This is a genomic window from Streptomyces sp. NPDC006512 (assembly GCF_040611935.1).
Lineage (GTDB): Bacteria > Actinomycetota > Actinomycetes > Streptomycetales > Streptomycetaceae > Streptomyces.
This window is the reverse complement of the sequence record NZ_JBEXPG010000007.1, coordinates 165683-209349: the sequence shown is the minus strand read 5'-3', so window position 1 is coordinate 209349 and position 43667 is coordinate 165683. Positions and strand designations below refer to the sequence as shown.

Sequence of the window (43667 nt, the reverse complement as noted above, 5' to 3'; positions counted from 1 at the left end):
GAGCACACCCGGCTCCTGGAACTGTTCGCCCTCCAGCACGACGAGGGCCCCTGCGTCGAATGCCACCGCACCGGCCACACATGGCTCAAGGCCCGCGCCGCCGGGCCGGACGCCGCACGGGCCCGCCCCTCGGGCGGCGCCGTCGCCCCCCTGGCCACCGCCGGAGCGCGCCCGGCCGTCTGGGAGGACGCCGGATGGACCGGAGGCTGGCTCGCGGAGACGGCCGCCCGGGAGGACTCCTTCCAGGACGCGCTGCACCGGCTGACGCGAGCCGCCGCGCCCGGGCGGACCCCCGCCGCCGGGGCGGATCCCGAACCCGCCGGCCTGCTGCGGGCCTTCGGGTTCACCGTCCTGCACACCCCGGAGGACCCGCGATGACCACCCGCACCCCCGCCCCGGACACGGCCGTCCCGGACACGGCCGTCCCGGACACGGCCGCCCCGGACACGGCCGCCCCGCTCGGAGCCCTGCCGGTGCCCGTGCTCGACGCCGCGTCGGCGAGGACGCACCCGGCCGGCCCGGCCGTGGTCCTCCTGACGCGGTGGACGCTGCGCGATGCCGAGGAACTCAGCCGGCACGCGCTCGGACGGCCCGTCACCCTGGTCCCCGTACGCCTCGACGGGGCACTGGCCGTGATCGGCCCGGTGCTGCGGCCGGGCGCCGCGGCCTGCCTGTCCTGCGCCGAGTACCAACGGCTGGCCACCGACGGCGGCCGGGTGCCCTGGCGCAGCCCGGACATGGCGCTGGCAGGCGTACCGTCACCCGCGCTCGCCGGCTCGCTCGGAGCCCTCGTACGGGACCTCCTGGACGACGACGGGGAGGCGCGGGAGGCGGAAGCGGGGGAGGAGGGGGCCGCGGATCCCGCCACCGCCGTCGTCCACGTCGTCCACCAGGGCCGCGGCACCTGGTCCACCCACCGGATCCGCCCGGTCGGCGGCTGCGCGGTATGCCGCCCCCTGCCCGCCGACACCGCGTCCGGCGTCGTCCCGCTGCCCGCACCCCGTCCGCTGCCCGACCCGTACGTCCTGCGCGCCCCCAACCCCCGCACCACCCCGGAGGGGCTGCGCGCCGCACTGTACGACGGACGGTTCGGCCCGGTGCGCCGACTGCTCCGCGCCGAGGACTCCGCCTTCAGCCTGACCAGCGCCTCCGTCACGGACGGCCGGCTCGCCGACGGCGCCGGATACGGACGCGCCGGTGACTTCGCCGACAGTGAGCGGATCGCGCTGTTCGAGGCCGTGGAGCGGTACGCGGGCATGCGGCCGACCGGCCGCCGCACCACGCTGCGCGCCTCCTTCGCCGAGCTCGGGCCCGACCGGGCCGTGGACCCGGAGCGTCTCGGCCTGCCCGACCCCGCGCACCACGGTCATCCGGCGTCGCCGACCGTCCCCTACACCCCGGACCTCGAACTGGACTGGGTGCACGGCTGGTCGCTGACCCGGCAGCGGGTGACGGCCGTCCCCGAGCACGTCGCCTACTGGGAGGTACCGGGCCCCGGGCGTCCGCGCGTGGTGTACGAGTCCTCCAACGGCTGCGGTCTGGGCAACAGCCCCGAAGAGGCCGCCCTCTACGGCCTGTTCGAGGTCGCCGAGCGGGACGCCTTCCTGATGGCCTGGTACGCGCGGACGCCCCTGCGCCGCGTCGAGGCGCCCGCCGAGGACCTCGACACGGCCCTCCTCGCGGACCGGGCGGCCGTGGCCGGCTACCGGCTGGTCCTCCTCGACGCGACGAACGACTTCGGCGTCCCGGCCGTCCTCGCGGTCTGCCGTTACGAGGGCACCCACCCCGGGGCGCCGCGGATGTTCCTCGCGGCGGGTGCCCACCACGACCCCCGCGCGGCGATCCGCTCGGCGGTGGCCGAGGTGGTCACCAACGTGCTGGAGTCGGCGCACCGTTCGTCCGGCGAGGGCGGCCCGCGCGATCCGCGGCGGCTGCGCCCGATGCTGGACCGGCCGGAGCTGGTGGTGACCCTCGACGACCACGTCGGACTCAACACCCTGCCAGAGGCGGCGCCGCGCACCGCGTTCCTCTTCGCCGGCCCGGGCCCGTCCCTGACGGCCGCCGAGACCTGGCCGGACGCGCCCGGACCCGTCCACGACCTCGGCGCCCTCCTCGCGGCCACCGTCGAGCGGCTGTCGCGGGCCGGTCTGGAGGTGATCACCGTCGACCAGAGCGAACCGGGCGTGCGCGAACGCCTCGGCCTGCACTGCGTGAAGGCGATCGTCCCGGGATCGCTGCCGATGACCTTCGGGCACGTCAACCACCGCACGCTGGGCCTGCCCCGGCTGCTGGAGGTGCCGTACCGGCTCGGCCGCACGGCCCGTCCCCTGCGCCACGAGGACCTGGCACTCCACCCGCACCCCTTTCCCTGACGCCGGCGCCCCCACGGCCCCGCCCCACGACCCGCCCCACGGACCCACACCCGAGGAACCCACGTGACGACCACCGGCACCTGGCACGGCCACCACCTCTTCCTGCACTCCACCACCGAGGACACCGACGCCTTCCTGCTCCGTGACGCCGCCCCGCTCCTCGACGGCCTGGTGGCGTCCGGGCACGCCGAGCGGTGGTTCTTCATCCGGTACGGGGAGGACGGCCCCCACGTACGGATCCGGGTGCGCGGCCTGAGCCCGGCCGCCGCCGGGGAACTGCCCCGCGCCCTGGCCCTGGCGGCGAAGGAGGTGCCCGCCGTGCCCGGCCCGTGGCCGTCCCGCCACGGGGAGGTCCGCGCCGTGCCCTACGTACCCGAGACCGGCCGCTACGGCGGCCCCCGGGCCCTGCCGGTCGCCGAGGAGGTCTTCGCCGACTCCACGCAGACGGCCCTCGCGGCCCTGCGGGAGCTGCGCGGCGCCGGCCCGGCGGCCCGGCTGACGTACGCGGCGGACCTCGCGCACGCCACCGCGCACGGGCTCGGCATGGACCCGCTCACCGCGGCCGGCTGGCTGCGGCGGCACGCGGCGGGCTGGCGGTGGGTCAGCGAGGTGCCGCTGCTGCCGGGCGCGGCCGTGCACAGCCGGGTCAACTCCGTGTACGCGGCGCAGCGCGAGGGGCTGGCACGGCGCGCGGAGGACCTGCGCGAGCGGCTCGCGGCGGGCACCGCGCAGCCGTGGACCGGCCGGTGGGCGGCCCGCGTCCACGCGGCGGACGCCCTGCTGCGGGCCGGGGCGGACGGGGCCGGAGGGGAGGCGGCCGGAGGCCGTGCGCCCGGGGGTGCGGAGCCGCTGTCGCCCGACGTGTCCGCCCGGGTCTGGGCCTCGCAGCTCCACATGCTCTTCAACCGGCTCGGGGTGACCCCCGACGAGGAGCGGGCCGTGTGCCGGCTGGCCGCCCGGACGCTGCTGGAGCCGCGTGCGGTGTCCGGCTCCCCGTCGGAGGACCGCACCTTCTTCCCGCCGGGGCACACCGCCCCCGACCTGCAGTACCTGGAGCGCAGCAAGTTCCAGATCGGCCGGGGCGAGGACACGGCGCTGCGGCCGCTGGCCGCCGGCCCGCAGCCGGCGCCGTCCTCCGGCGCCTGGCCGGAGACCGCCCTGCCCGCCGACCCGCTCCCGGACACGTCGCTGCGCGCGGTCCTGGCGGCCCGGGCGTCCGTCCGGGGCGCCCTCGGGGGGCCGGTGGACGCCGGCACCCTCGGCGCGCTGCTGTGGCACTCCCTGTCCGAGAGCGGCCGCTCCGAGGAGCGGTTCCCCGACGGGTCCGTCCGGACCGCCGTGCACCGCCCCCATCCCAGCGCGGGTGCGCTCTACACGGCCCGCGTCCGGCTGATCGTGCTCGACGTGGCCGGGGTGGTGCCGGGCACCTACGACTGCGTACCGGAGCGCAGGACGCTGCGGTACGTTGGCCCCGCGCCGACGGTGGCGGAGATCAAGCCGCTGTCGACGTACCTGTCCAGGCCGGCGACGGACCCGGCCGGGATCGGCATCGACGGGGTGCCCGTCATCCTCGGCCTGTACGCGGACCTCGGTCTGCTGCGCCGCCGCTACGGCCTGCGCGCGCTGCGCCTGGCCCTGCTGGAGACCGGCCACCTGGCCCAGAACCTCCTGCTGGTGGCCTCGGCGCTGGGCCTGGGCGGCACCACCCTGGGCGGCTTCCAGGACGACCTCGCGCACGAACTGCTCGGCCTGGACGATCTCGCGCAGCCGCTCCAGTACCTGTTGCCGCTCGGGCGCCGCCCGGAGGAACGGGTCGCGTACCCGTCCTGAAATAGACTGCCCCGATGACCGACGTCTCCTTGCCCCCCTGTCCCGAGTGCTCCAGCGCCTACACCTACGAGATGGGCGCGCTGCTGGTCTGCCCCGAGTGCGCCCACGAGTGGTCGCCCGCCGCGGCGGAGTCGGGCGAGGCGCCGGCCGAGCGCGTGATCAAGGACTCGGTCGGCAACGTGCTCGCGGACGGCGACACGGTGACCGTCGTCAAGGGTCTGAAGGTCAAGGGCAGCCCGACCGGCATCAAGGCCGGCACGAAGGTCCGCAACATCCGCCTCGTCGAGGGCGTGGACGGACACGACATCGATTGCAAGGTCGAGGGCTTCGGCCCCATGCAGCTCAAGTCCAGCGTGGTCAGGAAGGGCTGACGGCCGCCCACCAGTCCCACCTTTCGTCCTTCGCCTTCCGCCGGGGTTACAGGTACGAGGTCCGTGGCCCGTGCCCCGGCGAAACCCCCGCCAGCTTGATCGTGCATGGTCAAATGGCTGGATTCGTACGGTTGGAGCCGTGGGCCCGGCCGCGTCGCACCCCCGCGCGCCAGGCGCTGCGCCCGACACCCCCATCCCGCCCGCGCCCGGGCCCCCGGCCCGGGTTGCCGGGCGCCGCACCCCGCGCCGCCGTGGCGGCAAACGCCGAGGTCCCGCGCCGTGCGCGGGCCGTGCGGCCGGTTCGCGCGAAGGGGTCAGCGGTGCGCTTCCCGGGCCGAGTGTCGGGTCGTTCCCGAGCGTGCGGCGAGGCTCCTTCGAGGGGATGTCGAGCGGGCTCCGTTCGGCGTGAAATTGGTCTGGACCACCCGACTCCGTGATGGTTAGGGTTCTTAACAGAACTCGCGCCGGCCGGCAGCGGTCCCGTTCCGCCTTCCGCCAAACCCCTCTCGTGGAGGACCCGTCCGTGATCGACATCGTGGCCGTACTCAGAGCCGAAGACGCGGTTCTCGACTTCCTCTCCGTCCTCTCCGACCCCCGGCGCACCGAGGTCCACGTCCTGTCCGGCGACACCGGCGCCCACCTGGTCCTTCCCCCGGGCACGGACCCGCGCGAGCGGCTCGCCGCGCTGGCGGGCCACGTACGCCCGGTCGACGACACGGCCGCCTCGCCCGGGCCGGAACCCCTGGCCGTCCTGCTCCGCCGGGCGGCGGCCGGCCGGCCCGCGCGGCTGTGGACCCACTCGCCCGCCGACAACCGCCGGAGCCGGGGCGTACTCGGCCGCGACGCCGCCCGCGCGGCGGAGACCGAGGGCCTCCCCGTCCGGCACGCCGTGGGCTACTCGCCCTACCTCCAGTTCATCAGCGACCTGGACCGTCCGCTCGACGCCGCCCAGACCGCCGCCAAACTCGACTTCGTCAACCGGCACTGCGCCCACCTCCTGTCCACCCGTTCACCGGAACAGATGCTGTACACCGCCCGAGTCCCGGCCACCGAGCGGTACTTCGAGGCCGGGCCCGCCGAACGCGACGGACTCTTCGCCCTGTTGTCCAGCCTCGACGACGGAGCCGCCACGGTGGAGGACCCGTGGGAGTTCGCGAGCTCCCCCTACGAGCAGGAACGGCTGGACGCGACGACCGCCTGGATCGCCGGCCGGCTGGCCCCCGCGGACGGACCGCTGACCGAGGTCGGCGCCTGCGAGGGCGCGCTCACCGTCCGGCTCCGCGACAAGGGCTTCACCGTCGAGGCCACCGAACCCAACCCCCTCTTCCGCCGGCGCCTGGCCGCACGCCTCGGCGACACGGGCCGCGTCCACCCCGACGGACTCGAGGAGCTGGCCGCCCGGCCCCGCCTGCCCGGACCCGCGTACCTGCTGATCGAGATGCTCTACTACGGCCAGGACCTCGACCTGCTCGACACCCTGCCGACCGGCCTGGTCTTCGTCGCCCTCGAACCCGAGGCGATCGCCAGCCGCCTCGTCCCCTGGCTGGAGACCGCCCCGCACTGGGAGAACGCCGGGGAAACGGTCCTCGTCCGTCCCGCGCTCGAAGCCGTCTGCGGCGGCCGCGCCTACCTCAGCAAGCGCGGGAGCACCGGCGTCCTGCTGCGCCGCACCGCCGCCCGCTGACCCCGCCCGGGCCCTGACCGCGGGCCCCTCGGCCCGACGGCCTCCGTACGACGGCCTCCGTACGACGCTCCGGTACGTGCGGCCCCTGCACGCCACCGCCGCCGTGCCCCGCCCCGTACCGCTTCCGCCGTACCCCCCACGCCCGTTCCGAGCCGGTGGCGGCGCCCCTCCGCACCCGTCTCCTTCCTCCGTCCCGTTCCCGAAGGTTGAACGCCCGTGAGCACTGCCACGACCCTGGTCAACGCCTGCCTGCTGCCCGCCTACGACGGCCGGACACCACCCGGCTGGATCCTGCGCGCCCTGGACGAAGGGCTCGCCGGAGTAGGCCTGTTCGGCACCAACCTCCGCTCCACCGGGCGCGGCCTGCGCGAGGACATCGTCGATCCGATCCGCGCGGTACGGCCCGACGCCCTGATCGCCCTGGACGAGGAAGGGGGTGACGTCACCCGGCTCGACTACCACCGCGGCAGCGTCTACCCCGGCAACCACGCCCTCGGCAGCGTCGACGACCCCGAACTGACCCGCCGCGTCGCCCTGGCCGTCGGCGCCGACCTGCGCGCTGCCGGGATCAACCTCTGCCTGGGCCCCTGCGCCGACGTCAACTCCCGCCCCGACAACCCGATCATCGGCGTCCGCTCCTTCGGCTCCCGGCCCGGCCCGGTCGCCCGCCACACCCGCGCCTTCGTCCAGGGCCTCCAGGAGCACGGCGTCGCCGCCACCCTGAAGCACTTCCCCGGACACGGCGACACCGTGACGGACTCGCACACGGCACTGCCCGACATCCACCGCGACCTCGACGCCCTCCGCGCACTCGACCTGCCCCCCTTCGCCGGGGGCATCGCCGCCGGCGCCAAAGCGGTCATGACCGGCCACATCCGGCTCCCGCACCTCTCCGACCTGCCCGCCACCCTGAGCCACCGGATCGTCACCGGCCTGCTCCGCGAGGAACTCGGCCACGAGGGCGTGGTGATCAGCGACGCCATGGAGATGGCCCCCGTCAGGGACCGCTGGGGCTTCGGCGGCGCGGCCGTCCTCGCCTGGTCCGCGGGCGTCGACCTCGTCCTGCTCGGCGCCACCGACGGCGAGCTGCTCCTCCCCGAGGTCCACCGGGCGGTGGAGCACGCCCTGCGCACCGGCCAACTCACCCTCGAACGGCTGGAGGAGGCCGCCGCCCGGGTCGCCGCACTCCGCGCCTGGGCGGCGCCGACTGCGGCCCCGCACCCCGGCCCGCTCACCACGGCCCCGGCCGGTTCCGCGCCCGGCTCCGAGAACGGGTCCGGCATCGGGCTCGCCGCCGCCCGCCGCGCCCTCGCCTCGGCCGGTCTGCCGCCCGTGGCCCCCGGCGAGCCGGTGCACTCCGTACGGCTCGTCACCGGCGCCAACATGGCCGTCGGAACGGCCCCTTGGGGACTCGCCCCGGCCCTGAAGCTCCTCGACGCACTGGCCTCCGACACCGACGTGGAACAGGGCACCGATCCACGGAACGTCCCCCTGCCCGACACCGGCCCCGTCGCCGTCGCCGTACGCGACGCCGCCCTCGACCCCTGGCAGCGGGCCGCCCTCGACGCCCTGCGCGCCCGCAGGCCCGACCTCGTCACCGTCGAGATGGGCCTCGGCCCGCAGACCCCGGAACCCGGCGGCCGGCTCGTCCTCACCCGCGGAGCCGGCCTGGTCAACGCGGTCGCGGCCGCCGAACTCCTCACCGGCCGGACCTGCACCGGCCCCCTGCGCGCCTGAACCGCCCGGCCACCCCCATCCCCCTGCCACCCCGGAGGACCAGGTGTACGACGTCTGCGTCGGCCTCGGCTACCACTGCGAATCGACCCACCAGATCCGGCGGATCACCGGCGACGAACGGGCCCACTTCTTCGACTGGCTCGACCTCGACTTCGACTCCGTGTACGACACCCTCGCGACCGACTTCCGCGAAGTCCTGCGCCCCGGCCTGACCGAACCCTTCGGCAACAGCACCTGCGCACTCGACACGGGCTCACGGATCCGCTTCTTCCACGACTTCCACACCCCCGACGGCGGACCCCTGACGGCCCACGACATCGCTGACCAGTTCCCCGCCGTACGCGCCAAGTTCGAGCACCTCGCGGAGCGGTGGCGCCGGCTGACCGCCTCGCCCACCCGCGTGCTGTACGTCCACCACGACGCCTTCGACGAACGAGAAGCCGCCGACCTGGCCCGTCTGCACGCCCTGCTCCGCGACCGCCACCCCGGCCACCGCTTCGCCCTGCTGTGGCTGCGCCGCACGCTCCCCGGCGACACGGCCGCCCTCCCGCCCGGCGTCCGCTGGGGCACCGTCGCGGCGCGCCCCGGCCGCTGGCAGGGCGACGACGCCCAGTGGGACGCCGCCTTCGCCGCCCTGGGCGCCGTCATCCGCCCCGCCATCCCCGCCGCTCCCGCCGCCGGCGCCGTCATCCGCCCCGACGTCCGCACCTGACCCGGAGGAACCATGCCCGCCCCCGAACCGCCCCGCTGGCGCACCGTCGTCCTCTCCCCGCACTTCGACGACGCCATCCTGTCCCTCGCCGGACTGCTGCCCGCACTGCCCGCACCCGTCGCCGTCGTCACCGTCTTCGGCGGCGCCCCGGCGCCCGGAGCGCCGGTCTCGTGGTGGGACGGCACCTGCGGGTTCTCCACCGCCGCCGAGGCCCACCGCACCCGCCGCGCCGAGGACGCCCGGGCCTGCGCCCTCCTCGGCGTCGAACAGGTCGTCCTCGGCCATCCCGACGGGCCGTACGGCGACGGCGGGGAACCCGACCTCCTCGACGCCTTCCTGGAGGGCCTCGCCCCCGGCACCCGGATCCTCGCCCCGCTCGGCAGCAACCAGCCCGACCACGCGGGCGTCCGGACGCGCGCCATGAAGGTGCTCGCCGCGCTCGGCGCCCCCGCACCGTGGGTCTACGCCGACCTCCCCTACACCGGGCACCTGCCCGAATGGGGCAGTGACGGGGCGAGCGCCGCCCTGGCGCGGAGCCCGAGGTGCGGACTCGCGTACCAGGAGCTGCTGACGAGCCACCGCACCAACGTCCGTCACGCCCTGGTCCTGACGGACGAACAGTGGCGGGCCAAACACGAGGCCGTCCTGTGCTACGCCTCCCAGCTGGCCGCCCTCGTCCCCGACCACGGCACCTTCCTCGCCCGCACCGGACCCCTGCGGGCCGAAGTGGTCTGGGAACTGTCGCCCCTGGAAACGCCGTTGGACCCGCCGTGCTGACCCCGCACGGCCCCGGCGCTCCCGGTGCGGACCGGCGCCCCGTCGTGCTGGAGGCGAGCGGCCTGGTCAAGGAGTACCGGCGCGGCCGGGCCGTCGACGGCGTCGGCTTCACCGTCCGCGCGGGAGAGCGCCTGGGCCTGCTCGGCCCCAACGGCGCGGGAAAGACCACCACCCTCCTCATGTGCCTCGGCGCCGTCGAACCCGACGCGGGCCGGGTCGAGATCCTCGGTCGTACGGTGCACGCCGAACGGGCCAGGGCCATGCAGGGTGTCGGCTTCGTCGCCGGCTACCTCCCCCTGCCCGACCGGGTCCGCGTCCGCGAGTACCTGCGGCTCTACGCGGACCTGTACGGGCTGCGCGCCCCCGGCGCCGCCGTGGAGCGGGTCCTGTCCCGGTTCGGCATCGAGCACCTCGCCGTCGCCATCGGCACCGAACTGTCCAGCGGCCAGCGCACCCTGGTCGGCATCGCCAAGGCCGCCCTGCACGAACCCCGCCTGATGGTCCTGGACGAACCCACCGCCTCCCTCGACCCGGACATCGCGCTGCGCGTGCGCACGGCTCTGCTGTCCCTCTCGGCGGAACAGGGCACCGCCCTGCTGGTCACCAGCCACGACATGGTGGAAGTGGAGCGGCTGTGCGAGCGCGTGATGTTCCTCCACGGCGGCCGGATCGCCGCGGACGGAACACCCGCCGAAGTGGCGCACCGCTTCGGCAGGGCCGACCTGGAGGGCGTCTTCCTGCACCTGGCCGAAGAACGCGACCGCGAAAGGGCGTCCGCCCGATGACGATCCCCGTCAGCCCCGTCGCCACGGACGGCTACCGCCCTCCCGCGCTGCGTTCCCCGGCCGTCGCCTCCGCGCACCGGGTGCGCGCCGTCGCCCGCCGCCACTGGCTGGTGCTCAAGCGCAGCCCGCACCGCTTCTTCGACGTACTGGTCTGGCCCCTCGTCGACACCCTGCTCTACGGGTCCATCGGCCTGTTCGCCGCCGAGGCGGCGGGCACCGATCCGGGGGCCGCGACCACGGTGGCCGTGTACCTGCTCAGCGGAACCGTCCTGTGGCACCTCGTCCACCAGACACAGATCTCGCTCGCGACCGGCTTCCTGGAGGAGACCTGGTCACGGAACCTCCTCGGCCTGCTGGCCACCCCCATGCGGGAGTGGGAGTACCTCGCGGGCGTCGGCCTGTTCGCCCTCCTGCGCACCGCGGCGAGTACGGCCGCGGTCGCCGCACTCGCCTTCGCCGCCTACGCCTTCGACGTCACGGCACTCGGCCTCGGCCTGATCCCGGTGGCGGCCCTGCTGCTCGCCTGCGGCTGGTCGGTGGCCCTCCTGGTGGTGGGCCTGGTGCTGCGCTACGGCAGCGGGGCCGAAGCCCTGGTCTGGGGCGCCCTGTCCGTGGTGATGCCGCTGTCGGGCGTCTTCTACCCGGTCTCCACGCTCCCGGCCGCCCTGCGTCCCCTCGCCCAAGTCCTGCCCACCACGCACGTGTTCGCCGCCGGGCGGGCCCTGACCGCAGGCGGGGCCGTGCCGTGGCGGGAGCTGGGCACCGCCGCCGCCGGGACCCTCGTCCTGATGCTGCTCAGCCTCTACGCGCTGAACCGCATGATGCGCTCCTTCCGCAGCCGGGGACTGGTGACGCGGTACTCCTGACCAGTGCCGTGACCGGAAAGGCCACGGCGCTAGCCCCTCCCGCCGCCGGGCCCCCCGCCCTCCGGCTCCGGCGCCGTCCGGTCCGGGCACTGCGGGCGGCCGGACGACAGGAGCGGGTCGTCCAGGAGCACCAGCCGGTACCCCGCCCGGCGCGCCCGGCCCTCCGCGGTCCGGCGCCGCGGGCCGGTGCCGTGCCTCTTCGGCGACCGGGCCCGCTGCGCCGCCGCGATCAGGGCCGCGACGGGTGGCGCCTCGGCCCGCAGACGGTTGAACCGGCGCACCGAGATCCCGACCAGGCCCGCCGCCGCCGGCCACGTCGCGCCCTTGCGGATCGCGTTGAGGACCAGCTGGAGGGCGGCCGGAGTCGGCGCCGCGCCGGGTCCGAGGCCGTGCGCCGAGGCGAGGGCCTGTCCGGCCCGGATCGCCTCGGCGAAACTGGCGTCGAGAGCCAGCCAGTCGCGGAGCATGTGCTCGGGTATGCCCGCGGCGGCGGCGCACCCCGGGATGGTCAGTCCCTGCGCCGCTCCCCGTACGGCTTCCGCCATGTGCGCGATGGTCTCCTCGCGCTGGCTGGGCGTGCGGCGCAGTGCGTCGCGCAGCGACCTGTCGATCTCCTCCTGCGAGGTCAGCCATGCCAGTATCCGGTCGGCCCACTGGTCCTGTCGGGCCTGGTGTGATGCGTTCTCCGTCATCCCGTACCCCCATATGATTAGGGCAGCCTAACCTAAGGATTTGGGTGGGTGGGTGGAGTGAGGAAGTTGGCCGAAGGCATATGCACGGTCCGTCAAGCGGCGGTCCAGCCGCCGTCCATGGGCAGGGAGGCGCCCGTGACGTGCCCGGTGTGCGGGCCGCAGAGCCACAGCGCGACGGCCGCGACCGCCTCGGGTTCGATCAGCCGCTTGATCGCGGAACCCCGCAGCAGCACCTCGCCGACGACCCGTTCGGGCGGGAGGCCGTGTGCCTCCGCCTGGGCGGCGATCTGCCGTTCGACGAGCGGGGTGCGCACGTAGCCGGGGTTCACGCAGTTGCTCGTCACGCCGTGCGGCGCACCTTCCAGGGCGGTGACCTTGCTGAGCCCTTCCAGCGCGTGCTTGGCCGTCACGTAGCCGGACTTGAAGGCGCTGGCCCTCAGGCCGTGCACGCTGGAGACGTTGACCACCCGGCCCCAGCCCCGCGCGTACATGTGGGGGAGGGTCCGGCGCAGCAGCAGGAAGGGCGCGGTGACCATCACCTTCTGGAGCAGCTCGAACCGCTCGGGCGGGAAGTCCTCTATGGCCGCGACGTGTTGGAGTCCGGCGTTGTTGACCAGGATGTCGAGATCGGCGGGCAGGGCCGCGATCGCGGCCGGATCCGCGAGGTCCGCCGGATGGGCCCGCCCGCCCACGAGCTCCGCCACGTGCGCGGCGGCCCCCGCGTCGACGTCCACGACGTGGACGATGGCCCCCGCGGCGGCCAGCGCCACGGCGCAGGCCCGCCCGATGCCGCTCCCGCCGCCCGTCACCATGGCCGTACGCCCGCCCAGCCCGCCGGCCGGGAGCCCGGGCACCGTTCCACCGAATCCGCTCGTCATGACCGAACGTTAAGGACGTGCGCCGGGCCCTGCCGATGTGCGCCGCCCCCACACTCCGGGCCCCGGACGTGGCGGCGGCCACCACCGGCCCCTCGGAAGGGGGGAGCCGATGGTGGCCGGGGCGGGGCGGCGGCCGGTCAGCGCCGGAGGATCCTGCGCGACACGCGGTTGCCGAGGAACTGGGCGGACTGCACCAGGATGATGAGGACCAGCACCGTCACCACCATGACGGAGGTGTCGAAGCGCAGGTAGCCGTAGGTCATGGCGAGGTTTCCGACGCCTCCGCCGCCGACCGTCCCGGCCACCGCCGAGAAGTCGATGAGCGCGACGAGCATGAAGGTCAGGCCGAGGACGAGCGGCCCCAGGGCCTCGGGGACGAGCACCGTGAGCAGGATGCGCAGCGGTCCGGCCCCCATCGAGCGGGCCGCCTCGATGACGCCCGGTTCGACGGAGAGCAGGTTCGACTCGACGATCCGCGCGATCCCGAAGGTGGCCACGATCGTCATCGGGAAGATCGCGGCATCGGTGCCGATCATGGTGCCGACCACGGCCCGGGTGACGGGGGCCAGGGCCACGATCGCGATGATGAACGGCACCGGCCGGATGACGTTGATGAACGTGCCCAGGACCGCGTGCACGATCCGGTTCGGCAGGATGCCGCCCTTGCGGGTGGCGTAGAGGGACAGCCCCACCACGAGCCCGCCGACGGTGGAGAGCGCGAGCGTGATCAGCACCATGTAGACGGTCTCGCCGGTCGCCTCGACGACCTTGGGCCAGAAGGTGCTCCAGTCCGCCTTCACGCGGCACCCACCTCCCGGCCGGCGCCCGCGCCGAGTCCGGCGGCCACGGCCTCGACGGCCCGCGCCTCGCCCCGCAGTTCGATGGTCACGCTGCCGAGGGGCCGGCCGCGGACCTCGCCGACGCCTCCGTGGACGAACGTGAAGTCCACGCCGTGCTCGCGCAGCAGCGGCGAGAGCCCGTCCGTCACCGGGGCCCCGTCGACGACCGGGAGCGTGACCAGCCGTCCCGGATGGCGGGCGCGCAGCCGGTCGAGGAGCGGGCCGTCGGGTTCGCTGTGCAGCGCCGAGCGTACGAAGGCGGCCGTGGTGCGGTGGCGCGGCCGCGCGAACACCTCGTAGACCTCGCCGCTCTCCACGACCCGGCCGTCCTCCATGACGGCGACCCGGTCGCACAGGGAACGGACGACCTCCATCTCGTGGGTGATCAGGACGATGGTGACGCCCAGTTCGCGGTTGACCCGGCGCAGCAGGGCCAGGACCTCCTGGGTGGTCTGCGGATCGAGGGCCGAGGTGGCTTCGTCGCACAGCAGCACCTTCGGGCGGGTGGCCAGTGCGCGGGCGATGCCGACGCGCTGGCGCTGTCCGCCGGACAGCTGCTCGGGGTAACGCTTGCCGTGCCCGGAGAGGCCGACGAAGTCCAGGGTCTCCTCGGCGCGCGCCCGGGCGGGCGCGCGGTCCATCCCGGCCAGGCGCAGCGGGTAGAGGACGTTGCCGAGGACGGTGCGGGAGCGGAAGAGGTTGAACTGCTGGAAGATCATGCCGATCTCGCGGCGGATCGGACGCAACGCGCGCTCGCCGAGCGCGGCGAGGTCCTGGCCGTCGACGAGGACGCTGCCCGAGGTCGGCTCCTCCAGGCCGTTGACCAGGCGCAGGAGGGTGGACTTGCCCGCGCCGCTGTGCCCGACGACCCCGAAGACGCTGCCCGCCGCGACGGACAGGCTCACCCCGTCGACGGCACGCGCCCCACCGGGGAACTCCTTGTGGACGTCCCGCAGTTCGACCGCGGCCGTCATCGGCCCAGCTGCTTCGCTACGCGGGCGAGCTCGGCGCGCAGCTCGGCGGCGGGCAGTTCGACGTGGTGGGCGGTGCCGTTGCTGGTGCGGCGGACCTCGTCCTGCACGGCCTTCGACGCGTACAGCTTCACGATCTTCTCGTAGTCCGCGTTGTCCTTCTGGTCCGCGCGGGCGGCGATCACGTTCAGGTAGGGGACGGCCTGCGGGCTGGTGGGATCGTCCTTGAACAGCGCGGTCTTGGCGTCGATGCCGGCGAGTTCGGCGACCCCGTCGTTGATGATCGCGGCGTCGGTGTCCTTGAGCGTGCGGGGGGTCTGCTGGGCGTTCACCGGGGTGAGCTTGATGTGCTTGGGGTTGGAGGTGATGTCGTCCGGGGTGGCGAACAGCCCGGCGTCCTTCTTCAGCTCGATGAGCTTCGCCTGTTCCAGCACGCGCAGGGCCCGGCCCTGGTTCGCGGGGTCGTTGGGAAGCGCGATCCCGGCCTGGTCGGGCAGGTCCGCGAGCTGCTTGTGCTTGCCGGAGTAGAGACCGAGCGGCACCACCGTGGTCGCGGCGATCGGCGCGATGTCGGTCTTGTTCTCGGTGTTCGACTGAGCGAGGAAGACCAGGTGCTGGAAGGCGTTGAGCTCGATGTCGCCCGCGCTGAGGGCCTTGTTGGGCAGCGAGTAGTCGTCGAAGACGACGGTCTCGACCGTGAGCCCCTCCTTCTTCGCCTCCTTGGCGAGGACGTCCCACTCGGGGGAGTCGCCCGCCACGCCCACGCGGATGCGCCGCTCGTCGGAGCCGCCGAACCCGCAGCCGGAGACGAGGAGCGCGAGGGCGGTGGCGGAGGTCGCGAGGGCGAGCGCGGTACGGCGGCGCGGAGATACAGCAAGCATCGTGGGATCCAGTGGTAGACGAAACGCGTCAAGCGAGGTACCTACGAACGGTAGGCATGGATCCCGGAAAAGGCTTGGTTTGAAAGATCGTATTCACGATCCTGCAATGAATCTCAGGTGGTGGGTGGGGGTGGGGTGGCTGGGACGGCCGGGGTGTGCGCGGGTCTCATGACCCCCGCCGGGTACTGCTCGCCCAGGACGGTGTCGAACAGGCTCGTCACCTCCTGCGCGGTCAGGCCGTGCTCCCGCGCCTCGCGCATCCACTCGCCGAGCCGGGCCCGCACGGGCGACTCCGGGGCGGTCCGGGACGTGGCCAGCGTGCGCGTGATGAAGGTGCCCGACCCCTGGCGCACCTCCACCAGCCCGGACCGCTCCAGTTCCCGGTACGCCTTGAGGGTGGTGTTGGGGTTCACCTTCGTGGTGGCGGCGACCTGCGCCGCGGTGGGCAGCTTGTCGCCCTCGGCCAACGCCCCCATGCGGAGCGCCTGCTCCACCTGGTGGACGATCTGGAGGTAGGCGGGCAGACCGCTGCGTCGTTCGATGCGGAACACGACCACGGCGCCCGCCTCCTTGATCCCTCGTCGGTCGATCCCTTGTGGATCCGGTCCAGCCTAGGCGGTTGCCGCCCTACATCCGGCCCCTGCCGGTCCGCAGCGCGCACACGCCCAGGAGCAGGACGGCGGCCGCCAGCAGCACCCCCGCGTAGGTCCACTGCATGCCCGCCATCTGGTCGCGGCCGAAGTAGTCCCAGACCGAGTTGACGATGCCGCGTTCGCTGCGGCAGGCCTCGGGCGAGGACTCGTGCGCACAGGTGCTCCAGCCGTAGAGCCTGCCCGACGCCGTCCCCACCCACTGGTCGATCTGCACCGCGTGGTCGAGGACGGCCGGCGGGGTGCTGTCGAGCGGGAAGGCGAGCCTGCGCGGCGTGGCGAGCCGGTCCCGGAAGAGGGAGGCCGCGAACAGGGAGGCGGCCGAGATCAGGAAGGTGAGGGTCATGGCGGGCGTGACCCGCCGCAGCAGGGTGCCGACCGCCAGGCCGAGCGAGGTGGTGAACAGGGCGGTGGCCACGAGGACGGGACCCGTGGTGTCGAACACCGAGCCGGTCAGCCAGTCGTCGGGGGCGAACGGTCCGACGGAGCGCCACCACCAGGCGTAGAGCAGGCCCAGGACCGCCGTCGGCACCGTCACCAGGATCAGCGCGAACGACAGCTTGGCCAGCAGCCACTGACGCAGGGTCACCGACTGCGTGGTGACGAGGCGCACCGTGCCGTGCTCGTGGTCGGCGGCGATGAGCGGTGCGCCGAGGAACGCGCCGAGCAGGACGGGCAGGAAGCCCAGCGTCGATCCGCCGGACTCCAGGTCGTTGGAGATCCGGTTGCTCAGGGCCTCGTCGACGGAGCCGGGTGTGCCGGGCCAGCCGGCGCCGTGCAGGGCGTCCAGCATCGCGCCGCGCTGGTACACGATCCAGGCCGCCCCGATCACGGTGACCGCGAGGCAGGACAGGAGGGCGGCGCGGTGCTGGTGCACCATGAGCCAGGCCAGCCCGCGCAGCGCGCGGGGACCGGACGGCTTGCGGTCCCGCGTCGCGGGGCCCCGGGTGAGCGTGTTCATGCGGCGCGGTCCTCTCGGTGGCCGGGAACGGAGCTGGGCGAGAGCAGGGCGGGGGCCTGCGGCGAGCGGAGGTAGGCGAGCAGCACTTCCTCCAGGCTGGGCTCGGCCGGCTGCCACTCCGGGCCGATCGGGGCCTCGCGGCGCACCAGTGCGGTGAAGTGCCGCCCCGAGGTCCGGGCCTCGATCAGGGTGTGGGCGGCGAGGGCGGCGGGCAGTGCGCCGCCCTCGTCGGTCACGCCCGTCACCAGGGTGTGCATCGGGAGCAGCTCGTCCGTGTCGCCCGCCATGCGGACGCGCCCGTCGGCGAGGACCAGCAGGTGGTCGCACATGTCCTCGATCTCGCTCAGCAGGTGCGAGGACAGCAGGACCGTCGTTCCGTGCTCGGCCGCCTCGGAGAGGAGCAGCGAGCCGATCTCGTCCCGGGCCACCGGATCGAGATCGGCCATCGGCTCGTCGAGGAGCAGCAGTTCGGGCCGCTTGCCGAAGGCGAGCGCGAGGGCCACGCGGGTGTGCTGGCCCCCCGAGAGGTCCCCGATCCGCGCCTCCATCGGCACGTTGCCGCCGCGCACGATCCGTTCCGCCGCCTCCTGGTCCCAGGCCGGGTTGAGCTCCTGCCCCATGCGCAGGGTTCGGGCGACGGTGAAGCGCTTGAAGAGCGGCTTGTCCTGTCCGAGGTAGGCCCAGCGGGTCCGGGTGTCCTCCGAGCCGACGGGACGGCCGAAGACGCTCAGCTCACCGGCCGTCGGCTCGACGAGCCGGGTCGCCAGACCGAGCAGGGTGCTCTTGCCGGCGCCGTTGGGTCCCACCAGCGCGGCGATACGGCCGGCGGGTATCCGGAACGAGGCGTTTCGAAGTGCCCACCCCCGGCGGTACCTCTTGCCCAGCCCGCGCGCCTCGACGGCCCACCGGTTGTCGGCCGCAGCGTCATCGGTCGTCTCGCGCACGGCGTCCCCCCTCTCTCCATGAATCCACTAGATGAGTAGTGGAATAATGGACTCGGGTCCGGCCCCTGTCAAACCTTCGGTTCCGGCAGCGGCTTCGCCGCGCAGGAGGAATCCCGGGCCGGCAGCCGTCCGTCGAGCAGGAACTCCTCCACGTAGGCGTCCGCACAGGCGTGGTGCGACTGGTAGGCGACGTGGTCACCGCCCCCGATGGTGATCAGACGCGAACCCGCGAGCGCCCGGTGCGACCGCAGGGCGCCCTCGTAGTGGGTCGCCGGGTCACGGAGCGAGCTCAGCATCAGGACCGGCGGCAGCCCCTTGCCGGTGACCTCGACGCGCGGCGCGGTGGAGCGCGGCCAGGCGGCGCAGACCGACGCGAAGGTCAGCTCCCGCGCCCCTGCCATCGGGTACCGGCGGGTGTCCGCGGCGCTCCTGGCCACCCAGTGGCCGGTGTCCCGCGTCCAGGGGGTGTCGGAGCAGGTGACGGAGAAGTAGGCGGCGGCGAACTCCGCCGACATCGGGTGCCCGAGCTTGCGGGCGACGGCCCGCCTGACCTCGGGCGGCGCGTCCTGCGGGCGTTCCAGGACGCCGAACGCCGCCGCGATCTGGGGGAAGGAGTCGCCGTCGTAGATGACTCCGGTCGTGGCCGCGTCGAGGTGGTTGGCCGTCACCACGGTCCCGTCGAGGTCGAGCGGCCGGTCCCGCAGGCCGCGGCGGAGCCGCTCGTACCCGGCCTTCGCCTCCCGGGGCGTGCGGCCCATGTGGTAGGTGGCGTCGTTCTTCGCGAGCCACGGCAGGAAGTCCTCCTCGAACCGGCGCTGGAAGCTCAGCGGCTGCCCCGTCGAGAAGGACTCCCAGCCACCGCTGAAGTCGACGGTGCTGTCCAGCACGAACCGGTCGACTCGGCCGGGGAACCCGCTCGCGTAGTACGCGCCGAGGAATCCGGCGTACGAGGGGCCGTAGTAGGAGACCCGCTCGGCCCCCAGCAGGCTCCGGTAGAGGTCCATGTCGTGCGTCACCTGGGCGGTCGTCAGGTAGGGGAGCAGATCGCCCGAGTTGCGGCGGCAGTCCTCCACGAAGCCCCGGGTGCGCTCCAGGGTGGCGCGGACCGCCCCTTCCGAACGGTCGCGCAGGTCACCGCTGCCGAACAGGGCGTCCACGGTGTCCTGGTCCGAGCAGACCACCTTGGTGCTCGCCCCGATGCCGCGCTGGTCGAAACCGACGATGTCGTAGGCGGCCGCCAGTTCCGGTGCGTACGAGGCCAGCCCCGCGGGCCGCCCCAGACCCGAGGCGCCCGGCCCGCCCGCCGCCGTCAGCAGGACGCCGCGCCGGGCGGCGGAGCCCGTGGCACGGTGCCGGGACACCGCGACCGTGAGGTCCGGCCCCGCGTCGGGGTGGTACCAGTCGCGCGGCACCGCCATCGCGGCGCACTCCAGCGCCCCGTCCGGGCAGGCGTGCCAGTCGAGCCGCTGCTGGGCGTACCGCGCCGGAACGGGCGGCGCCCCGGCCGGCGCCGCGACGCCGGCCGCGGACGCCGGCAGGGCGGAGAGGGCGAGGACCGCGCAGGCGGCGGCCGCGGCCCATCGTGCGGGGCGCACACTGGAAAACTGCATGTGAAGGGCTCTTCCCGTCGGAGTGGATCGGCTCCGCCAAGCCTCTCCGAGGGGACGCCCCGTGACGATCGTGCTGCTGCCCGCACCGGGGGTGGTGCTGGTGCCACCCCCGGTACGGGTCCCGGGATCAGGGCCGGGCCATCGGCGGGGCCGGCAGCGGGGTGCCCTCCGTGGCGCGCAGGGCGAGGAGCACGATGGCGTCGGTCCAGCCGAGCGGAACGACCGCCTTCGGACGGCCGTCGGGGCTGACCGTCTCGGGGAGTTCACCGAGCGCGTTGCGCTTGGACAGCACCCAGTCCACGACCGCGTCGGCCTTCTCCCGTTCCCCCGTGCCGGCCCACGCGAGCGCGAAGAAGGAGGTACTGGGCGTCCAGGTGATGTCGCCCCACGGGGCATCGGGATCGTCGCCGGGGATCACGCCGCCGTTGGGCCGCAGCAGCGCCGCGTACGTGTCGTCGAGGGCGCGGGGGAGACCGGCGGGGGCCTGGTTGAACGGCGGCGCCATGAACGCGACGGCGCTGTCCCGGCCGTGCAGCCCGTCGGCGGTCCGCGGATACCCGAGCGGGGCGAACCGCCGCTCGATGCCCGCGGACAGCCGCTGCGCCGCGACGGCCCACCGGGTGGCGTCCTGCGTACGGCCCAGACCCCGCGCCAGGTCCGCGGCCGCGTTCAGCCCCGCCAGCAGGGGCGCCGCCGTCCCGATGTTGACGGTGTCGGTGGACAGTTCCCAGTAGTCGGGAGAAGCCGGGGGCAGGCCGTCGGCGTCGAGGCTCCCGGCCGCGTGGTCCGCCGCCTTGCGGAGCATCGGGTAGAGGGCCTCCAGCCGCGCCGCGCGGCCCGCCTCCGGGGCCGTCCGGTACCACTGCCACGTGGCCCAGGGCACCCAGCCGTTCCCGTCGAGCTGCCACGGCCTGTCGTCCGGCGGCCCGGAACCGTCCAGCCGCGTACGGGCCTCCCAGGTGCCGTCGGCGCGCTGCGTCCCCGCGTTGTACCGCAGGATCCGGTACGCCTCCTCGTCGTACCCGCAGTGCGCGAACGCCACGGCGGCGAAGCTGGAGTCGCGCGGCCAGGAGAAGTCCCAGAACGGTGACCAGGCCGCGGCGAAGGAACCGTTCGACCGCAGCAGCGCCCGCATGGACAGCAGGGCCCGCTCGGCGCTTTCGCGCCGGGCCCCCGCCGCGCCCGGGATCCGGCCCGCCGCGAGCCACGCGCGGGACTCGGCGATCTGCTCCAGGGCGAGCGCGTCGTCCGCTTCGACGACGACGGAGGCGGCCCTGCCGGCCGGCAGGTACCGCCACCGCCCGGACGGCAGGCGCAGCACGTTGCCGCCGGTCACGTACCGGGCGCCGACGGCGAACTCCGGAGTGACCGCCTCCACGTCGGTGCCGTTGGAGAGCAGGCCCGACGTCCGCGCGATCCGGTCGGCGGCCGGCACGTAGCAGGGATCCGTCTCGCCGCACCGCTCCGCACCGGCCGGGTTCACATGGAACGCCAGCCGGGACGCGACCGCCTCCCAGCGGCCGGCCGGCCCGTCGCGGTGCCAGCTCACCGGCGCACCGGCGGCCGTCTGCCGGGTTCCGTGCCAGACGACCGGCTTGCCGTCCGGGGTCGTCGCCTGCGCGAACAGGTAGTACGGGGTGTCCGGCGTCACGGCGGCGTCGAGGGGAACCTCCACCCAGCCCGCGCCCGCACCGCCCAGCGCCGCCACGTCGACCGTACGGGAGGCGATCGCGGACCCGGAGTCCTCCCGGGTACCGCGGACCTCGACCCGTACCCGGCCGCCGGCCGCCGTGCTGCTCAGGTACAGGCTGACCCGTGACAGGCGGGCGTCGGCCGTCCTGAACTCCTGCGCGGCCGCGCTGCCGGCGGCCGCGATGCCGATCAGGGCCGCGTCGTGCAGCGCCTGCCCGTCAGGGGGGACCCCGTCGCGCGCGCTCGCCGGCCCGCCGGCTCCGCACAACAGCGTGGACAGCAGGGCCGTGGCCAACGTGGCGGACCTCGTACGCACCATGCTTCTCCCTTCGGGTGATCCGGACGTCAAACGAGAGACGGGCATGGAGGGTGGCGCGCTCCTCTCCGAGGGTGACTCGTGTGATGGGCGGACCATCGCAGGACCGCCCGGCCGCGCCGGAACCGGACCCGTCTGGACGAACCGCGGCCCGGGGGCGGTCATCCGCGGACGTCATCCCACGGATGTAGGGAGGGACGGGTGTTGCATCCGTGGGCCGATGGCAGCCGCGGGACAGCTTCCTAGCCTGGACACACCGGGTCGCGGGGAGCACCCCCGACGACGTACATCGCCGTGAGGACACCAATGAGGCGCGCGTTCCTGGCTGTTGCGGCAGCCGCCCTGCTCATGACCGGTACGGCCCAGGCGGGTTCGGCCCGGGCCGCGGCCACACCGGCGCACGCGCCGCGGGACGCCCCGGCGTTGCCGCGGCCGACCGGCGGACACCCGGTCGGCATGACCACCGTCCACCTGAAGGACGAGGACCGGGCCGACCCGTGGGTGCCGCAGGAGCGCCGGGAACTGATGGTGTCGCTCTGGTACCCGGCGAAGAAGCCCTCGGGCACGCCCGCGCCCTACATGACGGAGGAGGAGTCCCGCAGGTACGTCGAATCCAACCGGGCCGTCGTACCGCAAGAAGTGCCTTCGGACGTACTGACGACCGTGGTCACCCACGCGACCGTCGACGCCAAGCCGGTGACCGCGCGCGGCAGGCTGCCCCTGGTCGTGCTCTCGCCCGGCTTCGGCATGCCGCGCGCCACCCTGACGGGCCTCGCCGAGGAACTCGCCTCACGCGGCTACGTCGTCGCCGGCATCGGGCACAACCACGAGGCCGTCGGCATCACCTTCCCCGACGGCCGCACGACCGGCTGCGAGGCCTGCCCCGCCCCGGACTTCCCGCGCGTCGGGGCCGAACGCGCCCGCGACGTCTCCTTCGTCCTCGACGAGCTCACCGGCCGGCACCCGAAGTGGAAGGGCGGCACGCTCATCGACACCGGACGCATCGCCATGGTCGGACACTCGGCGGGCGGCTTCAGCGCCGTCCCGGCCATGCTGGGAGACCCCCGCATCAAGGCGGGCGTCAACATGGACGGCAACTTCCGCTTCCCCAACGACGTCCCGCTGGACCGGCCCTTCCTGATGCTCGGCAAGCCCGGCCACGTCCCGGGCGGCGGCGACCGGACCTGGGACGAGACCTGGAGCGAACTGACCGGCTGGAAGCGCTGGCTGACCGTCGACGGCACCGAACACACCTCCTTCGGCGACATGGCGACCGTCGGCAAGCAGCTGGGCATCAGGCTCCAGCCCCTCGACGGAGACCGCTGCGACGCCCTCCTGCGCGCGTACGTCGGCGCCTTCGTCGACACCCACCTGAAGGGACGCCCGGCCCCCCTCCTGGACGGCCCCTCGGCGCACCACCCCGAGGTCCGGTTCCACGGCTAGGCCGTAGGGCCCACGGGGTCGCGACGGCCGGCAAGGCACCGGAGCCGCAGAGCCCCGCCCCCCCCGGATTTCGCCGGAGGGGGCGGGGCTGCCGGGCCGGCCGTCAGCGGGTCAGCAGCGGGCCCGCGACCGACGCCGGGACCGGCGCGAGACCCGCCGGCCGGGTGGTGAAGGTGCCCCGGCCCTGGGTCCGGCCCCGCAGCCGGGACGCGTACCCGAACAGCTCGGCCAGCGGCACCACCGCCGTGATCACCGAGGTGCCCGCCCCGGCCGTGGACCCCGAGACCCGGCCGCGGCGCGCCGCGAGATCACCGAGGACGCCGCCGACACCGTCCTCCGGGACGGTCACCGTGACCTCCACGACCGGCTCCAGCAGCTCCACCGTGCTCGCCCGCAGCGCCTCGCGCAGGCCGAACCGGCCCGCCGCCCGGAACGCCATCTCCGAGGAGTCCTTGGAGTGGGTCGCCCCGTCGGTGAGCGTCACGCGCAGCCCCGTCACCGGGAACCCGCCCAGCGGACCCTCCGCCAGGGCGTCCCGGCAGCCGGCCTCCACGGCACGCGCGTACTCCTGCGGCACCCGCCCGCCGACGACCGCCGACCGGAACACGAAACCGGGCTCCTCCAGCGGCTCCACGTCGAGGACGACGTGCGCGAACTGGCCCGCGCCACCGTCCTGTTTGACGTGCCGGTGGACCAGACCGCTCACCCCGCGCACGACGGTCTCCCGGTAGGAGACCTGCGGCTGCCCGACGGCCACCTCCACCCCGTGCCCGCGCCGGACCTTCTCCACCGCGACCTCCAGGTGCAGCTCGCCCAGGCCCGACAGCACGGTCTGGCCGGTCTCCGCGTCGGAACGCACCACCAGCGAAGGATCCTCCTCCGCCAGCCGCGCCAGCGCCACGGCGAGCCGCCCCGTGTCGGTGCCGCGCACGGCCTCCACCGCCACCGACACCACCGGCTCCGCCACCGAGGGCGGTTCCAGCAGCACGGGGGCGTCCGGAGCGCACAGCGTCGTACCGGCCCGGGCCGTCTTCGGCCCGATCACGGCGACGATGTCACCGGCCACCGCCTCCTCCCGTTCCTCGTGCCGGTCGGCCTGCACCCGCAGGATCCGGCCGACCCGTTCGGTACGGCCCGTACCGGGGTCCAGTACGGACGCGCCCTTGCGCAGGGTGCCCGAGTAGACCCGCAGGTAGGTGAGCCGCCCCGTCGCCGTGGCCGTCACCTTGAAGGCGAGCGCCGCGAACGGCTCCGCCGGATCGGGGGCGCGTTCCTGCTCCGCACCGCCGGCCGTGCCGCGCACCGGCGGCATGTCCGCGGGCGACGGCAGGTACGCCACGACCGCGTCCAGCAGCGGCTCGATCCCCCGGTTGCGGTACGCCGAACCGCACAGCACCACCACCGCCTCGCCCCGCAGCGTCAGCTCCCGCAGGGCGCGGGCCAGGGTCGCCCCGCTCAGGGACGACTGCGCGCAGAACTCCTCCAGCGCCCGCGCGTCGAGTTCGGCGACCGTCTCCTCCAGGAGCCGGCGGCGCCGCAGCGCCTCCTCGCGCAGCGGTTCGGGAACCGGACCCGTCTCGTACGCGCCGTCGCCGTCGGGCCAGAGCAGCGCCCGCATTCCCACCAGGTCCACGACCCCGCGGAAGCCGTCCTCCCGCCCGACGGGCAGCTGGACCACCAGGGGTACGGCGCCCAGCCGGTCGCGGATCGACGCGACCGCGGCGTCCAGGTCGGCGCCCGCCCGGTCGAGCTTGTTGACGAACGCGATCCGCGGTACGCCGTACCGGTCCGCCTGCCGCCACACCGACTCGCTCTGCGGCTCGACGCCCGCGACGGCGTCGAACACCGCCACCGCTCCGTCGAGCACCCGCAGGGAGCGCTCGACCTCGTCGGCGAAGTCGACGTGCCCCGGGGTGTCGATGAGGTTGACGCGGTGCCCGTCCCAGGTACAGCTCACGGCCGCCGCGAAGATGGTGATGCCGCGGTCGCGTTCCTGGGCGTCGTAGTCGGTGACGGTGGTGCCGTGGTGGACCTCGCCCCGCTTGTGGACGGCGCCGGTCGCGAAGAGGATCCGCTCAGTGAGGGTGGTCTTTCCCGCGTCGACGTGGGCCAGGATGCCCAGGTTCCGCAGGGTGGTGCGGGCGGGGGAGGAGGGGACGGTGGATCGCCGGTCGGTGCGCATGGCCCGAGGCCTTTCGAACGAAGAGGAAGAGGGCGGCGCGATTCCCGGACACCGGACCTGTCCGCCTTCCGTACGCCCGGCCGTCCCCGGCGCCGGCCCGTGCCGGAACGGCACCCGGGCGGGCGGAGCGGGGAAAACGGAAGGGCGGGGCGGAGGCTAGAGGTGTGTCACGGGCCTACGGTGACGGCCGCGCAGCCGGCACCGCACGGTGCGAGACACCGGGATCACGTCGTACCGGGACGGGGGAACGAAGGCGGCGGTGCGGTACGTGCACATGGCCCGGTTCCCCTTCTCTTCGCTCGGCATCGGACGCGCGGGCCCCGGGTCGTGTCGTCCCGGTCGGCGGCGCGCACGGCGAGTCTAGGCAACAGGGGCGGGGCACGGCACCGCATTTGTTCGCGGCGGCCGGTCCCCGCACGCCGCGTCGGCAGGACGATCCCCCGCGCGCACCGCGCCGGGCAGGCCGATGCCGACGCGCCGGGCACGCCGCGCCGGGCCGGGGCGGGCGCGCGGGGTTACCGTCGGCGACATGGACGGTGACCGCCGAAGGTGGCGTCAGTGCGTGCTCGGCGGGGCGGTGTTCGCCGTGTGCATGGCCGGCACCACCCTGCCGACCCCCCTCTACGGCCTCTACCAGGAGAAGTTCGGCTTCTCCGAACTGATGGTGACCGTCGTCTACGCGGTGTACGCCTTCGGGGTCATCGGCGTCCTGCTGCTGGCCGGCAACGCCTCGGACGCCGTGGGCAGAAAACCGGTCCTGCTCGCCGGCCTCGGCTTCGCCGTCGCCAGCGCGGTCTGCTTCCTCTGCGCCACCGCGATGGGCTGGCTGTACGCGGGACGGCTGCTGTCCGGCCTGTCCGCGGGCCTGTTCACCGGGGCCGCCACCGCCTACGTGATGGAGCTGGCCCCCCGGGGCGGCGCCTCCCGGGCAACGCTCGTGGCGACCGCCGCCAACATGGGCGGCCTGGGCTGCGGCCCCCTGCTCGCCGGCATCCTCGCCCAGTACGCGCCCTGGCCCCTCTACCTGCCGTTCGTCGTGCACCTCGTCCTGGTGGCGGCGTCGGCCGCCGTCCTGCTGCGGCTCCCGGAGACCGTACGGGAACGGCGTCCGCTGAGCACCGTACGACCCCAGCGGCCCGGCCTGCCCGCCGAGGTGCGGTCGGTGTTCGGGCCCGCCGCGATCGCCTCGTTCGTGGGGTTCGCCCTGTTCGGGGTGTTCACCTCGGTCAGCCCGGCGTTCCTCGCGGAATCCCTCGACGTGCACAACCGCGCCGTGAGCGGCCTCGTCGTCGCCCTGGCCTTCTTCGCCTCGACCGCCGGACAACTGGTGGTCGGCCGGGTCGGCGTGGGCCGCTCCCTGCCGCTGGGCTGCGCCGGCCTGCTCGCCGGCCTGGCCCTGCTCGCGGGCGCGCTGTGGTGGGACCAGCTGTGGCTGGTGGTGCTGAGCGCGCTCGTCGGCGGGGCCGGGCAGGGCCTCGCGTTCCGCGGGGCGATGTCCGCGGTGACCGCCGCCTCTCCCGCGGACCGGCGCGCGGCGGTGATCTCGACCCTGTTCGTGGTGGCGTACACGGGCATCTCGGTGCCGGTGATCGGAGTGGGCGTCCTGTCGGGCCCGATGGGCCTGGAGGGGGCCGGGCTGGTGTTCATCGCCTGTATGGCCGTCCTGGTCGGCGCCGCGGCCGCCTACCTGCTCCGCAGACCCGTACGGGTGCGGTGACGGACGGTCGGCGCCGCCCCGCTCGGCGACAACCCCCTTGGTTCCCGCAGCCGTTCACCTCGTCCGGCGGCGTTGCGGCGTGCGCGAGGAGGCTCGGTAGGACACCGTGGGGACCGCCCGGACCGACCCGCTGGCGCTACCCGAGGAGACCTTCCGTGAACTGGACGCTCGAAGTCGTACCGGTCCCTGTCGCCGACATGGACCGCGCGAAGGAGTTCTACGCAGACAAGGCCGGGTTCAAGGTCGACCTCGACGACGAGGTCGCCCCCGGCGTGCGCATCATCCAGATGACGCCGGCCGGCTCGCGCTGTTCCATCGCGATGCTCCAGGGGATGCCCGCCGCGCCCGGGGCGAAGCAGATGGCCCCCGGCACCCTGCAGGGCCTCCAGATCTGCGTCACCGACATCGAGGCGGCCCGCGAGGAGCTCCTCGCCCGGGGCGTGGACGTCTCCCCGGTCCGCCACCTCGGGGCCACCGGATGGGAGGACGGCAAGGGCGGCACCTGGAACTCCTTCATGACCTTCGAGGACCCGGACGGCAACGGCTGGGTCGTCCAGGAGGCCCCCTCGGAGCTGTCGGAACGCTGAATCTCCGGCAGAAGACGATCGGGGAGGGCGGCTTGACCCTGACGTGCGGGTCAGGGGTTAGCGTCACCGCACCCCGGCCGCACCCCCCCCGCGGCCGCCGCCCCCGATCCGCCCGGGAGACCCGCATGCCCGTGACCGTCCTGCCCCGCACCGGCCGCGAGGTCCGTCTCGCCGCCGTCCCCGACGGGCTGCCCGCACCGGAGCACTTCGCCGTCGTCGAGACCCCGCTGCCCGAACCCGAGCCGGGCCAGGTGCTCGTCAGGAACACCCACTTCCTCGTCTTCCCCGGTCTGCGCACCCTGATCGGCGGGGAGACCGACGGCCTGCCGCTCCCGCTGCTGCACGCCGGCGACACCCTCTTCGGCCCCGCCGTCGGCGAGGTCGTCGCCGCGCCGCCCGGCAGCACGCCGCGTACCGGTACCGCGGTCACGCACATGCTCGGCTGGCGCGAGTACGCCCTGGTTCCCGCCGCCGCCTGCACCCCGCTGGGCGACGCGCTGCCCCACCCGGTCGAGCACCTCGCCCAGGGCTCCGCCGCCTACGGAGCCCTCACCCGCCTCGCCGGGATCCGCCCCGGCGACGTCGTCCTCGTCACAGGAGCCGCCGGCGCCGTCGGTACCCTGGCGGGGCAGATCGCCCGCCTCCTGGGCGCCGCCAAGGTGATCGGCACCACCGGTACGCCCGCCAAGGCCGCGCGCCTCGTCTCCGAACTGGGCTACGACGCCGTCCTGCTCCGCGGCACCGGCCGGCCCCTCGCCGCGCAGCTCGCCGAGGCGGCGCCGGAGGGAGTCGACGCCGTCTTGGACACGGTCGGCGGGGAACAGCTGACCGCGGCACTCGGCGCGGCCCGGCAGGGCGCCCGCGTTGCCCTCGTCGGCACCCTGGCCGGACAGCTGTCGCGGCGCCGGGCCGGCGGCAGCGCACCGGCCGAGATCGACACCTTCCGCATCGTCGTCAAAGGCCTCTCGCTGCGCGGCTACAGCGGCGCCGACCACCCCGACGTGGCGGACGAATGGGCCGGCCGGTTCGGCGGCTGGCTGCGCTCCGGTGAGATCACCTTCCCCCACACCCGGATCACGGGCATCGAACGGGCCCCCCGCGCGTTGCAGGAGTTGATCGAAGGCCGGCACTTCGGGGCAGTCGTCGTGGAACTCCGCTCCGGTGCGGCGGGCGGCGGGGGAGAGGAAGGCGGGTCGGGATGAGGATCGGCGAGGCGGCCGCGGCGGCCGGGGCGACGCCCAGGGCACTGCGGTTCTACGAACAGCGCGGGCTGCTCCCCCCGCCCGCGCGCACGGCTTCGGGGCAACGGGAGTACGGGCCCGGCGAGATCGCGAGGGTCCGCGTCATCCGGAGCCTGTTGGCCCTCGGGCTCACCGTCGAGGACCTGCGCGCCCGCGCCGACCGCCTCCACCTGCTCGACGGGGACCCGCAGCCGTCCTGCGGCGCCACCGTGCCCGGCGCCTCCCCGGTGGTCGCCCGCCGGCTCGCCGTCCTCGACGCCGAGATCGCCCGGCTCACCCGGCTGCGCGAGAACCTGGCCCGCGAGGCGGCCGCCGACCGCGCTCCGCATGCCCCCGGACACGGGGGGTATGCGCGGGCCATGACGGTCAAGAAGACGAGCGTTCTCGTACTGGACTGCGCCGAGCCCCAGGCCCTGGCCCTCTTCTACGCCCAACTCCTCGACGCCGACGTCCGGATGGGGGAGGACCCGGACATGGTCGAAGTGGTCGGCACCACCGGAGTGCACCTCGCGGTGCGCCGGGACCACGGATACGCGCCACCGAGCTGGCCGCGCCCCGAGGACTCCCAGCAGGCGCACCTCAGGATCCAGGTCGCCGCGGCCGACCTCGACGAAGCCGAACGCGAAGCGGTCTCCTTCGGGGCCCGCCCGCTGGAGTCCGGCCTCGGGGACGGGCCGCACGAAGCCCGCCTGTTCAGCGACCCGGCCGGACACTCCTTCACCCTCGCGGGCCAGGCCTCCACGCCCTGAGGGTCCCCGCCCCCGGCTCGTACGAGGGGGCGTGCGCTGGTGTGTGAGGGGCGCGGAAAGAAGCGCGTGCGCCACTTCCGGAAGATTTCGCGGGACCGGCCTGCACGATCGGGCGCGTTCTTCGATGGGGTGGGTCCTGGGGGCGCACCGCGCCGCCGCGGCTACCGGACCCGGGGGCGAGTACGCCGCTCCGCACACACCACTTGGGAGGTTTCACGTCACGTGAATGTCGTCGAGATGGTCGCCCTCGTCCGGATACTCGCCACCGCGGTCCGTGTTCGCACAGCCGATCCGACCCGGGCGCCCAGGCCCGCGCCGGGAGCCGGAGTCCAACCGTGGGGGAACGCATGAGCGAGGGCGAGTACGACCCATCGGGAGACCAGGCGGTCTCCAGCGAGCTGGCGGGCGTCCTGCCCGTGGAGTTCACCGCGTTCCATTCCCAGCAGCACCGCGCCTACCTGCGCTACGCCCACCTCCAGCTGGGCAACGCCAAGATGGCCGAAGAGGTCGTCGACGACGTGTTCACCTTCCTGCTGAAGGTGTGGAGCCAAGCGCTGAGGGAGGCCAGCCTCCACGGATTCGCCTGGGCGGTGCTGCGCGAACACGTGGAACGGAGACTGGCCGTCCTGGCCCGGCCGGTCGCGATGGTGGAGACGGCCTGGTTCGCCGCGCTGCGCCGGACCTCCCGCGAACGCCTGGAACTGCTGGAGTCCAAGCTCGGCCTGTACGCGGCGATCGCCGAACTGTCCGAGCGCCAGTACGACGTCGTCCTGCTGACGTTCCTGCTGGGCAACGAATCCGACACGGTCGCCCGGATGATGGGGATCTCCCCCGCGACGGTCCGTTCGCACATCCGCGGCGCCCGCCGAACCCTGTCCCGCAAGCTCGGGGTGGACTGGATCCCCGGAGAGGAGAAGGAGCAGTGAGCGACATGCCCCGTGACCGCGACATGGCGCTGTGCGAGCTGGACGCGGCCCTGAAGGACGCGCTGGTGCTCGTGGAGGAGTACGCGGGTTACGACGAGGGCGCCGCCCGGCGCCGCATCGCCCGCCGGATCGCCGCCGACCGCGCCCGGTCGTCGACCGGAACGGTCCGCGGTACGGCCGCCCCGCCCCGGAGCCACGACTCGCCGGCCGCGTCCGATGAACTGGTCCTGGACGCCGCCTGCCACGTACGGTCCGCGCGCGTCCTGGACGACGTCACCTGGGCCCTCGTGGAGAGCCGGGACTTCGCCGAACTCGCCCTGGAGGCCGGATCCTGGCCCCACGGCGAGGACTCTGCCCTGCTGTTCGGCTGCCTCCTGCACCTGACCGACCGGACCGAGGGCGCCCGCTTCTGGTTCCAGTACGCGGCCGGAGCGGGCTCGCGGACCGCCGCGCACTGCCTCTACCTGCACCACCTGGCCCGCGCCGAGGTCCGCACGGCCCGCCACTGGAAGGAGCAGGCCCAGGCCCTGCCCCCCGACACGCGCCTGCCCACCCTGCCCCCGATCCCGCAGGACCTCGAAGAGGCCCTCGGTGCCTCCGTCATCTGGACCTCACCGCCCATCACCACCCAGGATCTGACCGGCCTCGCCTGCGGACCGGGCCGATCGGGCCGGCCCCCGTACCGGCTCCCCCTCCGGCTGCGCCAGGCCGTCACGGCGCGCACCGGGAAGGAACACCCCGACCTGGGGGACGTGTTCACCCCCAGCCGGCAGATCGCCGTGGCCGTGGCCCAGTACGCCCGGCTCGACACCCCGCAGCTGACACAACTGGCCGGCACGTGGACCTGCGGCACCCCCGGGCGGCCCCAGCCGCCGAGCGCCGCACGGCCGGCCCCCGACGGCCGGCCCGCGTCCGCACCGCTGGAATCCGTCCACCAGGCGCTGCGCGTCCTGGAGGTCATCAACCGGCACTCCGGCGGCGTCGGCCTCACCCAGATCGCCCGCGCGACGAAACTGCCCCAACTGGTCCTCGCCCGGGCCATGGAGCAGCTGATCCGGGCCGACCTGGCCACCCCGGTCGGGCCGGACGCCTACACCGCGGGCAACGCCCTCCTGCTGACCGGATCGGTGTACGGATCCGCGCCCGGAGAAGGCCGGGACCAGCTGAGGGAGACCCTCGCCTGGGTCCGCGACGCGGTCGGAGCGGCCGTCTACGTCGCCCGCTACACCGACGGAGAGGTCTCCATCACCCAGTACGCCGACGGCCCGGCCGCACCGCTGGTGGAGGAGTGGGTCGACTTCCGTGCCGCCGCCCACGCCTCCGCCGTCGGCAAGGCCCTCCTCGCCCAGCTCGGCCCGGCCGACCGCAGGGACCACCTGGCCCGGCACCGGATGGCCCGCTTCACCTCGCACACCCTCACCAGCCCGGAGGCCCTCTTCCACCAGCTCGACACCCGCCCGCCCAACGCGCCCCTCGTCGACCTCCAGGAGTACGCCCTCGGCACGGTCTGCGCCGCCGTGCCCATCACCGCGGGCCCGAACCCGGAATGCGTGGCCCTGTCCATCCCCGTCCCGGATCCGCTCCGGCTGGGGCAGGCGGCACGGATCCTGCAGAGCGAGGCCGCGGCGGTCTTACTCGCCCTCATCGTCGCCGGCAGCACCGGACCCGCGGCCCCCGCGAAGGCCCCCGACGACGAGGCGCCCCGACCGGGTCCCGCCGGACTGGAGAACACGGTCCTTTCCCCGACCGCGTAGGCACCGCGAGCGGAACGCTGCGGCAGCGGTGGCGCGCACGGCCGTGGAGGAACTCCCTCCAGGGCGCGCCGCCCCTGTCGCCTCCGCCTATGGTGGGAGAGGGGCACATCCCTCGGAGCGTGCCATGCGATGCGCGACCCTGCTCTGCGCCGCGGCCCTGACCGCCCTGACCCTCGGCGCCACCGGCCCACCGGCCGCGGACGACCCCCGGCTCGCGGAGTTCTACCGGCAGAAGATCGCCTGGGGTCCGTGCCCGGCTTCCTACCCCGCCCCCATGCGGTGCGGGAAGCTCACGGTTCCCCTCGACTACGCGCACCCCTCCCGGGGCACCATCGAGCTCGCCCTGTCCCGGATCCCGGCCACCGGGCCGCACCGGCTGGGCTCGCTGGTGCTCAACTACGGCGGCCCCGGCGTCGGCGGCGCCGGAACCACGGCCAAGCGCACCGACCGCTGGCGGGACCTCGCCCGGTCCTACGACATCGTCGGCTTCGACCCCCGGGGCATCGCCGAGAGCGCCCCCATCAGCTGCGGCGGCGCCCTCCCGCTCGTCGGCACCGAGTACATGGACGCCTCCGAACTGCGGGGCGCGATCGAGGCGGCGAACCGCGCCTGCGAACGCCGCAACGGCCCGATCCTGGAGCACGTCGGCACGGTCGACGTCACCCGCGACATGGACGTCCTGCGCGCCGCGCTGGGCGATCCGAAGCTGAACTACCTGGGCGCCTCGTACGGCACCCGGATCGGCGCCGTCTACGCCGCGCAGTTCCCGCGGCACGTCGGCCGGATGGTGCTCGACGGAGTCGACACCCTCTCCAAACCCCTGGACGAACAGGCCCTGGACGTCGTGAAGGGCCAACAACTCGCCTTCGAGGGCTTCGTCGCCTGGTGCACCGAACAGCCGGGCTGCGTCTACGCGGGCATGGATCCGCGGAAGGCACTGGAGAAGGCCGAGCGACTGGTCGCCGAGCTGGACGCGGACCCGCTGACCACCAAGGACGGCAAGGAGTTCAACGGCCAGTCGCTGGCCTTCGCCATCGAGAACGAGCTGTACACGACGCACGACTGGCCGGAGCTCGCACGCGGCCTGGGCCTGCTGGAGCGGAAGGGCGACCTGACGGTCCTGGCGGACCAGGCCGAGCCGGAGTCGGACAACGAGGGCGCCGCGTGGACGTTCGTGAACTGCTCCGACTACACCGACCGCGGCGCCGGGGGCGACGCCGAGGCCCTCCAGCGGAACCTCGACGCCCTGCGTCCGGAATTCCAGGAGGCGTCCCCGATCTTCGGGCGCGGAGAGCTCTCGGAGATCGAACTCTGCCACGGCCGGCCCCCGGCCGACCGGACCGTCGCCGACGTCGACCACCCCGGAGCGCCGCCGATGCTCCTGATCGGTGTCCGCAACGACCCCGCGACCCCGTACCCCTGGACCGAGGAGACGGCCCGGCGGCTCGGTTCGGCCGTGGTCGTCGACTACGAGGGCCACGGGCACACCGGCTACACCCACTCGAAGTGCGTCAAGCAGCACGTCGACCGCTTCCTGGAGACGGGGCGGCTGCCGGGCGGCAACGGCGGCAACGACGGGAACGGTGCCGATACCGTCTGCCCCGCCGAGAAGGTGGACGCGAAGGGCGGGTAGGCCGCCGGGCCGGCAACCGCCGGGCGCCGGACGGCGTCCCCGCTGCCGGGGGTGGTGTTCGTGCGGGAGAGGGAACCGCAGGGGTGGTGGCGGCCGGCCGTGGCCCTGCCCGTCGTCGCGGCGGCGGCGCTGTACGGCTGGGCCCACTGGTACTTCGCGGGCCCGGCCTCACCGCCGACCGCGGCGGCCGTGGCCGGCGGCGCCGTGCTGGTCGCCGGGACCTGCGCGCTGTACTCCGTGCGGATCGGCGGCAGCGGCGGCCTCTTCGGCTCGCTGCTCATGGCGGTGGGCCTGCTGCTGGCCGTGACGGCGGCCGACCGGGCGGCCGGCCGCGCCGAGACCGCCGTCTGCGTCGTGCGCGAGGTCCACAGCCAGGTACAGGGGTCCTACGGCGAGGGCGCTCCTCCCGCCAAGACCGTCTACCGCCTCGTCCTGGACTGCCCCGGGGGATACCCCTCCGAACTCAAGGACGACCGGCCCCTCGCGGCGCGGGGGGAGGAGATCGAGGTCGCCTACGACGCCCAGCGGCGGGTGTCCCCGGAACCCGCGGGCGGTGCCTCGCCGTGGGCGGCCGCCGTGTGGGCCGCGCTCCTCCTCGCCGCGTCCACCGTGATCGCGGCCCGGAGCCGTACGACGGCCGGGTGAGCCCAGCGGGTGGAATCGTCCGGCGGCCCGGACGGGCTGCCGGACGCCGGGCCCGCCCTCTCGCATAGTCGTGACCGACGGCAGGTGACGGCGGCAGGGTGCGGGAGGCGGCAGTGACGGTGGACGCGCGACGACGGGCCGTGATGGCGGGACTCGGGGCGGTGGCCCTGGCGGCCGTGGGGCAGGGCACCGGCCGGGCGGCTCCGTCCGCCGGCCTCGCACCCGGGGCGCCCCGGGCTGCGGCCGGCCCCCGCCCGCCGGAGGCCTGGATGGGAACCGTGATCCGCCGGATCCCCACCACCCGCCGGATCATGGCGCTCACCTTCAACGCGGCCTGGGACGAGAGCGGCCTCGACACCGTCCTCACGGAACTGCGGCGCCGGAAACTGGCGGCCACCTTCTTCCCGACCGGGCAGTTCGCCGAGCAACACCCCGGGGCGGTACGGGCCATGGCCGCCGCGCACGGCCTGGGCAACCACTCCCACACCCACCCGTACTTCAAGGACCTCTCCACCACCGAGAGGCACCGGGAGGTGCGCCGCGCGGACGCCGCGATCCGCGAGGCCGCCGGGACCGAACCCCTGCCCCTCTTCCGCTTCCCGTACAGCTCCACCACGGCGGACTCCGTGGCCGACGTCAACGACCTCGGCTACGCGGTCGTCGAGTACACCCAGGACACCAACGGCTACCTCGGCCCGCAGGGCGGCATGAGCGTCGACAAGGCGGTCCGGCGGGCCGTCGACGCCTTCAAGCCCGGGGCCGTCCTCCAGATGCACGTGGGCAGCACCGGCGACGGGATCGTCCTCGATGCCGAAGCCCTGCCCCGCATCATCGACGCCGCCCTGGCCGAGGACTACGAGATCACCGATCTCCGCCACCTCCTCGTCCCCGCCACCCCGGCCCGAGCGTTTACGCCACATACCCGGTTCACTTCATAAACCAGTTCTACCTGCGCCATCCGTGGCTGACCCGCGCATACGAAGGCTCACGGCCCGCTGCGGCGTCGCCGCCGGCGCGGCCTTCGCGTGGCCCGCGAGCCTGGTCCAGGGCTCCGGAACGGCCTACGTCACGGTCACCCTGGTCGCCGCCTCCATCGAGGCGGGCACCGTACTCGGACACCCCGAAGCGGGGAAAAGCGGAAGGGGCTCGGATCCGAACGGATCCGAGCCCCTTCCGGGCAGTAGCGGGGACAGGATTTGAACCTGCGACCTCTGGGTTATGAGCCCAGCGAGCTACCGAGCTGCTCCACCCCGCGTCGGTGAACCCCACCCTACGGCACCGCGCGGGGTGTCATCGACCACGGGGCCGGGAAGCCCGTGGGGGAGCAGCAGGGCCGAGTCCGAGTGGACGGTGACGCGGACCGGGCCGGCCGGGCCCCCGCCGGCCGCCGCGTCCCCCGCGCCCGGCTCGGGGGCGAAGCGCGGGTGGGCGCCGGCACTGAGCTGCCAGCGGATGCGGTGGCCGGTGGCGAACCGGTACGCGGTGGCGCCCATCGCGGCGGTGATCCGTGCGGGCGAGGGGCCGCCGGCCGGCAGTGGGGCCGGTCCGTCGCAGACGTGGGTGGAACGCCCGCGGGGGTCCACGTCGCACAGCCGCGCGAAGACCACGCCCGGTGCGCCGTCGGTGGAGACGCTCAAACGCGCGAGGACCGGCCCCGCGATCTCCACGGGCTCCGTCAACGGCGGGCCGGTGAAGGTCAGTACGTCCTCGCGGGCCTCCAGGGCGGTGTTGTCGCGCGGCCCGGCGCCGAGCGACAGCAGCGGGCCGCCGACGGACGGGGTGGGGTCGGCCGGATCGTGGCGGAAGGACGCCAGCGGGGCGGATCCGGCGGGGGCCTGCCGGATCAGGTGGCCGTCGGGCGCGGGGAACCAGGAGGTGGTCTCCGGGGACTGCGGCCAGGCGTCGAGGTCGCGCCAGACGTCCTCGCCCCCGACGTGGACCCGGACGGGCGTCGGGCGCAGTCCCGAGGGGTCTGAGCACAGGTGCGCGCGCAGCCAGGCGAGGCTCTCCGCGAACACCTCGGGCCAGCCCTGGCGCAGGGCGGAGGCGTGGGTCCAGGGCCCGACGAGCAGGGAGCTCTCGCGTCCGGCCCGCCGCAGGCGCGCGTACTGCTCGAAGGTCTGGCCGGCCAGGACGTCGTGCCATCCGGTGATCAGGGCGGTGGGCACTCCCGGCCCCTCGGCGGCCCGCGCCGTGGACGCGCCCCGCCAGTACGGGTCTTCGGGGTCGCCGTGCGCGATCACCCCGTCCAGCCAGGGTGGTTCGCCGCCGAGGGCGGCCGCGTACGAGCCCTGCGGCGGGGCGGCGGCGGTGGGGCCGCGCAGGACGCGCCGCACGCGCGCCGAGGCCTTCACCAGGGCCAGCACCCCCCGGTGCTGGTGGGTCATGCCGGCAGCGACGAGGAGGGCGTTCTCCAGGTGGAGGACGCCGCCGGCGTGGAACAGGGCCCAGGGGTCGTGCAGTCCGAGCTGCACGACCATCGCCTTCAGCTCCGGGGGCGGTTCCAGGGCCAGCGCCCACTGCGCGTACCCCAGGTAGCTGGGGCCGACCGTGCCGAGGGCGCCCTCGAACCAGGGCTGCTCCCGCAGCCAGGCCACGGTCGCCAGGCCGTCCGCGGCCTCGTTGCGCCAGAGGTCGAACAGGCCGCCGGAACCGCCGGTGCCCCGGCAGCTCTGCAGGATCACGTGGAAGCCCTGCTCGGCGAAGAGCATGCCGTACTGGGGCCCCCACGGCAGGCCCCTGCCGTAGGGCGACCGGACGAGGAGGGTCGGGAACTCGCCCTCCGCGCGCGGGAAGTAGTGGTCGGTGACCAGCGGGCTGCCGTCGGCGGCCGGGACGACCAGCCCGGGCTCCAGGCCGGCCGCGTGGCGGCGGGGCGGGAGCCCGCGCCAGGTGGACCGCATCAGGCGTGCCGACAGCGGCGGCCGGCCGGCGGGCGGCGCCCAGGCGGACCCGGGCGGTGTGTCGTGCGCGGATGGCGTCATCGTTTCCCCTCCATCATTCTCGTACGCAGTACGAGAATAGAGGATGCTTGGATGGAATCCGACAGGAGCCACCCCCGAGGGGAAAGGAACACGAGGACCGTGACTGCAGAGGCCGGGCCCGGCGACGCCGGCCGCGTCGATCCCCGCGAGCTCTGGCTGACCCCCGATCAGCCCCGCAGGGGACGCAGGCCCGCCTTCAGCCGCGAGGCCATCACCGCGGCCGCCGTCGCCCTGGCGGACACCGAAGGCATCGACGCGGTCACCATGCGCCGGCTCGCCTCCGAGGTGGGCGCGGGCGTCATGTCGCTGTACAGCTACGCCCCGGACAAGGAGACCCTGGTCGATCTGATGGTCGACCACGTCAACGCCGAACTCCCCGCCCCGCAGGTGCCGGAAGGCGACTGGCGCGGCGGCCTCAAGGCCATCGCCCACCTCCAGCGCGCCCTGATGCTCCGCCACCCCTGGCTCCCCGCCGCCCTGCACGGCCGCCGCTCCCTCGGCCCCCACGCCCTCGCCTTCCTGGAGCACGCCCTCGCCGCGCTGCGCCCCACCGGCCTGGACGGCGCCGCGAAGCTGGAGGTCTTCGCCCAGCTCACCGGATTCGTGTCCGGGTACGTCGCCCACGAGATCGCGCAGGCGGCCGCCGCGAACTCACCCGACCGGGTGGCGGCGGAGGTCCGCTACCTTGCCGCCGTCGCCGCCGACGGCAGGCACCCCGAACTCGCGGAAGTACTGGGCTCCCCGGCCCGGCCCGCGAGCCCCGCAGCCACCTTCGAGCGGTTCCTCAACCGCCTGGTCGACGGCCTCGACACCGACCGGCCGGGACCGTGAGGGCATGCGGACCGCTCCGCGCGGCCCGCGTCACGAGTACCTTCTGTGCATGCAGATCGAGGGTCCGCGGCAGCGGGGACACGTACTTTTCATAGCGGGCGACGCCGCCGTGCGCCGGCGGGCCGTCCAGGTGGCGCCGAGCGCGAACCTGGCGGCGCTGGGGGTGGTCCCGGTCGCCGGGCTGCTGAACAGCGAGGTGCCCAGCGACACCACCTACCTCGACGGGGTCCGGGACCCGAACACCGCCCTCATGCGGCTGCGCACGGCCGCCGCCACCCCCGGGCCGCTGTTCGTCTACCTGTCCGGCCGGCTCACCGCCGACCGCCGCGGCCGCCGGCTCCACCTCGCCCTGGCGGGGACCACCGCCACCTCGGTCCGCTACACCGCACTGCCCTGGGACTGGCTCGGCACCGAACTGCGCGGCCGCTCCCGCGGGCTGACCACCGTCCTCCTCGACCTCGGGGCGGACAGGGCGGCCTGGTCGCTGCTCCAGGAGTACGGCAGCCTGCCCGCGTCCCCCGCGGCCGAGATGTACGGCGTGGTCTCCCCGCCCGGCTTCGCCGGCGGCGGCAACACGGTGAGCCGCTACACGCGGCACTGGATCGACCAGCTCCACACCAGCCCCGTCCGGCCGGACAACCTCCGGCTGCACGCCCTCGCCGTGGGGGCCGCCGCGCTGCCGCCGGGCTCCCTCGTCCTGCCGACCGCCCGGGAGCTCGCCGCCCCGGCCCCGCCCGGGCACACCACCGTCGGCGCCCCCGGCCCGGCCCGGCCCGCCCGTCACCCGGAACCGGTACGCGGCCCGCACCCCGCCCCGACGCCCGTACCCGTACCGGCCCCCACGGCCCGGCCGGCCCCCGCACCGGCCGGCGAGCCGGCACCGCCCGCGCGGCCGCCCGTACCGGACCGGGACCCGCGGCCGCACATCCACGCCCTGGCCACCTCGGGCCGGCACCCGGAGGCCGCCACCCTCGCCCAGGCCTGGGAGCAACACGTCCTCCAGACCCACGGGTTCACCTCCGACGAGGCGCTCGCATGGCTGGAGATCCGTGCCGACCTCGCCCGGATGGCCGACGACTTCCGGCTCGCGACCCGGCTGTGGACCACCGCGGGCCGCACCCGCCTCGCCCGGGGGCCCGCGGACGCACCCGGGGTCCGGGCCGCCGCGGCCGGCGCCCTGTACTGCTGGACCCGGCTGGAGGATCCGGCCGGGGCCGCCGAAGCCGGCCCCGAACTCATCGACCTCCTGCGCTCGTTGCCGTCCCCGGACCCCGCGCACCTGCGCCTCGTCCAGCAGCGGATGGAACTGCTGCGCCGCCCGACCAGTCGTACCCCAGCCGGACTTGAGCCCGGCGCGACCCCCACCGGACCGAAGTCCTCGCAGGTCACGGCGAGATGAAGGAAAATGGGGTGATCATCCGGCGGTGTGACGCCGCGACTACCGTGGGAGAGGTGCGCCGTCGCGCAGCTATCGCCACGCATTCGATTCAGGGGGAACGGAATGGCAGCTCAGCCCACCGTCGTCGACCTACTGGAACTCAGTCCCGACTTCGTACGCGACCCCTACCCGGTCTACGCGCGGCTGCGTGAACAGGGGCCCGTCCACCACGTGTGGACCCCCGACCGCGGGGACATGTGGCTGATCGTCGGACACGAGGCCTGCCGCACGGCCTTCGCCGACCCGCGCCTGAGCCGGGACTGGCGGCGGTCCGGGAACATCAGCCAGATCATCAACACCGGCCAGGACCAGCCCGGGCTCGCCCACATGCTGATGGCCGACCCGCCGGACCACACCCGGCTGCGCCGCCTGGTGGCACGGGAGTTCACCACCCGGCGCATCGAGGGCCTGGCGCCGCGCATCCAGCAGATCGCCGACGAACTCCTCGACGCCATGGAGCAGAACGAGCACCGCACGGCCGACCTGGTGGACGCCTTCGCCTTCCCGCTGCCGATGACCGTCATCTGCGAGCTGCTGGGCGTGCCCGAACTGGACCGCGCGGCGTTCCGCGCGTGGTCCAGCGAAATGGTCGCCCGTACCAGCCCCGAGGCCGAAGCCGCCGCGTACGAGGAGATGCCGCGGTACCTGGGCGAGCTCATCGGCGCCAAGCGCGCCGCCCCCGGCGACGACCTGCTCAGTGCCCTGATCCACGCCGTCGACGACGGCGGCGACCGCCTCTCGCCGGAAGAGCTGGTCGGCATGAGCCTCCTGCTCCTCATCGCCGGACACGAGACCACGGTCAACATGATCGGCAACGGCATGCGGGCCCTGTTCGCCCACCCCGACCAGCTCGCCGACCTGCGCGCCGACCTCGGTCTGCTCGACGGCGCGATCGAGGAGATGCTCCGCTACGACGGCCCGGTCGAGACCTGCACGGAGCGGCTCGCCCTGGAGGACGTGGAGATGGGCGGGGTGGTGATCCCGGCCAATTCCGCCGTCCTCATCGCCATGGCCGACGCCGACCGCGACCCGGCGCGCTTCGCCGACCCGGACCGGTTCGACATCCGCCGCGACGCCCGTGGCCACATCGCCTTCGGGCACGGCCTCCACCACTGTCTGGGCGCCCCGCTGGCCCGGATGGAGGGCCGCATCGCGCTGCGCTCGCTGCTGGAGCGCTTCCCCCGGCTCGCCGCCGGCGCCGACGAGGCGGAGCTCGCCTGGCTGCCCGGAATGCTGATCAGGGGCGTACGGCAGCTGCCCGTGCGCTGGTGACCGGCGGCTCGGAACCGGCCCTTCCCGGGGCCGTCCCGCGCCGGACGGGACGGTCTCAGGTCTTCGGGGTGACGATCCGCGCGATCCGCAGGAAGAGTTCGGTGGCGTGGTCCTCGTCGAGCGTGGCGAAGGAGCGGTTCATCTCCACCACCACCGTGGAGTGGGACCGCGGGTCGTGGAACATCGCCGTGTTGTAGCCGATGATCGTCCCGTTGTGTCCGAGCCACCCGTCGAACGACGCGATGCCCAGCCCGTACCCCACCTGCTCCGGCTCCGCCGCGACCGGTACGAGCCGCAGCCGCTCCCGCTGGAGTCCGGGGGTCAGCAGGCCCGTCCCGGTCGCCAGTTCACGGGCCCAGAAGCGCAGGTCCGCGATGTTCGAGAGCATCGCGCCGGCGCCCGCCGCGTAGGCCGGGTCGGAACGCGTGGCGTCGGTCATCGCCCCGCCCGGCCCCGCCCGGTACCCCCGGGCGGCGGGCTCCGGTACGGCGGAGTCCGTCGGCAAGCCGGTGGCGGCCAGCCCCAGTGGTTTGGCGATCTCCTCGCGCACCCACGTCGCGAGCGGTTTCCCGCCCGCCTTCTCGACGATGTCGCCGAGCAGGACGTAGTGCGTGTCCGAGTAGTGGAAGCCCTTGCCCGGAGCGAAGTACGGGGCGTGCCGGCGGGCGATGTCGAGCGCGTCCCGCGTGCGGAACGGGGCGTCGGGATGCTCCGTGTACCGCTTCAGCCAGGCCGGATCCTCGGTGTAGCTGTAGATCCCCGCCGTCATGTTCAGCAGCTGCCGGATCGTGATGGCGTCGCCGTTCGGCCAGCTGACGTACCGGCTCAGCGGGTCGTCGAGGCGCAGCTTTCCGGCGCGTACGAGCTGGAGGACGGCGGTGGCGGTGAAGGTCTTGGTGACGCTCGCGATGCGGACCTTGTCCTCGGCGGTGATGGGCCTCCCCGTCCGGAGGTCGGCGGCGCCCACCGCGTACTCCCAGGCCCCGTGTCCCGGCACGTTCACGTCCACCCGGATGCCGGGCACGTCGTGGGCGCGCCGGGCGTCGTCGACGGCTTCCTTCAACTGCCGCTCGACCCCGGCCGGAAACCGGGTGCCGGACGACTGGGCGGCCGGACTGCCCGCGCTCGCGGAGGGGCCCGGGGCCTCGGGGCCGCGGGGCGTGCCCGGCGCGCAGGCCGTGGCCCAGCCGGCCAGTGCCACCACCGCGGCGAGGGCCGCGCGGGCCCCCCGCCGTCGCCCCGTGCGTCGCTGCACCCTCGCCGCCTCCCGTAGCCGGTATGCCGCTTTCGTCCGCGACGATACGCCCCGCTCCCGGCCGGAACCCCGGCCCGCCACACCACCCGAAGGGGTGTCACGGACGTGAATCGGCCATATGCGTGAAGTGGGAACGGATGATCGCGTACGGCTCTCTAGCCTGGTGTGCGGCGGTGGGCCGCGCGTCCGGGCGGGGCGTCCGGACCGGTACGGCGCAGAAGGTTCCTCGGTTCCATGGGTCTGACGAGTAGTGCTCTCCTGGTGAGCTTCGTGCTGGGCACGCTGTTCCTGTTCGCCGCCACGGTGTGGGCGTGGCCACGGCTGGCGGGCGGGAGCCGGGGACGGGTGCTGGGAAGGATCGGGCTCCTGCTGGTGGTGCAGGTGTTCCTGTTCTCCTCGGTCGGCCTCGGGGTCAACCGCAGCCTCCTGATCTACGGTTCGTGGAGCGACCTGACCTCCGGGCAGAAGGGCCAGGCGGCCGGACCCGGCGGCGTCGCCGTGGAGGTCCTGAAACGGCAGGCGCCGGACGTGCCCGGCGCGGGCAACCCGGCGAACGCGGGCCTGATCGAGAAGGTCACCGTGCACGGCGAACGCTCCGGGATCGCCTCCCAGGCGTACGTGTACCTGCCGCCCGAGTACTTCCAGAAGGGCGGCGAACAGCGGAAGTTCCCCGCGGCCGTCGTCCTCACGGGCTACCCCGGAACGGCGGAGAACCTGCTGAAGGGCCTGCGCTTCCCGAGGACGGCGTGGACGAAGGTCAAACAGAAGAAGATGCAGCCGATGATCCTCGTGATGATGCGGCCCACCGTCGTCCCCGAGAACACCCAGTGCGTCGACGTGGCCGGCGGCGGGGCGAAGAGCGAGACCTTCTTCGGGACGGACGTCCCCAAGGCCATCTCCAGCTTCTACCGGGTGGGCGGCACGGCCGCGAACTGGGGGATCATCGGAGACTCGACCGGCGGCTACTGCGCGCTGAAGATGACGGTGCAGCACCCGGAGACGTACGCGGTCGGGGTGGGCCTGTCCGCGGACTACAAGCCGGAGATCGACGCCTACTCCGGTGACCTCTTCCGCGGGAACAAGGCCGAGGAACAGCGGTCCGACCTGATGTGGCACCTGGACCACCGGCCCCAGGGGAAGGTGTCGCTGCTGGTGACCACCTCGCTGAAGGGGGAGCCGAACTACCAGGCCACCCAGGAGTTCATCCGCAAGGTCAAGGCCCCCTCCCGGGTCTCGTCGATCACCCTCGACCGCGGCGGCCACAGCTTCAACACCTGGAACCGGGAGATCCCGCCGGCCCTGGAGTGGATGGGCGCCCGGCTCACGGCCGGGTGAGGCCGGGGCCCGGCCTCAGGCGCCGCTCGGTTTCGCGCGGACGTGCATGCGCTCCCCCTGCCGCCCGAAGAGGCTGAGCACTTCCACGGGCCGCCCGTCGGCGCTGC

General features: G+C 74.3%; 36 protein-coding genes, 1 tRNA gene and 3 pseudogenes (1 of these 40 cut by a window edge). 25 read left to right on the top strand and 15 right to left on the bottom strand.

Translation table 11 applies throughout. The features are described 5' to 3' along the window. The 10 genes and pseudogenes from ABZZ17_RS08040 to ABZZ17_RS07995 form a co-directional block, all read left to right on the top strand. A pseudogene (locus tag ABZZ17_RS08040) lies at positions 1–378 on the top strand (hypothetical protein); the annotation flags it as partial. Next, a complete protein-coding gene (locus ABZZ17_RS08035; protein WP_356873245.1) occupies positions 375–2372 on the top strand; it encodes a TOMM precursor leader peptide-binding protein in 1998 nt (665 codons plus the stop codon). The pseudogene ABZZ17_RS08040 and the gene ABZZ17_RS08035, both read left to right, overlap by 4 nt. A gap of 63 nt (positions 2373–2435) precedes the next feature. Then, positions 2436–4202 carry a thiopeptide-type bacteriocin biosynthesis protein gene (locus ABZZ17_RS08030; protein WP_356873243.1) on the top strand — a complete coding sequence of 589 codons (1767 nt, stop codon included), beginning with the start codon at positions 2436–2438 and terminating at the stop codon, positions 4200–4202. A 14-nt stretch (positions 4203–4216) separates the two neighbouring features. Next, on the top strand, positions 4217–4573 hold the full coding sequence (locus ABZZ17_RS08025) for a zinc ribbon domain-containing protein YjdM (RefSeq protein WP_356873241.1): 357 nt from the start codon (positions 4217–4219) through the stop codon (positions 4571–4573). 523 nt (positions 4574–5096) lie between these two features. Continuing rightward, a complete protein-coding gene (locus ABZZ17_RS08020; protein ID WP_356873239.1) occupies positions 5097–6257 on the top strand; it encodes a hypothetical protein in 1161 nt (386 codons plus the stop codon). Between the two features lie 216 nt (positions 6258–6473). Then, positions 6474–7994, top strand: coding sequence for a glycoside hydrolase family 3 N-terminal domain-containing protein (locus ABZZ17_RS08015; RefSeq protein ID WP_356873237.1), 1521 nt, complete (start codon positions 6474–6476; stop codon positions 7992–7994). A 43-nt stretch (positions 7995–8037) separates the two neighbouring features. Beyond that, the gene (locus ABZZ17_RS08010) at positions 8038–8706 is read left to right on the top strand and encodes a DUF1796 family putative cysteine peptidase (protein WP_356873235.1); all 669 of its coding nucleotides are present in this window, start codon (positions 8038–8040) and stop codon (positions 8704–8706) included. Positions 8707–8718: 12 nt separating this feature from the next. Next, positions 8719–9483 carry a PIG-L family deacetylase gene (locus ABZZ17_RS08005; protein WP_356873233.1) on the top strand — a complete coding sequence of 255 codons (765 nt, stop codon included), beginning with the start codon at positions 8719–8721 and terminating at the stop codon, positions 9481–9483. Then, positions 9477–10268 (top strand): ABC transporter ATP-binding protein, encoded by a 792-nt coding sequence (locus ABZZ17_RS08000; protein ID WP_356873231.1) that lies wholly within the window; start codon positions 9477–9479, stop codon positions 10266–10268. The genes ABZZ17_RS08005 and ABZZ17_RS08000 overlap by 7 nt, the downstream gene beginning before the upstream one ends. After that, entirely contained in the window at positions 10265–11134 is an 870-nt protein-coding gene (locus ABZZ17_RS07995) for an ABC transporter permease (RefSeq protein ID WP_356873229.1), read from the top strand. Before ABZZ17_RS08000 ends, ABZZ17_RS07995 begins: the two co-directional genes overlap by 4 nt. A 29-nt stretch (positions 11135–11163) precedes the next feature. Here ABZZ17_RS07995 and ABZZ17_RS07990 read toward each other — a convergent pair whose 3' ends face one another. The 10 genes from ABZZ17_RS07990 to ABZZ17_RS07945 all read right to left on the bottom strand — a co-directional run bounded on the left by ABZZ17_RS07990 (position 11164) and on the right by ABZZ17_RS07945 (position 21571). Then, positions 11164–11826 (bottom strand): hypothetical protein, encoded by a 663-nt coding sequence (locus ABZZ17_RS07990; RefSeq protein WP_356873227.1) that lies wholly within the window; start codon positions 11824–11826, stop codon positions 11164–11166. A 92-nt stretch (positions 11827–11918) separates the two neighbouring features. After that, positions 11919–12704, bottom strand: a complete 786-nt coding sequence (locus ABZZ17_RS07985; RefSeq protein WP_356873225.1) for a 3-hydroxybutyrate dehydrogenase — start codon at positions 12702–12704, stop codon at positions 11919–11921. A 137-nt stretch (positions 12705–12841) separates the two neighbouring features. Next, positions 12842–13504, bottom strand: coding sequence for a methionine ABC transporter permease (locus ABZZ17_RS07980; protein ID WP_356873223.1), 663 nt, complete (start codon positions 13502–13504; stop codon positions 12842–12844). Then, entirely contained in the window at positions 13501–14517 is a 1017-nt protein-coding gene (locus ABZZ17_RS07975) for an ATP-binding cassette domain-containing protein (RefSeq protein ID WP_356873221.1), read from the bottom strand. Before ABZZ17_RS07975 ends, ABZZ17_RS07980 begins: the two co-directional genes overlap by 4 nt. After that, on the bottom strand, positions 14514–15395 hold the full coding sequence (locus tag ABZZ17_RS07970) for a MetQ/NlpA family ABC transporter substrate-binding protein (RefSeq protein WP_356873219.1): 882 nt from the start codon (positions 15393–15395) through the stop codon (positions 14514–14516). The genes ABZZ17_RS07975 and ABZZ17_RS07970 overlap by 4 nt, the downstream gene beginning before the upstream one ends. Before the next feature lie 113 nt (positions 15396–15508). Next, entirely contained in the window at positions 15509–15952 is a 444-nt protein-coding gene (locus tag ABZZ17_RS07965) for a GntR family transcriptional regulator (protein WP_356873217.1), read from the bottom strand. A gap of 70 nt (positions 15953–16022) precedes the next feature. Continuing rightward, complete coding sequence (locus ABZZ17_RS07960; protein ID WP_356873215.1) at positions 16023–17006, bottom strand: ABC transporter permease; 984 nt, start codon at positions 17004–17006, stop codon at positions 16023–16025. After that, entirely contained in the window at positions 17003–17950 is a 948-nt protein-coding gene (locus ABZZ17_RS07955) for an ABC transporter ATP-binding protein (protein ID WP_356873213.1), read from the bottom strand. Before ABZZ17_RS07955 ends, ABZZ17_RS07960 begins: the two co-directional genes overlap by 4 nt. Positions 17951–18018: 68 nt before the next feature. Continuing rightward, entirely contained in the window at positions 18019–19560 is a 1542-nt protein-coding gene (locus tag ABZZ17_RS07950; RefSeq protein ID WP_356873211.1) for an alpha/beta hydrolase, read from the bottom strand. 127 nt (positions 19561–19687) lie between these two features. Then, the gene (locus tag ABZZ17_RS07945) at positions 19688–21571 is read right to left on the bottom strand and encodes a hypothetical protein (protein WP_356873209.1); all 1884 of its coding nucleotides are present in this window, start codon (positions 21569–21571) and stop codon (positions 19688–19690) included. A gap of 303 nt (positions 21572–21874) precedes the next feature. Here ABZZ17_RS07945 and ABZZ17_RS07940 point away from each other — a divergent pair, with 303 nt between their 5' ends. Then, positions 21875–23011 (top strand): alpha/beta hydrolase, encoded by a 1137-nt coding sequence (locus ABZZ17_RS07940; protein WP_356873207.1) that lies wholly within the window; start codon positions 21875–21877, stop codon positions 23009–23011. A 103-nt stretch (positions 23012–23114) separates the two neighbouring features. Here the strand turns inward: ABZZ17_RS07940 and fusA are convergent, their stop codons facing one another. Next, entirely contained in the window at positions 23115–25193 is a 2079-nt protein-coding gene (gene fusA / locus ABZZ17_RS07935; protein WP_356873205.1) for an elongation factor G, read from the bottom strand. Between the two features lie 529 nt (positions 25194–25722). Between fusA and ABZZ17_RS07930 the strand changes: the two genes are divergently transcribed. The 10 genes and pseudogenes from ABZZ17_RS07930 to ABZZ17_RS07885 all read left to right on the top strand — a co-directional run bounded on the left by ABZZ17_RS07930 (position 25723) and on the right by ABZZ17_RS07885 (position 35383). Beyond that, positions 25723–26910, top strand: coding sequence for an MFS transporter (locus ABZZ17_RS07930; protein WP_356873203.1), 1188 nt, complete (start codon positions 25723–25725; stop codon positions 26908–26910). A 155-nt stretch (positions 26911–27065) separates the two neighbouring features. Continuing rightward, positions 27066–27497, top strand: a complete 432-nt coding sequence (locus ABZZ17_RS07925; protein ID WP_356873201.1) for a VOC family protein — start codon at positions 27066–27068, stop codon at positions 27495–27497. A gap of 125 nt (positions 27498–27622) precedes the next feature. Continuing rightward, the gene (locus tag ABZZ17_RS07920) at positions 27623–28699 is read left to right on the top strand and encodes an NADP-dependent oxidoreductase (RefSeq protein WP_356873199.1); all 1077 of its coding nucleotides are present in this window, start codon (positions 27623–27625) and stop codon (positions 28697–28699) included. Continuing rightward, positions 28696–29025: pseudogene (locus tag ABZZ17_RS07915) on the top strand (MerR family transcriptional regulator); the annotation flags it as partial. The gene ABZZ17_RS07920 and the pseudogene ABZZ17_RS07915, both read left to right, overlap by 4 nt. 72 nt (positions 29026–29097) lie before the next feature. Continuing rightward, complete coding sequence (locus ABZZ17_RS07910) at positions 29098–29487, top strand: VOC family protein (protein ID WP_356873261.1); 390 nt, start codon at positions 29098–29100, stop codon at positions 29485–29487. Positions 29488–29834: 347 nt separating this feature from the next. Next, on the top strand, positions 29835–30413 hold the full coding sequence (locus tag ABZZ17_RS07905; protein ID WP_356873197.1) for a sigma-70 family RNA polymerase sigma factor: 579 nt from the start codon (positions 29835–29837) through the stop codon (positions 30411–30413). 920 nt (positions 30414–31333) lie between these two features. Further along, a pseudogene (locus ABZZ17_RS07900) lies at positions 31334–32062 on the top strand (IclR family transcriptional regulator C-terminal domain-containing protein); the annotation flags it as partial. A 229-nt stretch (positions 32063–32291) separates the two neighbouring features. Further along, positions 32292–33800, top strand: a complete 1509-nt coding sequence (locus ABZZ17_RS07895; protein WP_356873195.1) for an alpha/beta hydrolase — start codon at positions 32292–32294, stop codon at positions 33798–33800. Positions 33801–33860: 60 nt separating this feature from the next. Beyond that, entirely contained in the window at positions 33861–34445 is a 585-nt protein-coding gene (locus ABZZ17_RS07890; protein ID WP_356873193.1) for a hypothetical protein, read from the top strand. A gap of 113 nt (positions 34446–34558) precedes the next feature. Beyond that, entirely contained in the window at positions 34559–35383 is an 825-nt protein-coding gene (locus ABZZ17_RS07885) for a polysaccharide deacetylase family protein (RefSeq protein ID WP_356873191.1), read from the top strand. 243 nt (positions 35384–35626) lie between these two features. On the opposite strand, the gene ABZZ17_RS07880 is transcribed toward ABZZ17_RS07885, so the two are convergent. Together ABZZ17_RS07880 and ABZZ17_RS07875 are read right to left on the bottom strand one after the other, a co-directional pair. Continuing rightward, a tRNA-Met gene (locus tag ABZZ17_RS07880) sits at positions 35627–35700 on the bottom strand. After that, the gene (locus ABZZ17_RS07875) at positions 35678–37429 is read right to left on the bottom strand and encodes a CocE/NonD family hydrolase (protein WP_356873189.1); all 1752 of its coding nucleotides are present in this window, start codon (positions 37427–37429) and stop codon (positions 35678–35680) included. The genes ABZZ17_RS07880 and ABZZ17_RS07875 overlap by 23 nt, the downstream gene beginning before the upstream one ends. Before the next feature lie 99 nt (positions 37430–37528). Between ABZZ17_RS07875 and ABZZ17_RS07870 the strand changes: the two genes are divergently transcribed. The 3 genes from ABZZ17_RS07870 (at position 37529) to ABZZ17_RS07860 (ending at position 40970) form a co-directional block, all read left to right on the top strand. After that, complete coding sequence (locus ABZZ17_RS07870) at positions 37529–38260, top strand: TetR/AcrR family transcriptional regulator C-terminal domain-containing protein (RefSeq protein ID WP_356873187.1); 732 nt, start codon at positions 37529–37531, stop codon at positions 38258–38260. Between the two features lie 49 nt (positions 38261–38309). Further along, complete coding sequence (locus tag ABZZ17_RS07865) at positions 38310–39659, top strand: hypothetical protein (protein WP_356873185.1); 1350 nt, start codon at positions 38310–38312, stop codon at positions 39657–39659. A 102-nt stretch (positions 39660–39761) separates the two neighbouring features. Further along, the gene (locus ABZZ17_RS07860; protein WP_356873183.1) at positions 39762–40970 is read left to right on the top strand and encodes a cytochrome P450; all 1209 of its coding nucleotides are present in this window, start codon (positions 39762–39764) and stop codon (positions 40968–40970) included. Between the two features lie 55 nt (positions 40971–41025). Here ABZZ17_RS07860 and ABZZ17_RS07855 read toward each other — a convergent pair whose 3' ends face one another. After that, entirely contained in the window at positions 41026–42225 is a 1200-nt protein-coding gene (locus ABZZ17_RS07855) for a serine hydrolase domain-containing protein (RefSeq protein WP_356873181.1), read from the bottom strand. A gap of 234 nt (positions 42226–42459) precedes the next feature. Between ABZZ17_RS07855 and ABZZ17_RS07850 the strand changes: the two genes are divergently transcribed. Continuing rightward, positions 42460–43560, top strand: a complete 1101-nt coding sequence (locus ABZZ17_RS07850; protein WP_356873179.1) for an alpha/beta hydrolase-fold protein — start codon at positions 42460–42462, stop codon at positions 43558–43560. 15 nt (positions 43561–43575) lie between these two features. On the opposite strand, the gene ABZZ17_RS07845 is transcribed toward ABZZ17_RS07850, so the two are convergent. Beyond that, positions 43576–43667, bottom strand: partial view of an XRE family transcriptional regulator gene (locus ABZZ17_RS07845; RefSeq protein ID WP_356873177.1) — the 3' end only. Its footprint extends 496 nt past the window's final position; only the last 92 of its 588 coding nucleotides appear in the window; its start codon lies beyond the right edge, outside the window — the gene reads right to left on this strand; it ends in the stop codon at positions 43576–43578.

Excerpts from the sequence above, each read along its gene's own strand:
- ABZZ17_RS08035 (WP_356873245.1), top strand. The coding sequence starts at position 375 with ATGACCACCCGCACCCCCGCCCCGGACACGGCCGTCCCGGACACGGCC.
- ABZZ17_RS08025 (WP_356873241.1), top strand. The coding sequence starts at position 4,217 with ATGACCGACGTCTCCTTGCCCCCCTGTCCCGAGTGCTCCAGCGCCTAC.
- ABZZ17_RS08005 (WP_356873233.1), top strand. The coding sequence starts at position 8,719 with ATGCCCGCCCCCGAACCGCCCCGCTGGCGCACCGTCGTCCTCTCCCCG.
- ABZZ17_RS07995 (WP_356873229.1), top strand. The coding sequence starts at position 10,265 with ATGACGATCCCCGTCAGCCCCGTCGCCACGGACGGCTACCGCCCTCCC.
- ABZZ17_RS07990 (WP_356873227.1), bottom strand. The coding sequence starts at position 11,826 with ATGACGGAGAACGCATCACACCAGGCCCGACAGGACCAGTGGGCCGAC.
- ABZZ17_RS07985 (WP_356873225.1), bottom strand. The coding sequence starts at position 12,704 with ATGACGAGCGGATTCGGTGGAACGGTGCCCGGGCTCCCGGCCGGCGGG.
- ABZZ17_RS07975 (WP_356873221.1), bottom strand. The coding sequence starts at position 14,517 with ATGACGGCCGCGGTCGAACTGCGGGACGTCCACAAGGAGTTCCCCGGT.
- ABZZ17_RS07970 (WP_356873219.1), bottom strand. The coding sequence starts at position 15,395 with ATGCTTGCTGTATCTCCGCGCCGCCGTACCGCGCTCGCCCTCGCGACC.
- ABZZ17_RS07960 (WP_356873215.1), bottom strand. The coding sequence starts at position 17,006 with ATGAACACGCTCACCCGGGGCCCCGCGACGCGGGACCGCAAGCCGTCC.
- ABZZ17_RS07950 (WP_356873211.1), bottom strand. The coding sequence starts at position 19,560 with ATGCAGTTTTCCAGTGTGCGCCCCGCACGATGGGCCGCGGCCGCCGCC.
- ABZZ17_RS07945 (WP_356873209.1), bottom strand. The coding sequence starts at position 21,571 with ATGGTGCGTACGAGGTCCGCCACGTTGGCCACGGCCCTGCTGTCCACG.
- ABZZ17_RS07940 (WP_356873207.1), top strand. The coding sequence starts at position 21,875 with ATGAGGCGCGCGTTCCTGGCTGTTGCGGCAGCCGCCCTGCTCATGACC.
- fusA (WP_356873205.1), bottom strand. The coding sequence starts at position 25,193 with ATGCGCACCGACCGGCGATCCACCGTCCCCTCCTCCCCCGCCCGCACC.
- ABZZ17_RS07930 (WP_356873203.1), top strand. The coding sequence starts at position 25,723 with ATGGACGGTGACCGCCGAAGGTGGCGTCAGTGCGTGCTCGGCGGGGCG.
- ABZZ17_RS07920 (WP_356873199.1), top strand. The coding sequence starts at position 27,623 with ATGCCCGTGACCGTCCTGCCCCGCACCGGCCGCGAGGTCCGTCTCGCC.
- ABZZ17_RS07910 (WP_356873261.1), top strand. The coding sequence starts at position 29,098 with ATGACGGTCAAGAAGACGAGCGTTCTCGTACTGGACTGCGCCGAGCCC.
- ABZZ17_RS07905 (WP_356873197.1), top strand. The coding sequence starts at position 29,835 with ATGAGCGAGGGCGAGTACGACCCATCGGGAGACCAGGCGGTCTCCAGC.
- ABZZ17_RS07895 (WP_356873195.1), top strand. The coding sequence starts at position 32,292 with ATGCGATGCGCGACCCTGCTCTGCGCCGCGGCCCTGACCGCCCTGACC.
- ABZZ17_RS07875 (WP_356873189.1), bottom strand. The coding sequence starts at position 37,429 with ATGACGCCATCCGCGCACGACACACCGCCCGGGTCCGCCTGGGCGCCG.
- ABZZ17_RS07865 (WP_356873185.1), top strand. The coding sequence starts at position 38,310 with ATGCAGATCGAGGGTCCGCGGCAGCGGGGACACGTACTTTTCATAGCG.
- ABZZ17_RS07860 (WP_356873183.1), top strand. The coding sequence starts at position 39,762 with ATGGCAGCTCAGCCCACCGTCGTCGACCTACTGGAACTCAGTCCCGAC.
- ABZZ17_RS07850 (WP_356873179.1), top strand. The coding sequence starts at position 42,460 with ATGGGTCTGACGAGTAGTGCTCTCCTGGTGAGCTTCGTGCTGGGCACG.